Source organism: Streptomyces sp. DF42 (assembly GCF_058267695.1).
The window spans coordinates 9,744,625-9,802,295 of the sequence record NZ_CM177859.1 but is presented as its reverse complement, the minus strand read 5'-3'; the positions used below and the strand labels follow the sequence as shown (position 1 = coordinate 9,802,295).

Below are 57,671 nucleotides of genomic sequence, written 5' to 3'. Positions count from 1 at the left end.
GAGCTCGCCGGAGGCTAGGCAGAGGACGCGGCTCTACAACGCCTCGACGGTCGTGACCGTGGGTATCGGGGTGCTCGTCTGCTACGTGGGTTTGATGGTCATCAACTGGGTGTGGGCGCTGTTCATCCTCAACGACCAACTGTTCGCTTCCGCGACACGAAACCCACTGCACGCCGAGGAGTACCTGACGTTGTCCTGGTTCGTCGCTTCGGTCGCCACCGTGGGCGGCGCGCTGGGATCAGGTTTGGAGAGCGACGAGGCGATCCGGGCAGCCGCCTACTCCAAGCGCGAACAGGAACGTCGCCACGCGCTCCAAGGCGACCACGGTGACCAGCCCTCGAAGTGAACCGATACGGCACAAATGGCTCCCGGACGCGCGTGCGGCATCGCCGCTCACCGCTGGTCGGCGTACCGGGCGTTCGTGCTCCACGCGGCGGCCCTTCGGCGACGCCGGGGCGTCCCGGTAGGGGAGGTCCGTCACCCTTCTTCAGCCGCTTCGCGACCTCCGTCGGCCATCCCGGATCGGCCCCGAGGACGACGTCGAGCCGCTGGGGCTGAACAGCCGGCGCTGGGGGTGTGGTCATCGATCGCCGATGTACGCGAGGGTGTGCCGGTCTATGAGTGAAGGCCCCCGGGGGGCGCGCATCCGCCGATGCGTGGTGCCGTCAGGAGGCGGCGGGGCGGCCGACGCGCCCCGGCAGGGTCTTTTGGCTAGGCTCACACCCGTGACGTGGCTGCGGACCTTCGGGGAGGTCGTGCGATCCGGGCTCACGATCGAGGAGACGCGGCTGGAGCCCCTGCTCGCGTTGCGCACGGCTGCTGGGGTGGCGATCGTCGTCGGGCCGGCGCTGTGGCTGGTCTCCCCCGCGTACGCCGCGTCCGCCGCCCTCGGTGCCTACTCCGCGGGCGGGGCCACCTTCCAGCGCACCTGGCGTCCACGCAAGGTGATCGCGCTCGGCGCAGGCGCGGGTCTGGCACTCAGCACGTTCGTGGGCTACCTGGCGGCGGGGCGGCTCGTGACGTTCCTCCCGCTGCTGGCCGTATGGGCCTTTGCCGCTGGGATGGCGTGGGCCCTCGGATCGACCGCTGGGATCGTCGCAGCGACGACGGTCGGCAGCATGCTGGTGACCGTCACCCTGCCCACGAGCGTCGGGCGAGCCCTGGAGCACGCCGGGATCATCGCGCTCGGGGGCGTGGCGCAGGCCGTGCTGATCTTGCTGTTCCCGATCCGCCGTTGGGGCGCGCATCGCGACGCGCTCGCCGACGCCCTGGCCGCCGTGGGGGACTACGCCCGTCGGCTGCGGCACGACCCGACCGCCCCGTTCGACCCGGAGCCGTTGATGACGGCCCGGGACGCGGCCGCCGTGACGCCATCACAGGCCCGCACCCGTCCCCCCGTCCTCCACGGCCCCCGGGGCCTCGTCGAGCGCATCCTGCCGGTCGTCGCCGCGCTCGCCGACCCGCACGTCGGCGCCCCGGCAGAGGGACCCGGGCGGGACCGCGCACGGGAGTTGCTCGACACAGCCGGCGACGTACTGGATGCGGCCGCCCGCTCGATTCGCCGCGGAACTCCCGCCGAGGTGCCTCCCGGGAGCGCGGATGTCCTGCGCGTCGACGAGGAGGACGAGGTGCTGGAGGGGCCCGCCCGGCAGGCCGCCCAGCGGCTCGTGGAACTGCTCGCCGAGGCGTTGGCGATCGCCGAGAGCGGCGGGGCGCGCGACAAGGCTCCTACGCCGCCCGGCACCGCGAGCGCCCAGTTCCTGGTGCGCCCGACCATGTTCCGGCTGGTCCCGGTCGTCGCCCGGGCGGTCCGCCGTGAGCTCCGCCGGGACTCGCCCGTGTTCCGGCACGCCGTCCGCCTGGCGGCGGTGGCCACGCTCGGCTATCTCATCGCTTCCCGGCTACCCCTGGGCCACGGCTACTGGGCGCCCATCGCCTCGGTGATGGTGATGCGGCCGGACTTCCACCGGACGTACGCGCGTGCGGTGGCCCGTCTCGTCGGGACCCTGGCGGGGGTCGCGCTCGCCACCGGGATGGTGCAGGCTCTGGGCCCGGACGCCCATGTGTTCGGCGCGCTGGCGGTGGTCTCGGCGGGCCTGTCGTACACGCTGCTCCGTACCGGCTACGCCTACTCCCAGTGCTTCACTGCCGCGTACGTCGTCTTCCTGCTCGGCATGGGCGGCCAGGCATGGGAGCAGACGGTCCCGGAGCGGGTGGTGCTCACCCTGCTCGGCGGGGCCCTGGCCATGCTGGCGTACGTGGTGTTCCCCGCATGGGAGACCCCCCGGCTGCCGAGCCGGCTCGCGGACTGGCTCGCCGCCAACGGCCGCTACGCGGCCGCAGTGCTCCGCAGCTACGCCGAACCGACCCGGGAACATCGCGCCGACATGCGCAGGGCACTGCTGGCCAGCAGGGAGGCACGTGCCGCCTGGCAGGAGGCCTACGACCAGGCAAGGCAGGAACCGGTCCGCCCCAGAGGTCTGACATCGCGCGAGGCGGAGGAGGCGCAGGAGGCACTCAAGGGGTTCGACAGGGCCGCGATGCTCATGGAGAGCCACGTCCCTCGGGCCGACAGCCGTTTCGTCCCCGAGGCGGAGCGGCTCGCCGAGGCCCTGGAGTCGGACACCGCACAGGCCGCAGTCGACGTGCGCGAGCACAGGAATCCGGACTGGGGGCACGTGGAGGAAGCGTTCCACATGTGGGAGGGCGCCGCCGCCGGGGACCAGAGCCCGGTGCTACGGCGCGGGGCGGAACTGCAGAAGCGGGCCCTGGAGGACCTCGCGACAGCCGTAAGCCGCACACCCCTGGAACGGGACGTCGGCTCCGCCCGCGAGGAGCAACGGGTGCGGGCGGCCGTGGCTGCGGAAGGTGACGGACCCGGACCCACGCACCGGGGTGGATGACGGCTCCGGCGACGGGGAGCGCCGCGTCTCCTGAAGCGGGAAGTAGTCCCCCGGCCGCGTCGGCCGCAGCGCGACCGCACGCCGCCGCACGGGGTGCTGCGAACGTCTTGTCCAACACCAGGTGCCACGGGTATGGGTGCCCAGGAGCCGCGTTGGTTCCGTATTCTGCCGCACTCGACTTGCCCCACGCGCTGGTCGAGTGGGTGACCATGCTCATCGTCACCTGCGAGGGTGACCGTCGCTGCAAACTCCCTGCGCACCGGCGTGGGCTGGTCGGCCTGGTGTACGCAGCTCGTAGACCGACCGTGTGACGTACCGGGCCGAAGTGCGGCTGCGTTGCGCGCCGGTCGGTCCCCACCGCGACGCAGGGTGCTTTCGTCGGGGAGCCGGGTGTGCGACGGCTCCTGTGTCGGTCCTGACGGGTCGGACGACGTCCAGCCGTTCTCCGGCGCGTCGACCGGTTGCCGAGGGCGTCCGTCCGCAACGCAGAAGGAGAGATCGTGGTGGCAGGAAACGTCAGTGAGAGCCGCAAGGCGGTGTCCGCGCAGCTTCTCAGGGGCCAGAAGGCGTTGGTGACCGGCGCCAACTCGGGCATCGGCCTGGCGACCGCCGTCGCCCTGGGCCGGGCCGGAGCGGACGTAGTGGTGAACTACGTCGTCGGTGCGCACGAGGCAGACAACGTGGTGAAGGAGATCGAGGGCTTCGGGGTTCGCGCCTACGCCCACGAGGCCGACGTGTCCGACGAGGACCAGGTGGCCGCCATGATCGCGCGGATGGTCGAGGAGTTCGGCACCATCGACATCATGGTGGCCAACGCGGGCCTCCAGCGGGACTCGGCCGTGACGGAGATGACGCTCGCCCAGTGGCAGAAGGTCATCGACGTCAACCTGACCGGCCAGTTCCTGTGCGCGCGGGAGGCCGCCAAGGAGTTCGTCCGGCGCGGCGTGGTGGAGGAGGTCTCCCGGTCGGCGGGAAAAATCATCTGCATGAGCTCGGTCCACCAGATCGTCCCGTGGTCGGGGCACGTGAACTACGCCTCCTCCAAGGGCGGTGTGGGCATGCTGATGCAGACCCTGGCCCAGGAGCTGGCCCCCAAGCGGATCAGGGTCAACGCGGTCGCGCCCGGCGCCATCCGCACGCCGATCAACCGCGACGCCTGGTCCACCCCCGAGGCCGAGGCCGACCTCCTGCGGCTGATTCCGTACCGCCGCGTGGGCGACCCGGACGACATTGCCAACGCCGTCGTCGCCATGGCGTCCGACCTGTTCGACTACGTCGTCGGGACCACCCTCTACATCGACGGCGGAATGACGCTCTTTCCCGGCTTCGCCACCGGAGGCTGATCTCCGGTGCAGGATCACGTCACACCCCGCCGGGTGGTCATCCTCGGCGGAGGGTTCGCAGGGCTGTTCGCCGCCCGCGCGCTGCGGAGGTCCCCGGTCGCGGTAACCGTGGTCGACCGCCGAGCCCACCACCTCTTTCAACCGCTGCTGTACCAGTGCGCCTCCGGGATCCTGTCCGAGGGGCAGATCGCACAACCGCTGCGCGGCGTCCTGCGACGCCACCACAACGTGAAGTGCGTGCTCGCCGAGGCCACCGACGTGGATGCCGGCGCCCGGCTGGTCCACGCCCGGCGGCCCGAGGGCGGAGCCGTCGTGCTGCCGTATGACGATCTGATCGTCGCGGTGGGCATGCGTCAGTCCTACTTCGGGCACAACGAGTTCGCCGCGCACGCCCCCGGCATGAAGACCCTGGACGACGCGCTCGACATCCGCCGGCGGGTCTACCGGGCGTTCGAGATGGCCGAAACGGCCGCGGACGACCGGGAACGGCAGCAATGGCTCACCTTCGCGCTCGTCGGCGGTGGGCCGACCGGTGTCGAACTCGCGGGACAGATCCGGGAGATCGCCGGCCACACGCTTGAGCGGGAGTTCCAGACGATTGATTCCGCCAAGGCCCGGGTGCTGCTTTTCGAGGGGTCCGACGCGGTGCTGGGTGCGTTCGGTCCTCGTCTGGCCCACCGTGCGGCTCGAACCCTGCGGGGTCTCGGTGTGGAACTCCACCTCGGCACGATGGTCACCGACATCGATGCTCACGGCCTGACCGTACAAGACCATGACGGCAAGGCGACCCGGTTCGACGCACGCACCGTCCTGTGGACGGCGGGAGTCGAGGCGCCGCCCATCGCAGCCGCGCTGGCCCGGGCAACCGGGGCCAAACAGGACCGGGCCGGCCGCATCCTCGTAGAACCCGACCTCACCGTCCCGGGCCATCCGGAGATCCGCGTCACGGGCGACGCGATGAGCCTGAACAGGCTGCCGGGCCTGGCCGAAGTCGCCATGCAGTCCGGTGCGTACGTGGGCCGGAGCGTGCGCCACGCCGTCGAAGGCAGGACGAAGAAGCCGAAGCCCTTCAAGTACGTGGATCTCGGCAGCGCCGCCTACATCGCCCGCGGCCGGGCCGTGGTCAAGGCCGGCCCGCTGCATCTGTCGGGCTTCACCGGATGGCTGGCCTGGCTCTTCATCCACCTGGCCTTCCTCACCGGCTTCCGCAGCAGACTGGGAGCGGTGCTCAGCTGGTCCGTCGCCTTCGCCACCAGCTCCCGCCGCGAACGCGCCTTCACCATGCCCAACACCGGCGTGTCGGCGGCCCGGGTGAGCGACCCGGAGACACCTCCGCCGCCCTGACCGGCCCTGGTCGATCCTCTACGGGCACCCCTTCGCATCCTGTCCCTCCTCAGCCCTGCCACCCCCACAGGGCGGACCATCGAGGCACACATGCTCAGCATCGTTGGCTTTCTGGCGAACAGCACCCCCGACCAGCTCCTGCCGGCACGCGAGTTGATGGCCTTCACCCTGGCCTCCCACATCCTGCTGGTCCCGTTCGGCGTCGCACTGCCGTTCATCACGTTGGTCATGCACCACCGGGCGCTCCGCCGCAACGACCCCGTCGCCCTCACACTCGCCCGGCGCTGGTCGGCGGTGATGGCCGTCCAGTTCGCCATCGGCGTCATCACCGGCACCGTGCTGTCCTTCGAGTTCGGTCTGCTGTGGCCCGGCATGATGGGCCGCTGGGGAGACGTCTTCGGCCTCGGGTTCGGCGTCGAGGCCTGGGCGTTCTTCCTGGAGGCCGTCCTGATCGCGATCTACCTCTACGGCTGGCGCCGGCTCAAGCCCTGGACCCACTTCTGGCTGGCCGTGCCGCTGCCGCTGACCGCCCTGATGGGGGCGTTCGGCATCATCGCGGCCAACTCCTGGATGAACACCCCGCAGGGGTTCCGCCTCGATGCCCAGGGCAATCCCGTCGACGTCGACGTGCGGCAGGCGGTCTTCACACCGATGTTCGGCCCGGAGTACTGGCACTTCGCGGTCGCGATGTTCATGACCGCCGGCTACGTGGTCGCTGGCGTGTACGCACTCGGCTGGCTGCGCGGGCGCCGTGACCGCTACCACCGGCTCGGCTTCACCGTGCCGTTCACGGTTGCCGCGATCCTCACTCCGATCCAGTTCATGCTGGGTGACTCCGCTGCTCGGGCCGTCTTCCACAAGCAGCCGGTCAAGTTCGCGGCCATCGAGATCGTCTGGAAGACCGACACCCATGTGCCCGAGTACATGTACGGGCGGCTGAACAGCGACGGCACGATCTCCGGCGGACTCAAGATCCCCCAGCTGGACTCGATCCTCGCCGGCTTCAAACCCAGCACCCAGGTGACCGGGCTGACCTCGGTGCCGGCCGCCGACCGCGCCACCGCCGTCCAGGCCACGATCGCCCACTGGGCCTTCGACACCATGGTCACCATCGGCAGCGTACTGATCCTGCTCGCACTCTGGTACGCCTGGTCCTGGTGGCGGCGCCGGGACAACCCTGGCAGCCGCTGGTTCTACCGCTGCGCCGCGCTCGCGGGAGCCGCCTGCCTGGTCACCGTCGAGTGCGGCTGGATCACCACGGAGGTCGGCCGCCAGCCCTGGATCGTGTACCAGCACATGAAGGTCTCGGAGGCGGTGACCAGCACCCAGGCCGGATCGGTCTGGGCGATGCTCGGCATCGTCATCGTCGTGTACGTGGCCGTCTTCGGCTCGTTCCTCGCGGTCGTCCTGAAGATGCGTACCCGCTGGCGCATCGCCGACGAGGGCTCGGCCGCCGCCCCGGCCGGACTGCCTCCGGAGACCGACACCCCCTACGGGCCCAGAGGCGAGCCCGAGCCCACAACCGCCGGCGCCGTGCCCGGTGGCGGATCCGACCACACCCCTGGCGGTGCGTCGTAATGGCCGAATTCATCGCCTGGGTGATGGTGGTCGGCATCGCGGCCTACGCCTGCGCCGGAGGCACCGACTACGGCGCGGGCTTCTGGGACCTCCTGGCCGGCGGCGCCGAGCGCGGCCTACGGCCCCGCCGGCTCATCGACCACGCCATGGCACCGGTCTGGGAGGCCAACAACGTCTGGTTGATCTTCGTCCTGGTCATCATGTGGACCGGCTTCCCGACCATGTTCCAGGCCGTCTTCACCGCGCTGTGGCTGCCGCTCGCCCTCGCCGCCGTCGGCCTGGTCCTGCGAGGCGCCGGATTCGCCCTGCGCAAGCCGTCCCGCCGCCTGGCCCAACGACGGATCTACGGTGCACTGTTCGCCGTCTCCTCGCTGCTCACACCCTTCTTCCTCGGGGCTGTGCTCGGCAGCATCGCGTCCGGCCGGGTCGCGGTCGGCACGACCGCCTCCGCGGACGCCTGGGCCAGTGGAACCTCCGTCCTCACGGGTCTGCTGGCCATCGCCGCCACCGCCTTCCTCGGAGCGGTCTTCCTCTGCTCTGACGCCCTGCGGTTCGGCGCACCCGATCTCGTCGACTACTTCCGCGTACGGGCGCTGTATGCCTTCGGCGCCGTTGTGGTCCTCGCGCTCATCGCCCTGCCCGTCACGCACAATGACGCCCGCTACGTCTGGGACGGCCTCACCGGGGGCTTGGGCCTGCTGCTGATCATTCTGGCGGCGGTCTGCGGTCTGGCCACGGTGTTGCTTCTGCTGCGCCGGTCCCACGGCTGGTCCCGCTACACCTCGGTGGCGAGCGTGGCCCTGGTCGTCGGAGCCTGGGGCTTCGCGCAGCGGCCCTACCTGCTGCCCACCTCGTTGACGGTGACCGAGGCGGCCGGGGCCGCTCACACCCTGCGCTGGCTGGTGATCGTCACCGCCATCGCGGTCGTGCTGGTCGGTCCTGCGCTGGTACTGCTCTACCGGCTCGACACGATGGGTGAGCTGGAGGAGCTCACCGACGCCGACACCCGGGCCGTGGGAACGTCCGGCGACAACCTGTAGCGGCGTTCAGCCGGTTCACGGAGCGACGGTGTCCCAGTCACCTCAGCCGGGCGGCGATGTGGTCGCCGACCCGCAGGGCGTTGGCGATGGCGGTCAGTGACGGGTTCACCGCGCCGATGCTGGGGAAGAAACTGGTGTCCACGACGTAGAGGTTGTCGAGGTCGTGGGCCTTGCAGTTGACGTCGAGGGCCGAACTGCGTGGATCGTCGCCGAACCGCACGGTGCCGGCCTGGTGTGCGGTCGCGCCGATCGGCATGCCCTTGTGCAAGTAGATGCTGTGATCCAGCAGGTGGTGCTCGTGCATGCCCAGGTGCCCGAGCATTGACCGCAGCTTGTGCTGGAGGCGCTTCAACCCGGCGATGTTGTTCTTCTCGTCGAGCACCAGGTGGATGGCGTCGTCCTTGTCGAGGGTGACCCGGCTGTCGGGCAGCGGAAGGTCCTCTCCGCACAGCCAGAAGTCGACGGCGTGGTGCGCGAGTACCTCGAAGGGCATGTCGGGCATGACGGCACCGGCCCAGCGCGGCGCCTCGCCGTGGATCTGGTCGGCGTCCGACTTGCCGAGCATCTGGATGCCGCCGAGCGGGAACTTCCAGTCGTCCGCGCCCAGGTACCAGTCGTTCAGCGCCAGGGTCTTCTGGAAACTGGTGGGGTTCGGTTCCTTAGACACCGCCATCAGCGCCAGGTTGTTGTGCCGCATGTAGTGGCGACCCACCACGTCCGAGCTGTTGGCCAGACCGGCTGGGTGCTTGTCGTTGGCCGAACGCAGCAGCAGAACGGCGGAGTTGACCGCGCCGGCGGCGACCACCACGATGTCGGCGCTGAATTCCTCGGTCGCTCCGTTCCTGAGTTCGGCGACGACCCTGGTGACGGTGCGTCCGGTCGGGTCGGTCTCCAGGCGCTGCACATCGGCGTTGGTCACCATCGTGACGTTGTCGTACTCGAGCGCCGGGTCGACGCAGATCACCTGCGCGTCGGACTTGGCGCCCATCAGGCACGGGAAGCCGTCGACCCGGTCGCAGCGGATGCAGACGCTGTCGTGGGTGGGCCGGCCGTGCTCGTCCTGGGTGAGGTTCACGCCGATGGGCAGGTGGAAGGGGTGCAGCCCGGCCTTCCCCAGATCGTCGCTGAGCTGCTGGATGCGCGCCTCGTGCTCGACCGGCGGGTAGGCGTACTGCGCGCTGGTCGGCCCTCCTGTGGGGTCCTCGCCGTGCCGGCCGTGCACCAGGTAGAGGTGCTCGGCCTGGGTGTAGTACGGCTCCAGGTCCTCGTAACGGATCGGCCAGGCCGGAGAGATGCCGTCGTGGTGGCGCAGTTCGCCGAAGTCCTCGGGCCGGAGCCGGAAGAGCGCGGCCCCGTAGAACTTGGTGTTGCCCCCGACGTAGTAGTTGACCTCCGGCGGGAACTGGTTGCCGTGCTTGTCGTACCAGAACTCCGGGGCACGGTACTTGCCCTTGACGAAGACGGCGGTGGAGTCCCAGTTGTCCCGCTCCCGCGGCAGGTAGCCGCCGCGTTCCAGGATCAGGATCCGCTTGCCGGAGGGGGCCAGCCGGTGGGCGAGCGTGCCGCCTCCCGCTCCCGTTCCGATGACGATGACGTCGTAGTGCTGATCGTCGGCCATGAGAGGGTCCCGTTCTAGGAGTCGTCGGCTGTCCTGGCCGAAGTGCCCGCCCGGGGGGCTCCGGGCTGTGCTGTTCCGCACGGACGTTCGCGCATTCGCGACATTCAGCGCCAATTCCCAAGCTATCGGGTGGGTCGGCAGGCGGCGACCCGGCAGAGTCGATCAGGCGCCCGGTCATTTCACGGCCCGGACAGCGCGCACCGCCTGCTCGACGAGGGTCTGCGGGTCGGCCACCGCGTCGACGGTCAGGCCGGGCTCGTCCGGCCGCAGCGGTTCCAGGGCGGCGTACTGGGAATCCACCAGCCGGGCGGGCATGAAATGGCCCACACGGCCTGCGACGCGCCGGTCGGCGATCGCGCGGTCCAGCGCCAGGTACAGGAACCACACGCCTGCGCCTGCCCTGCGCAACTCGTCCCGGTACTCGTGCTTGAGGGCCGAGCACGCCACCACCCCGCCCTGTCCGGTGTCGGTCGCCTCGCGGATCCATTCGGCGACGGACCGCAGCCACGGGCGTCGATCCTCGTCGTCGAGTGGGTGACCGGCGGCCATCTTGGCGCGGTTCGCGGCCGGGTGGACGTCGTCCGCCTCCAGGAAGGGCACCATGAGCCGCTGCGCGAGCAGCAGTCCGACGGTTGACTTGCCCGATCCCGAGACACCCATGACCACCACGACCGAGGGTGCCGGTGTCACAGGACGGCAATCGGATTGACCGGCGAGCCGGTGGCGTCCGGCAGCCTCAGTGGGGCGATCACGCAGAGGAAGGACCAGCGTCCCTCCGCCTCGCAGACCGGTGCCAGGTCCTCGAACTGCAGGTAGTCCAGCAGGTGCAGGCCCATGGCGTGGACCGCCAGCACATGCACCGGGAAGTCGACGCCCTCGGTGGAACTCGGGGCGGTGTCGTTGTTCCCGTCGCCGCCGAGCACGGCGACCCGCCGGTCGGCGAGGAACTCCAGTGCCGACGGGTGGAGTCCGGCGCGCTCACGCGCCGCGTGCCACGGCCCGAGTTCGGCACGGCGTCGGCGATGGCCGACGCGGACGAACAGGAGGTCGCCCTCGGTCACGCGGACGTGCTGGGCGGTTTCGGCCGCGGTGAGGTCGCCGACCGTCACGTGATCACCGGGTTCGAGCCAGGGCACGCCGCGCAGTCGCGCGATGTCCAGCAGCACGCCGCGCCCCACGATCCCGTCGCGCGCCGCCTCGACCGAGAGCGCCGTGGCTCCGTCCGCCGTGACACTGCTCGCGGACACGCCGCCGTGCAGGGTGCCGTCGTAGATCACGTGGCAGAGGGCGTCGAGGTGGCTGTCGGCGTCGCCGTGCACGTTCATCGTGAAGCTGTCCCTCGCGAAGTGCAGTCCGCTGGAGACGTCTTCGCCCGGCTGCCCGCTCATCCGGTGCTTCGCGGGCTCCGGATTGTCCGGGCCGGTCATTGTCTCCACGGGCGCGGCGAGCGTCACCGTCCGTCCCGTCCGTACCTCCTGGGTCGCGGCCGCCACCCGGGCAGGAGTGAGCGCGTCCAGAGCGCCCCGGTCGCCTGAGGCCCAGGCACCGCGCGCGGACAGGCGCCGGTACAGCTCGCCGAATTCCTTCTCGGTCAGCCGTGGCCGTCCTGGCGGATGGGCATGGGTGACCATGGGTCAGCGCCCTACCTCCGCGTCGAGCGCCTGGTCGAGGGTGGTGGCCGCCATGATGAGCGACAGATGGGTGAACGCCTGTGGGAAGTTGCCCAGTTGCTCCCCGGTCGGACCGACCTCCTCGGCGAAGAGCCCGACGTGGTTGGCGTAGGTCTGCATCTTCTCGAAGGTGTAGCGGGCCTGGGGCAGTCGCCCCGCCCGGGCCAGCGCGTCGACGTAGAGGAAGGTGCACAGACTGAAGGTGCCCTCGGAGCCGCGCAGCCCGTCCGGCGATGCCGCCGGGTCGTAGCGGTACACCAGGCTGTCGGAGACGAGCTTGCGGTCCATCGCGTCGAGCGTGGAGAGCCAGACAGGGTCCTTCGGGGCGACAAAGCCGACCCTCGGCATGAGCAGGAGGGAAGCGTCCAGGACGTCGCCGCCGTAGTGCTGGACGAAGGCGCTCTCGCTCTCGCTCCAGCCGCGTTCCATGATCTGTTCGAAGATGGCGTCCCTGGCACTGCGCCACTTCTCCAGGTCGGCGGGCCTGCGGAACTGCTCCGCCAGCCTCAGTGCGTGGTCGAAGGCGACCCAGGACATCACCCGGCTGTAGGTGAAGTCCTGGCGGCCGCCGCGGGTCTCCCAGATGCCCTCGTCCGGCCGGTCCCAGGCGTCGGCGAACCAGTCCAGCATCCTGGCCAGCGCCTTCCACGCCGAGTAGGTGGCCTGCGGCACGATCTCGCGGCCCTGGGACAGCGCGTAGATGGCCTCGCCGTAGATGTCCAGCTGGAGCTGGTCGGCGGCGCCGTTGCCGATCCGGACGGGGAAGGAACCCCGGTAGCCCTCGAAGTGCTCCAGCGTCTCCTCCGGCAGGTCGGGGTTACCGTCGATCCGGTACATCGTCTGGAGCGGCTCGCCCTCCTTGCCCTCGCGCTCGTGCAGCCTGCCCACGAGCCAGTGGACGAAAGCGGTGGCCTCCTCGACGAAGCCCAGGTCCAGCATGACCCGCACGGACAGCGCGCCGTCACGAACCCAGGTGAACCGGTAGTCCCAGTTGCGCTCTCCGCCGACCTGCTCGGGCAGGCCCATGGTGGCTGCCGCGATGAGGGCGCCGGTGGGGGCGTACGTGAGGAGCTTGAGGGTGATGACCGAGCGGTGCACCAGCTCGGGCCAGCGGCCCCGGTAGCGGGACTGGCGCAACCAGGTCTGCCAGAAGAGGCCGGTGTCCTCGACCTGTGCGGTGAACCCGTCGACCGTGAGGGGTGCGGGCGCCGGGCCGCCGGACGCACAGACGGTGAACACGACGCCGCCCGACTCGCCGGCGCGCAACGTCACCCTGCCGCATACGTCCTGGCCGTCCCGCTCGAGCGGGAAGGAGGTCTGCAGGTGCGCGTCCATCCCCGGCGACCGGAACAGGCCGCTGTTCTCGCCCTCGCCGAGCTCCAGTTGGTGCTCGGCCCGGCCGTAGTCGAAGCGCGGCCGGCATTCGAGAGTGAAGTCGACGCTCCCGCGCACGGTACGCACGACGCGTATCAGGGTGTGACGGTCGGTGGCGGTGCCGGTCCGGTCCGGAGGCATGAAGTCGATCACTTCGCCCACCCCGTCCGGTGACATGAACCGGGTCACCAGAATGGCCGTGTCGGGGTAGTAGAGCTGCTTGCACGTCAGGTCGGGGTGTTCGGGCGCCAGCCGCATGTACCCGCCGCCGTCGTGGTCGAGGAGGGCGGCAAAAATGCTCGGCGAGTCGAATCGCGGAGCAGCGAACCAGTCCACGACGCCCTGCGACGAGACGAGCGCCGCGGTCTGCAGGTCGCCGACCAGGCCGTGTTCGGCGATGGGAGGGTAGCGATCCATGGATGCTCCGAAGTCTCGGAAAGAACCCCCTGCGTCCACTATCGGCCACTCGGGTGGTTGCTGCGCGTCGGAAGCGACCGAAGTGACCGGGGGTGCCGGAGCCCGAGGAGCGCACCCCGGCTTGCCGACCCCCACCCACCGGGCGTTACTTACTGGAGTCAGCCGGTCACGAGCGGGAGGGGACTCCGGCCCTCGGGCACCGTAGCGCCGCGGTGGCGCCGTCGGCGAGCGAAGGAGGTGGTGCATGGAGATGATCCACGTCCGGCTGGTGAGCCCCACTGATCTCACCCCCCGGGCGGTCGGGCTGCTGACCGACGACCGCTATGTCTTCAACCTGGTCGTCCTTGCCGAACTGGCGCACAACCCCGACGGCGACGCGATCGAGTGCGACATCCTGGCGGGTGCGGCCAACGGCGTGCTGCGCGGCCTGCGCGAGCTGGAACTCGACCGCCGCGGATCCATCGTCATCGAACCGGTCGAGATGGCCTTCTCCGGTCCGGCGGCCGAAGCCGAGCAGCAGCAGCTCGGAGCGCTCGCGCACGCGCCGGTCTGGGAGGAGGTCGAGGCGCGGATTCGCGCCGAGGGCACCTATCTTCCGAGTTTCTACATCTACTTGGTCATCGCAGGCGTCATCGGGGCGGTGGGAATCATCACCAACTCCCAGATCCTGATCGTCGCGGCGATGGTCGTAGGACCGGAGTACGGCGCCATCACCAGCGTCGCACTGGGCATCGACCGCGGCAACGGCACCAGGATCCGCCAGGGCCTGTTCGCCCTGACCGCGGGATTCCTGCTGGCCATCCTCGTGACCTTCCTGTTCTCTTGGGCGGTCCGGGGCCTCGACTTTCAACCCAAGGCATTCGAGCTTGGTTTCAGGCCCGTCTCCACGCTGATCGACGCTCCCAACGCCTTCTCCGTCGTCGTCGCTGTGCTGGCCGGCATCGTCGGGATCATGTCCCTGACCCAGGCCAGGACGAGCGCTCTGCTGGGCGTCTTCATCTCGGTCACCACCATCCCGGCCGCCGCCGACATCGGCGTCTCCTGCGCGTTCTCCAGCTGGAGCGAGGCACGCGGATCCCTGATCCAACTCCTGCTCAACATCGTGCTGCTGATCCTGGTGGGCGTGCTGATGATCAGATTCCAACGGGCTGTCTGGCGGCGCATCGGCCGTCGTGACGGGCGCGCGGGCAGCGGGTGACGCCGCCGTCCGGGCGCCCGCACGAGTGCCCTTGCGTCGACCGCCGCCCGCTCCTGTGGCCTCAGCGGGCGAACCTGCCCGGTGATCGAGCCGAGGGGAACGTGTCGTGCTTGACCGGGCCCATGAGGGGCCGCACTCTCCCGACGGGAGGGCCGACACCGCAGGCCACCACTACGCCGGCGTCCGAGGACGGCCGGGCGGACCGAGGAGGCCACGCGTGCAGGAGAGCCGCACCGGACGGCAACTGACCCTTCGTCACGGCACGCACCGTGCCGTTGTCGTCGAGCTGGGCGCGGCCCTTCGGTCGTACGCGGTCGGTGAGCGCACCGTGATCGACGGATTCGCCGAACAGGACCGGATCACCGGCGGACGCGGCCAGATCCTGGTGCCGTGGCCCAACCGGATCCGCGACGGCCGCTACCCCTGGTCAGGGGAGGATCTGCGGCTACCGCTCACCGAGCCTGCCGGCGGCAACGCCATCCACGGGCTGCTGCGGTGGATCGCGTGGCGGGTCGTGGAGGCCAGCGGCAGCCGCGCCGTCCTGGAGGTCTCGCTGTGGCCGCAGCCGGGCTACCCGTTCCACCTGCGCGTCCGCGCCGAGTACACCCTGGGCGCGAGCGGGCTCGAAGTCGCCGTCACCGCGCGCAACCTTGACGCGAGCGCCGCACCGTACGGCTTCGGCCAGCATCCCTACGTCACCGCGGGCACCGCCGTCGTCGACAAGGCGGTGCTGACCGTCCCCGCACGCACCTGGCTGCGCACCGATGAGCGTGGCCTGCCGGTCGCCGCCGAGCCGGTCGCCGGGAGCGAGTACGACTTGCGAACGCCCCGGGCTGTCGGTGCGCTCCGGCTGGACACCCCTTTCGGCGACCTCGTCCGGGACGCGGACGGTCGGGCCGTGGTGCGCCTGGCTCACCCGTCGGGTGCGTTCGGCACGGATGTGTGGCTCGGTGAAGGCGCCGACTACGTGCAGCTCTACACCGGCGACACGCTCCCGCCGAAGGAGCGCCGCCGTGCGGTCGCCATCGAGCCGATGACCTGTCCGCCCGACGCCTTCCGCAGCGGCACCGGGCTCGTCCGCCTTGGCCCCGGCGAGCAGCACACCGTCCGCTGGGGGATCGCCCCGTGGGGGGAGTGACGACGCCGTCACGGCGCCCGGCAGTCACACGGCACTCGGCGGAGGTCTGACCCGGCCGGCCACGCAGCCGGGCGGCAAGAGCACCCGCTCGTCCCACCACCCCGCACCGAAAGGGCCGCATGTGACGACGAACCAGGTACTCATCGGCGTGGGCGTGATCCTGGTCCTGGCCGTCGGATCGCAGATCCTCGCCGGCCGCCTGCACATCCCCGCCCTCATCGTCCTGCTGCCGGTCGGCTTCTCCGCCGGCGCGCTGATCGACGACGTCGCCCCCGCTCAGCTGCTGGGCACGGCGTTCTCACCGCTGGTGTCGCTGGCCGTTGCCGTGATCCTTTACGACGCCGCCCTCGGGCTGGACCTGGCGAGGCTGAAGGGCCACACGCGCCGCGTCGTCGTCCGGCTGATCGGGATCGGTGTCCTGATCACCGGGCTGCTCGGCACGCTGATGGCCGCGCCGCTGCTGGGGATTTCCCCACGGGCGGCCCTCATGATCGGCACGATCCTCGTGGTCTCGGGGCCGACGGTCGTCGGACCGCTGCTCGGTTTCGTGCGACCGAAGGACCGGCTCCAGCGCATCCTGGTCTGGGAAGGGTCCCTCATCGACCCGGTCGGCGGCGTCCTGGGCGCACTGGTCTTCCACGCGGTCGTGGCGAGCTCACACCACCACATCGGCAGTGGGACGGTGCGGTTCCTGGCCAGCGTGGGCATCGGAGTGGCCGGAGGAGCGGTCGGAGCGGCTGTGCTGTGGGTGCTGTTCCGGGTGCTGCGACTCGGCGAGGTCCTCGGCACGACGGCGCAGCTCGCCCTGGTGATCGGTGTGGCGGCGTTCTGCGACGTCCTTCGCGACGACACGGGACTCATCGCCGCCGTGGTGATGGGCCTGGCCGTCGCCAACCTCCCCGGCATGGACGTGCCCGCGCGTCGGCCCTTCTTCGAGACCCTGGTCAGCCTGATCCTCGGCGTGCTCTTCATCTCGATCTCGGCCACCGTCACCCCTCACTCGCTGCGCCACGTATGGCTGCCCGCGCTCGGGCTCGCCGCCTTTCTGGTGCTGGTCGTCAGGCCGCTGGTCGCCGTCGTGGCCACCCTCGGCACCGACCTGACCCGCGGCGAGCGGAGCTTCATCGGCTGGATGGCGCCACGCGGTATCGTCGCGGCCGCCACGGCCTCCACGTTCTCGGCCGGTCTGGTGGCCAATGACATCGGCGGCGCATCGAAGATCCTTCCGGCGACGTTCGTCGTCATCGTCGCGACCGTGACGCTCTACGGCCTGACCGCCTCGCCCGTGGCCCGTCGCCTGGGCGTCGTGCGCCCGTCCCGCTCGCGGCCCCTGCTGGTCGGCGGCGACCCCTGGGTGGTCGACCTGGGCGTGGCCCTGAAGTCAGCAGGGCTGGAGGTGCTGATGTGGGCGGGCGAAGAGGAACAGCGCGAACGTATCCGACGGGCCGGCATCGAGCTGGCGCCCGGTGAGCTGTTGGGCGCCGCCACGGGCGGGGCGGCCGAGCTGGAGGGCATCACGGCGGTGTACTTCCTCACCTCCGAGGACGACTTCAACGCGCTGGCGGCGGTGCTTGTGCAAGGCAGCGTGGAGGGTACGGTCCACCGTCTCAACGCACCGGCCGACAGCCACGGCGTGGTGGCGCCGTTCATCGGCGGTGAGGTTCTGTTCGGCCCGGATCTGACCTGGCCGACGTTCTCCCGCAGGTACGAGGAGGGTGCAGCCGTGCTCGTCCAGCCCGTCGGCGACGCCGTGCGGCCCGGCAGCGATCTGCTGTTTCTCGTGCGGCGTGACGGCCGCCTCGATCCGGTCACGGAAACCGGCACGCCCCTCCCCCGACCGGGAGACACGGCCGTTTTGCTGGCCCCGGGCGCGCGGGGTACCGACAGCACGCCGGAGTAGGCCGACATCGGCTGCCGGCCGTCCCGAGGTCCACCCCACGTATCGGGGGGCCGAGCCTCTGCGCCTTGGAAGGGGAATCCGCTGTGTGCCGGCCACCCTGCTGCTGGGCCAAGAGGGGCTTACCGTCATGCCGCTGGTGATCGAGGCGGTCGTGGGCTACTACGTCTTCACGCTCAGGCTGACCCCGCCACCGAGCGGGACGCAGCCGGGCCGCGGGGCGGCTGAGTGCCAGGGGCGCGGTCGCGGTCCGCAGCTCGTGACCTCTCGTCGGAGGCCAACGCCCGCCATCGCAAGATCGGCTGGTCAGAGCCACAGGCGCTGCTCCATTGCGGATCAGGGGGCCTGGATCCGTATCAACATGCCGCCCGCCTCGACGTACCCGCACTCCCGTCTCAGCGAGCAAATTGCCCAGGCACCATGGCCCCCCGGGGCCTGGTTACGGTGCGTCGGACGTGCCCCGCTCAGTGTGCGCCTGTTAGGGACGTGACCGTCGTCTTCGGCTTGCGCAACGCCTGCGCCTGCGCGGCGCACGACGAGCTGCGGGGTACGAGCGCCTCTAGGAGCCGACGACAGGGCCATCGGCCCGCGGTACCCACGAGTCGGCCCCCCGAGAGCGCAGGCGGCCGCGCAACACTCATGGGCCACTACCGATTGCGGGCTGCGGTGGCACTGCCTCTCATGGATCCCATGCAGCAACAAACCTTTCCACCAGACGCTGTCGTGCCTCCGATGGAGCGATCGCACTGGGTGGCCTTCGCCGGAATCCTGCTGATGGTCAGCGCCCTCTTCAACCTGCTCAACGGATTTGTGGCGATCTTCAATCACGGCTACTACTCGACCGTCTACTCCGGAGGAAACCGGCTGCTCATCTTCAACTACACGGCTTGGGGCTGGATCTGGGTCGCCATCGGCATCGTGATGGCCCTGGCGGGTCTCGGCGTGCTCGTGGGCTCCAGAGCGGCGCGGCTGACGGGCGTCTGTCTGGCAGCGCTCTGTCTCGTCGGTCAGATGATCTTCCTTCCGGTCTACCCGTTCTGGTCTCTGTTCACGATGCTGGTGTCCGTGCTGGTCATCTACGGTCTGCTGGCCGAGCCGCGACACGTGCACGGCGCGCGCGTGTAGCGCAGCGCAGCGCAGGCCCGAAGGGACATTGCCGCATCGGGGGCACGGCTCGCGGCGGTTGTCGCGCCTGTGGTGGCACCCCTACCGCACCCTGGCCACTCCATTCAGGCATCCGCGGTGGGCGGCGACACACGTTTCCACAGCTCGGCCGATGCCCCGGCCACAGGTGGAACCTGACGGCGACCTGGATGGCCGCGGGAGCGCCGAGCCGCGCACCCTCGGCACAGGCGCCCGCCCGGTCCCGACAGACGATCCCCACGCCCGGGTGATCGGCCGCTACATGGCCGGCGGTCCCGAGACGCGTGTCGGTCCGCGACGGTGCGGAGCACTTCCACTACGCGATGGGTCTCTCCGCAGGTCACGACAGTGGAGTCGGTCCGCCCGCGGCGGGTGGCGAAGTCGTCCACGCCCAGCCAGCACGCGCGGTGTGCGGGGCTGCGGGTCGGGCAGCGCCATCACCTTGCGCAGCAAGGGTCATGCGCACGGTGAGTCATACACGGTGGACCAGCCGTGTTCCTCACGGGCGGCCCGGTCGGCGCCCCCGCCCCGGACCCATACCCTGCGGTGCGTACGGTTGGCCCGCTCTCTTCCGGCCACCGCAGTCGCTGTCTTCCCAGTGGTCGGTACGTGAACTGATGGGTGATTTTCCTGCGACCCTCACAGCCCGGGAGCATCGAACCCATTGAGAGCCCACAGCGCGCCGGAGTACCACAGCAGTCCGACGAGGCTGACCAGGACGCTGCCGGCGACTGGGAGCATCCAGCCCGGCAGTCGGCGGCTGCGCACCACGAGTACCTTGGCGACGAACGCGCCGTACAGCGCGCAGCCGGCAACAGAGTGCAGGAAGACTCGTGTGCTTGTGGTCTCCACACCGTACGTGCTGAGGCAGTGGTAGGTGATGGGCAGCGACAGCAGGAAAGCGACCCACCCCACCAGTCGGTGCCCGGTATGGACCGAGCGAGCCGCCGCCGGCAGGCCGGGGAGGCGGCGGTACATCCACAAAGCCAGTAGGAGTTGGACGAGAGCAAGGCCGAACAGGGCGCTTCCGAGTTGGGCCTTGAGGTCGACCGCGCCGGTGCCGTGGGCGCCGAACAGTCCCATCCCGTACTCAGGGCTGTGGTGACGCCCGGTCACCCAGATCGCCACCGCCACGGCCACGGAGGCGCTCAGCACCAGCGCAGCGGCGGCCCCGGCGGACTGCCGCCCAGAAGTAGGGTGGTCTGCTGGCATCATCGCATCCTCTGTCCGGCCGCGAATTCGGCGGTGGTCAGCTCAAATCCACCTTCTGGCCGCTCACGTCGAGCACGTACCACGGGGCGCCGAACTGGTTGAGGCCCTGGCCGTTCGTGTCGCCCGGCTTGGAGTCTCCGGCATACCCGTACAACGGATGTCCGTGATAGGTGACCTGGGTCTTGCCGTCGGACCGCTTCGTCGTACCCAGCAGTCCTGACTTGGCCGAGCCGCCCGCCGCCGGTGTACCGGACGTAAGCAGCGGCGGCCAGGCCGCGGCGCACGAACCGTTGCAGGTCGACTGCGTCGATTTGTCGGCCTCGAACAGGTACAGGGTCCGGCCCTTCGCATCGACCAGGATCGTGCCGAGCTTGCCGGCCGTGGCGGTCTTGACCGTGGCCTGCGCACCGGCCGAGGCGCTGCTCGCTGGTGCGGAGGGGCTTTTGCCGTAGCCAGAAGCAGCGCTCGAGGCCTCGCTCGACGGCGTAGCTGACGACGAACCACCACCGCTGGAGCAGCCACTCGCTCCGACGGCGAGCGCCACAAAGGCAGCGGTACACGCAACATTAGCCAGGCGGATGCGCCTCATCACAGCTCCTCAGTATTCCGGCCCAGCCGATCGAACCGTCAGAGCCATGCTTGCCAGGGTCTCCGGGACCCCGTGCCTTACGGCGCCGCGGCGCCGGGCGTTTTCGCTCAGATGGACGACTCTGCCCGTCGCCCGGCTGAGGTGCTGCGCGGTTGTCGGGTCTGGTGCGGGTGGCCGATCGGCGCCGGACAGACCCTGACCGCTGTACCGACGCCAGACTCCCCCGACTCCCATCCCGACACTGACGCTGACGCTGCCTCCGGCTGGTTCACCCGCGCGCTCGCCTACGACCGCACCCCCATCAGGCAGGTCGCCGTGCCCCTGTCGGACGTGCCCCTGCCCGCCGGCACGGGCGCACTGCCCGGTGTGGTGAGTCTCGCCGACTACCTCCAGCCCCACGGCCGGCTCACCCGCCGCGCCCTGTGCCCACCCGCCTCGTTCTGGGAAGCAGCCCTCACCGACCTCACCGCCCCCGACGACCTGACAGCCTCGTTCACCATCCGTGCATCGCGCCCCCTACCGCCACGCCGTCCTGCTGAGCGAGCGCGTTGCCGACACCGGTGACGCCTCTGCTCCGAAACTGCTGATGACGATGGCGCGGTACCGGGAAGAGGCCGGAGACTGGCCAAACGCCGAACGCCTGCCCGGCGTTCAGTGCGCACGCCTGCGCCGACGGACGACGAGGACCGCACCGCCCAGCAGTGCGGCGCAGCCGGCCGCGGTGGCGATGAGTGCCGTCCGACCCGCGCCCGTGGCGGCCAGGATGCCGTCGGACAACGCCGTCGCGGTCGGTGTGGTCGACGCGCCGAAGGAGAAGGTGACGGTGTCGTTGGAGGCGTCCGGGTCATGGAGGGGGATGCCGGCGGGGCCGGGACGCACGCTCGCCGTACCCTTGGCGCCGTCGTACCCCTTGGCAGTCTTCCCCCACAGCACGAACAGCTGGCTCTTGCCGGCGGCGACACCGAACGGCACGGGGCACACGTAATGCCGGTGCCCCGCCTCGAAAGGCGCCGTCCTGGTACTGCTGACCCGGACCAGGCACTGGCCGTACGGGGTGTCCTCGCCCTCCTCGAAAGCGTTGCCGGTCACGACGGTGCCCTTGGGCAGGAGGACGTCGACCAGGGCGACGGCCTTGCCGGTGATGTTGTACACGGAGGCCGGGCCCTGGTTGACGGCGTTGAGTTCGAGGCTCCATTCACCCGCCTTGCGGCCCGGCTTCGTCGTGGCCTTGGCCTTGAGATCCGCGAAGTTGTCCGCCGACACGGTGAACTGGCCCTTGGCACCGGTCTCGAATCCGCTTCCCGACCCGGAGGCCGGGACCAGGGTGAGTGGGGGTCCGGTGCCCAGCTCACTGCCGCCGCCGGGTTGCACGTTCGGCCTGAGGAGTGTGGCCGAGTAGTCGGTCACGGCGTTCAGGACACGCTTGCCGACGGTGGCGCTCAGGGGGCTGCTCAGCTCAACGGTGGCCCCGGCGGGCACGGGCGCCGTGAAGATACAGGTGACGGATGTGTGGCCGCCCGGTTCAACCGCGTCGTCCCCTACGCCGTAGGCGCAGTTGGAGAACTTTTGGTCGAAGGCCAGACCGCCCTCCGATTCCCACTGCACCATGACGCGCCGGTCGGTGGTCAGATCCCCACTGTTGCGGAGCTGAAGCGGGAGAGCGATCCGGGAACCGATCTTGGCGTGAGACACATCAGGAACCTTGCCGACGACCAGGTTCGGAATGCCGACGACCACCTTGGCGTTCGCGGTGGCGCCGGTGGCCCTGTCCGCGGTGAGAGAGTACTTGATCGTGCCGCTGTCGCCGAGCCTCGCGTCCGCGTCCTCACGCACGGTGAAATGGACCAAACTGCTCTGTGCGGAATCCGAGTTGACGCAGGTGATGACCTGCCCTTCGGCCTTGCATCTCGGGTCGTCGACAGCGACGCTCGCGATGCCCGTCAGGTCACGTGCGTCGATCACGAGCGTGTCGTTCGTGGGTACGGGCACCTGTGCTCCGCCGTTCCAGAACATCCAGCTCACATAGGCCGACTGCGCCGCCGACCCCACGTTGAGCTGTTTTTCCGACTCGATCGTCGCGTATGCCCGCGTCGGCAGGGGTGACGGTGTCTCAGACGGACCGTCGGCCACGGCGGCTGCGCAGGGCGCCAGGGCCAGCAGCACGGTAGCCGGCACTGCCCCGAACACCCTGCCCTTGGATTTCATGCACATTTGACGCGCGAGACACCCCGAAAGTTGCCCAGAAGCCGCCCGCCTGCAGTTTCTTGGCTGCAGGGCTGGCGCCGCGGTGACGCGGCTACTGGAAAGGGGCCGGCCCGCAAGCGCAAGGCGGTGGCGTCCCGCCAGGTGGTGTAGCCGATCAATTCGCCGGAATCCGCAGGCCGGCGGCGGTGGCTCCGTGCAGCCGGGCGCTCAACTCGCCCCAGCAGGGCGCCTCGTGGACCGCGGACCTGGCGAAGATCCCCTGGAGCCTCGTACCGGAACGCGAACCGCTTGATCCCCTACACCACGACGCGGGACGCGACCCGCAAGGCTTCAAGCGAGACCTACGAGCGGACCGTCCTCTGGCTGCCGTCCAGCTCCACGGGCCATTTCTGGACCATTCGGTGACATGCCACGCCGTCTTCTGAGCCAGACTGGGGGGCGCTCCCTGTGGTCCCTGTGGTCCCTGTGATGGCGTGACGGGGCCTGTCCGAGCAGCGCGCCGGCCGCCGAACGTCACTGACCGACCGTCGACCGAGAAGTGCACATGCGTCTGCGCGAGCGGGCGGTTGCCGCCGTGTTCGTGGTCACCGCAGCCTTCACCGCCCTCGCCCCCGGGCCATGGCCGTCCCCATGCGCTGGTTGGGGTCCGTAGCTGTCGTTGTCGGTACGTGAAGTACGGCTCCGGCAGCTGGAGTTGGCGGATTTCATCCCGGAGCAGTAGCGGTCGGTGGTATGGCACTTTCGTCAGCCTGCGGGTCGCCCGTTCGACACGGTGGTGCGGCGGTGGCGGCGAGCAGGGCGGCGTCGTCGTCGACCCGGTCGGGGGTGTTCAGCAGCTCCAGGGCTCGTTCGGCGATCTGCTGGGGGTCGGTGCGGGCGGCGGCGGGCAGCGCGTCGCAGGTCTGGCACAGGGCCGCCAGGCAGCTGTCCAGGGACAGCGCCCGGTTTTCCACCAGGCCATCGGTGTACAGCAGCAGGCTGGTGCCGGGCGGGAACGCCACCTCGCGGTCGACTGGGGTGCTGCCCAGTCCCAGCGGCAGCGCCGGGGGCAGCTCCAGGTAGGCGGTGTCGGCGGCTACCAGCAGGGGCGGCAGGTGCCCGCTGGCGGCGTAGCGCAGGCGGTGGCGGTGTGGGTCGTAGACCGCGTAGAGGCAGGTGGCGAAGCGTTCGGTGGCGAGCGACTGCAGGTAGGCGTCCAGCCTCGTCAGCACCTGGGCCGGGCCGGCGCCCTCCAGCGCGAGGCTGTGCAGGGCGGAGCGGAGTTGGCCCATCATGGTGGCGGCTTCCACGTCGTGGCCCATGACGTCGCCGATGGCCAGTCCCACGGCGCCGTCGGGCAGTGCGAGGACGTCGTACCAGTCGCCGCCGACCTCGGCGCCGCGGTTGCTGGCCCGGTAACGAGTGGCCAGGCGCACGCCGGGCACCTGGGGCAGGCGGTGGGGCAGCAGGGCGCGCTGCAGGGTCAGGGCGAGGCGGCGCTCGTTGTGGTACCTGGTGGCGTTGTCGTAGGCCAGGGCCAGGCGGTGGGCGAGGTTCTCCAGATACTTCTGTTCGACCGCGGAGTAGTCGGTGTGCCGGACCAGTACCAGGGCCCCCAGCGTCTGGTCATGGGCGTGCAGCGGCAGGGCCAGCACGGCGGCGGGCGGCGAGTGCGGGCCGGCTGGGGCCGGGGCGGTGCTGTTGATCGCGTGGTTGGCGGCGGTGGCCAGGGCCTCGCGGGCAAGAAGGGGGGTGCCTGCGAGGTATGACGGGGGCGACTGCGCCGGGGCGGGTTTTGCAGCGGTGAGGTGGATGCTGATCTGGTCGGCGAAGTCGGGCAGCAAGATCTGTCCGGCGGTCTGCAATATCCGGTCCGGGTCGAGGGTGGCGGACAGCCGCAGGCCCGCGTCGGCCAGGGAGGCCAGCACGGCCAGCTGGTTGCGGGTCTCGGTCAGGACCTGTTCACGCAGCCGGGACACCTCCAACCCGGTGCGGACGCGCGACAGCAGTTGGCGCGCGGAGAAGGGTTTGGCCAGGTAATCGTCTGCGCCGGCCTGTCGGCCCATCACGGTTTCCTCCTCGCCGGCGCGGGCGGTGAGCAGGACGATGGGCAGGCGGGCGGTGCGCGGGTCGGCGCGCAGCGCCCGGACCAGCTCGAAGCCGTCCATGCGGGGCATCATCACGTCGCTGAGCACCAGCTCCACCGGCTGCGCCAGGGCCATCTCCAGGGCGGCCCGGCCGTCGGCGGCGAGCAGCACGTCGTAGTCGGGCTCCAGGAGCTGGGTGAGGTAGGCACGCATGTCGGAGTTGTCGTCAACGACCAGCAGGCGGGCCCGGTGGGGGCGGTCGGTTTCGTGCGGCCCGGGGCCGCGGGGGGCATCGTGGTTCACGGGGGCGTGCGGGGTGCGCGCCGTGGGGGTGGCCGCGTCGGGTGCAGGATCAGCCGCCAGCCAGCCCAGCGCCTCGTCCACATAGGCCGCGGCGCGGTCTGACCGGCCGCCACCTCCTTCCCTGAGGGTTTCCCCGGGTGATCCGGCGTCGGTGGCGGGAGGGGCCGGGCGGGGCCGGTGGGCGGCGGCGAAGGGGAGGTCCACGGTGACGGTGGTGCCCCGGCCGAGCCGGCTGTCCACGCCGACGGTGCCGCCGTGCGCTTCCACCAGGTCCTTCACCAGCACCAGGCCGAGGCCGCTGCCCTCGTGGGAGCGGGAGCGGGCGCCGCGGACCCGGTGGAAGCGCTCGAACAGGCGCGGCAGCTCGTCCGCGGAGATGCCGGTGCCGGTGTCGGTCACGGTCAACCGGGCCCGGTCGCCGACCTCGGCCACCTGTACCCGGGCGCCGCCGGCGAAGGTGAACTTGAGGGCGTTGCTGAGGAGGTTGAGGATGATCTTCTCCCACATCTCCCGGTCCAGGGACACCGGCTTGGACAGCGGCGGGCAGTCCACCTCCAGCGTCAGCCCGGCCGCCTCGAAGGCGGAGCGGAAAACCCCTGCCAGCTCGGCCGTGGCAACGGCGAGGTCGACCGGCTCGGGGGCCGGGCGTATCTGCCCGGCCTCGGCTCTGGCGACCTCCAGGAGGGTGTTGACCTGCTTCAGCAGGCGCAGGGCGCCGCGCTCGGCGAGCTCAAGCCGCTCGCGCCGCTCGGGCCGGTCCTCGTCGGCCAGGGCCTGCTGGAGCGGGCCCAGGAGCAGGGTGAGCGGGGTGCGCAACTCATGGCTGACGTTGGCGAAGAAGGTGGTCTTGGCCCGGTCCAGCTCGGCCAGTGCCTCCGCCCGCCGGCGCTGCTCGTCGTGGGCGAGCGCAGCCGTCAGCGCCCCGGCCACGGCGGCGGCGAGCACCTCCAAAAAGTCCCGGTAGGCCCCGGCCGGCGGGAAGCTGGGATTGACGCCCACCACCATGACGCCCTCCACCCGGCCCGTACAGTCCAGCGCCAGAGCCAGCGCCTGCTCGACCGGGAGCCGGGAGGCCGCGGCGTGCTGCCCGGCCGTTTTGCCGCCGGTGAGCGCGGCGGCCTGCAGCATGGCAGGGGCACCGTCGGCGAGCACCTGCGCCAGCCGGGCCACGACCTCCGACCTGTCGGCCGCACCCAGCGAGACGGCCTCGGGCGCCGCCCCGAGCCCGGCGGAGGCCGCCAGCCGCAGCGCCCCCGGCTCGGAGGCCAGGTACAGGCCCAGGAACGGGATCTCCTCGGGATAGGAGCCCAGCACCTCCGCGACGACGCGGGCGACCTCGTCCGGGGTGGGCAGCCCGGCGGTGCGGGCGCCGGTCTCGCTCAGCAGGCGCAGCCGGCGCTCGCCCAGTACCCGGCCGGTGGTCTCGGTGAGGATCTGCAGCACGCCACCGGCGGTGCCGTCGTCCAGCAGCACGGGCTGGAAGGAGGAGTCGAAGTAGCACTGTTCCAGAAAGCCGTGGCGCTCCATGATGAGCGGCTCATCCGGGATCAGCAGGGGCTTGCGGGTGTCGGTCACATAGTGGAAGTGGGAACTCACGGGGGCCCAGACCTCGGGGAACACCTCCTTGTAGGGTTTGCCTAGCGCCCAGGGGTGTTTGGCGCCGGGAATGGGTGCGGCGCCCAGGTTGTACAGCGTGACGAATTCGGCGCCCCAGTACAGAGCCATCCCGTGCTCAGAGGTGAGCATGAGGCGCAGGCTGTCCACCAGGGGCCCCGGCCAGGATTCGGGGGGCCCGAGCGGTGTCACCGCCCACTCGATCCCGGCCAGGAGTTCGCCGAACGCGCCGGCCTCGGCGAACATCCGGGCCGCCGCGGTGCGCGGGTCATCGGGCCGGGTCATCGAGAAATGCTCCTCCTGGCGCCTACGTGATCCGCCCGCGCTCTCCCAGGTCGGCAGACGGCCACTCGCTGCGGACCCCTCCGGGCAGATCGGACGCCGGATCCGACGGTTCGGGCTACGCTCTCGCCAGAAGTGCACGGTCAAACGAACAAAAACGACGATTTTGGGAAAAGTCTACGCTTGCAGCCGGACGGCGGCGATTGTCGACTCGGACCCTCTGCGAGCGGCTGCCACCGTCGGCGCCCACGGTGGCGGCCGGGACGGCCGCCGTAGGCGAGGATTTCGAGAGCAGCGGCGTTCGACGCTTCGACCTGGTCGCGGCAGATCGGCTCTCGGTCGCGGAGCCCGCCGTGTTCGGCGCCCAGCGGATGGCGACCAGAGCCACGAACTTCTTCCAGATGCTCACCGAGCGCCAGAGTGAACGCCTCCCAGAGCGGCTCGATGCCGTTCGCTTGGACGACCTGCCCAGTCGGCACACGGTCACCACAGGCATTGACCGCGACGCCGTCATCGCCGGCCTCACCCTGCCCGGGCGGGCGCCTATGCCGAAGGCGCGCGGCTCGGCGCTCCCGCTGTCGCGAAGCAGCCTGCCCCGTGACGCTCACGCTCGCTCCCCAAGACCTGGGCCGGAGCCGAGTTCCGAGCGCACCACCGAGCTGCCGTGGGGCGCGTGAACAAATCGCTGTTCCCTGCGGTGCCGTGTTCGTAAGGTTCCTGCATGGCGGGTGACGAGCGAGAGCAGGCCGTGCAGGCGGCTATCGACGGAGAGATGCGGCTTCTCGATCCTGAGGTGCGAGCTTCCCCGGCCCGGGTCCTGGAGCTCCTGGACCCGGAGTTCACCGAGATCGGGGCTTCCGGACGCTGGTGGGACGTGAAGTCGATACTCACTGTGACGAGTGGCGGCAGCATCTCCCCCGAGTCTCCGGTCAGGGTCAGTGACGTGTCCGGAGTCGTTCTTGCCCCCGGCATCGTTCATCTGACGTACTTCGCCGATAACCAAGGCCGCCGGGTATGGCGGAGTTCTTTGTGGCGGCTGACCGAGACGGGCTGGCGGATGTACTTCCACCAGGGCACCTTGGCCAGCTGAGTCTGTGCACCGCCGCCCATCAGGACGGCGGTCGAGTTGCCGTCGTCGGCGGAGTGGACGCCGGGGGGAAACCGCCCTCAGCACAACGCCAACAGAGGTTAAAAGACAAGACAGACTCAGCGGCGGGAGTTCCCTCGGGCGCTTCAGGTGACGGCGGTTGGGAGTAGAACGTCCCGTGGTCAGGTTGACCGAGCGGGTGATTTCGGCTCGTCCGGGATCGCGGGATCCAGATGCTTCACCAGGAAGGAGATCTCCGCCGCGACGGCCTGTTCGTGCGACTCGAGGAACGGGGCGTAGTGACGGCCCGTCAGGTGAATTACTTCGGACCGAGGTGCGTTGCGGGCGGCCCGGACGGCGGGGCCGGGGAGCACGCTCTGGTCCTGGTCGCAGACGACGACCAGCAGGGGGCACCGGATCCGGGAGGCATGGCGGCCGGGCCGGTACCCGCCGATCCGCAGGGCGATCCGTGCGGCGACTGTCTGCTCCCAGTTCGTGTGGCGTCGGTCGGGATCGAGGGCCCGGTCGCCGTCCATGGCGTCAAGCGTGGTGAGCGAGGCCACCGCGCCGCGCGGTCCGGCGGTCGGGACCAGCAGCGGCTGACGCCCGGCGAGGCCCCCGAGCGCGTCCGCAACGCCTCGGCCGAACAGACGTAGCGCCGCGAGGGGCGTCATGGAGCGCAGTGCGTGGGGAGCGACCGCGCGGCCATCGACCAGTGGGGTCTGCGCGATCGCGCAGGCAAGTTCCGGGTGGTCGGCCGCGACACGGAAGAGGTGGCCGCCCGCGAGCGAGAAGCCCCAGACCGAGATCCTGTCCGGGTCGACGTCCGGCAGACCGGATGCGTACTCGATCGCGGCGTGCCAGTCGGCGACCTGCTCATCGAAACTGACGATCTGGCGCGGCGCTCCCCCGCTCTCCCCGAACCGTCGGTGGTCGAAGGCCAGGACCGCGAAACCGGCGTCGTTGAACCGCGCGGCGAACTGGTCCGAGGCCGGCTCCTTCGTCACCGAGGTACCGCCGGCCATGATCACGCAGCCGCCGTTGGACCCCGGATAGTGCCAGGCGGCACAAGACGTGTCACCGCTGGCGAAGCGTACTTTCTCTCGTTGCTTGAACGCGGGCACATGGACCTCCGTGGTGAACCGTCGTTGTTGTCGGGTGCTGTGAAACCGTGAGCCTGCGGCCTCATGGCGTCGTGGGCCCCAGAGATGCAGGCGGTCAGGCGGGGAACCAGATGTACGGGTCGCGGGTCATCGGTTGCTCCTTCGTGGCTCGGGTCCGCCGACGCTGTCTCGCGTCCGGGCCGGACACCCGGGACGGGACGGGCGGGGACGGGACGGAGTGGATGCCATCCATGTTTGGGGACCAGTCCCCGACATGAGCCCCGTACGGCGGCGGAATGAGCGAAACTTGCTTTCATGGTTCGCGCATCGGCGGATTCCGTACTGAGTCTCATGGATCAGCGGCTGGTGGCCGCGCTCCAGTGCGACGGCCGCATCACGGCGGAGAGGGCGGCCCACGTGCTGGGGCTCAACGCCGCCACCGTGCGCCGCCGCCTGCACGCGCTGGGCGCCGACGGCACCGTGCGCGTAGTGATCTCACCGGTCGCGCGACCGCGCAACGGGGGCTCGGCAGGGGCCCTGTTCCTGCGCATCCGGGTCCTGCGGGGAAAGCTCGACACGATCGTGGCCGCGCTCGCGGCGCGCGACGACGTCCCGTTCATCGACGTCACCACCTCGGGTGACGAGATCTTCGCGGTTGCCCGCACCGAGCCGGGTTCACGCGACCCGCTGGTCTTCCGGCAACTGCCCTCCACCCAGGCCGTCACGTCCGTGCAGAGTTCCACGATCCTGCACGTCTTCCGACTCACCTCCGAGTGGCGTCACCAGGTGCTGACCGCGTCCGAACGTGCGGCGCTGAGCCCGGCTGAGCCGGTCGTCGAGGCGACGGCTTCCGGTTCTGCGGGCTCGTACGGCATCGACACCGATGCCCTGGAGCAGTCCCTCATCGACGCCCTCACCCCCGACGCACGCCTGACTGCGGCGGCCCTGTCCGCCCACACCGGGCACCCGGAGAGCACGGTGCGCCGCCGCCTCGCCCAACTGACCGCCCAGGGCCGCCTGATCACCCAGGTTCTGGTCGATCCGCGCCACCTCGGGCTGCCCATCGAGGCGAAGCTCCTGCTCCAGGTGGCCCCCGACCACCTGGCCGCCGCCGGGCAGGCGCTGGCCGACCACCCCGCGGTGCACGGCGCGTTCGCGACGTCGGGACCGTCGAACCTGCACGCGGCCGCGTACTTCCCGGACCTGACGGCCCTGTACGGCTTCCTCTCCCGCGACCTGGTCGGCCTGGGGATCACTCACGTCGAGACGGCCGTCGTCAGCCGCGCCGTCAAACGCACTCCCCCGCCGGTTCAACGGGTACCAGGCGGCCAGGGCCGGGTGAACGCCGCGTCGAAGAGCGGGAACTGACACCTCCGGAACGTACCCCCTGCCCGTGGTCAAAGGGCTGCGGCGCGGGGACGACAAGACCGCCGCCTCGTAGGAGGCGGCGGTCTTGTCGAGCATCGTTTCTGTTCTGGTCGAGGTCTGTTTGCGGGCAGTCCCTAGCCGCAGGTCAGCGTCGGCGTCCCCCAGTCACCGTGGTCGTTGCCGTTGCCGTCGCCGGCGTCGCCGACCTTGAGGTCGACCAGTTGGGCGCCGCTGACGTCGACGTCGATCGGCACCGCAGCCTGTTTGCCGTGGATCGTCGGCGTGGTCACCAAGGTCTTCCCGTCGGCGATCACGGAGAACGTCACCGTTCCCGCACCGCCCGTCTCGTCGTCGACGCCGACGTCTGCCGTCAACCGAGAGCAGTTTCCAGCGAGGTAAAGCTCAACGTCGCTGACCGAGTTGGTGCCCAGGCCCTTGGTGTGAGCAGTGCCGTCGATGGTGATCGGGCGGCCGTCTCCGGCCGCCTGCTCCCCCACGCTGCTGTCGCGCTCGACCGGGCCCCATCCGTTGGTGGACGACAGGAACGGCAGGTCGCTCACGGCGTTCTTCCCGGCCGACGGAACGGGCGGGATCCCGCCGACGATGCGCTCGTCACCGACGGCGGCCTGCCGTCCGCCCTGCTGGTAGTGCACCGTGGTGGTGAGTGCCGAGGCGGACGGCAGCTTCCCGGCGGGCGGTTCGACTTTCCAGGTGAAGGTGGCCGATTGGCCGGGTTGCAGGCGCTTGACCGACGTGGGGCTCGGGGCGCTCACGTTCCAGCCGTCGGGCGCGGACAGCGAGGCCGCCAGCCCGGAGGCGGATGGCCTGTCCTTCGGTACCTGCACCGTCGCCTTGGCCGTGAAAGGCTGCCCTGACTGAGCGGTGTCCGGGACGTCCAGGGTGACATCCGCACCCGGACGCTTCGGCATCGCGTACGTCCGGGGATCGTAGCGGGGGCTGTCGTTCTGCGCGACGCGCAGGGACGACGCATAGCTGCCGTAGTCGGTGAGTGAGACCTTGCCCAGCCCTCCGGTGCTGCCGTCCAGGTTCCACACGGCGATGGCGATGCTGTTGTGGCCGTTCGGGTTCAGGATCCCGTTGGGGACCGGGAAGGTGTGCTGTGGGCCGAGGTAGTTGACGTAGTTGCCGACCTGCCAGCCGTTCACGAAGATCGTGGCACGGTATTTGCGTGACGGGTCGTCGGTGAACGTCAGCCCGAGCGAGGTGTCCTGGCCGTGCGGCAGGTCCAGGTCGGCAGCGGTGCGGTACCAGGACACCCCGGGACGGCTGTCGGTCGTCGGCAGGGACACCCGCTTCCACTTGTCGTCCGGGTAGCCCGGCAGAGACCAGCCGGCCCGCTCGCCGTACAGACCGCCCGTTGAGAGCGGGCCGCGCACCGTGTCCTTCAGGTCCTCGCCGCCCCGTACGCCCTGCAGCCGCCAGGTGACGGAGGTCAGCGGAGCCCCGACGAGGGATGCGCTGGTCAGGCCACGCGCGGTCTTGTTGCCGTTGGTCGAGTTGTAGTCCTCCTCGTGCCCCATGTTCACGGTGAGTACGGAGATGACGTTGTCGCCCTTGGACTTCACCGAACCGGCCGGGAACGTGAAGTCGGCACTGCCTGTGGTGGAGCTGCCGAGGAAGGTGCCGCCCAGCCAGGCGGAGAACGCCTGCGCATCTCCGCCGGAGTCCGAGACCAGGTGGATGCCGGTCTCCTTGCCGGTGGCGCGGAAGCGGCCGCGGTACCAGGTGTTGCCGGTGTGGAAACCGTAGTCGTCCGCGTAGAGCACCGGCAGCGAGTTGACGCCGGAGACGCTGTTGGTGGTCGTCTTGTCGGCCACCTGCCAGCTGGAGTCGTCGAACCCGGGGGCCGCTTCGGGGGATTCGTCGGCGTGCCTCCAGTCGGTCAGCGTCGGCAGGTGTACCGGGGCGGCCACCGGGATCTTCCCGGTGAGGCTTCCCGCGCCGGCGGCCTGAGTGTCCAACTGCCTGCCGTTCCAGGTGACATGGGCTGCCGAGGTGAACACCTCGATGTTCTTGTCGTCGGCGTTGTCACCGGTGAGGGCCACGGTGTGGCCGTCGTTCAGGCCGGTCGCCGTCCGCAACAGGTGGGTGCCGCGCACGAGCACCGGGCCACTCGCCGTGTCCTGACGCCAGAAGGTCTTCGCCGTGGCCTTGTCTCCGACGAGCAGGAGCAGCGGCCGCTGTCCCCCGCCGCTGAGGCTGATGCGGGTCAGGCCCTTGTGGGTGTAGTTCAGCCGCAGGTCACCGGTGGCCGCGTCCCAGGTGGTCGTGGCCGTGCCGCCGGTGGTGGTCACGGTCGGTTTGGATGCGTAGCGAAGGACGGTTTCGCCGTCGGTGCCCGGGTCGCCGTAGAGCACGGCGACGTCCTGGTTGCCGATGGTCGCGCTGGTCATGATCTCCGAGGTCGAGTACTGCAACTGCGCGTCCCCGAGCCGGTAGTTGGCCACGATCACGTGCGCGTCACGTCCGTCGAGCGTGATCGCGGTGCCCGGTTGCTGCGGCACGACCGGGTAGGTGGGCTCCGAGGCGGCGGCTCCCGTCGGCACGTCGATGGCGTCGATGGACACGTAGTTGTCCGTGGACCCCGAGCTGTGGTTCCCCCCGACGACGATCTTCAGCGTGTGCGCCCCGGCCGTCAGGCCCGTCTTCTGGAAGATCACGGCCTGGTTCTCGCTGCCGGAGTCGTCGACGGTCGCCACCTTGGTGCCGTCGAGGTAGACGTCGGCGTTGCCGTGGTTGTTGGTCTTCGAGCCGATCCAGCGGACCGCGGTGCCGTCGAAGGGGACGGTGAGCGAGTCACCGGCCTTGTTGGAGAACGACTCGGTGTGCTTGTAGTCGCCGCCGGTGTAGCTCTGGTCCGCCACGTGCGACCACGAACCGGTGTACTGCAGCACGGAGTCGGGATCGTCGTAGGTGTAGGTGGTGTCCGTGGACGGCTGTGCGTTGAGGTCCAGCGAGATGTGCGTCCTGTCGACCGCGGTGGACGTGGAGTTCCCGTGCCGCAGGACGTGGAACTGCGTCCTGGTGTCGGGGTTCATCCGGGCGGTGTCGACGACCGCGGAGTCGTCCGGCGGCGTGGCCCTGATCGCCTCGGTCTTGGTCAGGGGGGCGACGGACTGCGTGAAGTACCCGATCAGCTTGTCCTCGTCGTACTTCGGATCGAGCTGGCGGTTCTCGCGGATCGCTGCGCCGTAGTCGTACGACGTGTAGTTCTCCGGCATGCCCAGCCAGCCCCAGTTGGTGCCGCCGTAGGTCATGTAGAAACTCTGCGCGGTGGCGCCGACGGCTATGTTCTGCTTGTAGAACACGTTGGCGAACTGGTCGTTGATCAGCTGGGCGCATTTGTCGTAGCCCGGTCCGCCCCAGGGGTCGAAGGCGCCGCCCTGGAACTCCGGCGAGTACAGCGGCTTGCCGGCCGGGTGGTCGTAGCTGATGTCGGGGACGCCGTTCCACTTCGAGGGGTTCGAGCAGTCGAAGCCCTGCGGGTAGGAGTCCGGTCCGTCGACGTCAAGAGCGCCGGTACCGGAGTTGAAGGTGCCGTTGTTGTTGCCGGTCAGCGGGACCGTGATGCCGTCGGCGCGGGCCTTGTCCTTCAGGTGCTTCATGTAGGAGCGGCCGGCGTCCGAGCCGTGGTAGTACTCGTTCTCGACCTGGTAGGCGATGACCGACCCGGTGCCGTTGGTCAGTTGGTGGCGGGCGATGATCCGGTCGATCTGCGTCAGCCACTCATCCGCGTACTTCAGGAACTGCGGGTCGTCACTGCGGTTGCGCCCGGCCTTGGTCGTCATCCAGCCGGGCAGGCCGCCGCTGTCGACCTCCGCGTTGATGTACGGCGCCGGGCGCGCGATCACGTAGAGCCCGGCCTCCTCGGCCATGTCGAGGAGCTTGTCGACGTCGCGCACCCCGCTGAAGTCGTACACGCCGGGCTTCGGCGAGTGGTATCCCCAGTCGAAGTACAGCGAGGTGGAGTTGAACCCGGCGGCCTTCATCTTCTGGAAGATGTCCCGCCACAGGTCCGGACTCGGGAGCCGGAAGTAGTGGAACTCGCCGGACCACAGGTAGGTGCGCTTGCCGTCGACGAGGAACGAGTACCCGTCGAGAGTCACCGTGTGCGTCCGCGCACCGGCGGCAGGTGTGGCGGCAGGTGCCTGCCCGCCGACGTCCTGCGCCGCCGCGGGCGCGGTCATCCCTGTGGCCAGGGCGATGGTCGCTGCGGTCGCGAGGGCCGCCCTCCACCATCGGCGCCGACCGGGTCTCGCACCTTCTGAACCGATCCGATTACCCCGCACTGCGGCCTCCCTACCGCCTGAGCAATCAGAGTCAAACAGACTCAGGCAAAGCCGAACAGTAAAGGGGCACAAGGCGCAACACAATGGGGCGGGAGAACACAGCTGAGGTAGCACCGCCGTAGCGCCGAGGCAGCAGGGGCGGCCCGCTACCCGCGCGCAACAGGTCCAGTGCCGTTCGACCCGCTTGCAGCGGTGCCCACCTACCCGGAACTCGCCAACTGCTCAGTCCTGTCAGCTGCGTTGTCCCTCGAACACTCCTCGCTGGTGCTGTCCGTCCGGTCACCAGCCGGCGTCAGTGATGCATGAGCAGCATGATGGCCGTGCCCATGGCCGTCGATCCCTGCCAGAAGCGGTCGCACGGCCCGCTGATGCTGGTGGACATGCCCGGGCTGCCCGAAGCCCCGCGCAGCGCGGGCATGTCCCGGGTCAATGACCGAAGGGCGCAGGCGAGGAGACACAGCGTCAGTACGCCCGTGACCGCGTCGCCGGTCTGTACGTCCGTGTAGCCGCCGTGACGCACCGGCATCCATGCCATGGCAGCCATGCCGACCGCGTACGGCCGCCTCCGCGCGATGTCGGCGGATCCGGGCCCCCGGCGGCTGAGCAGCGCGGTCAGCGGGAACCACAGGGCGGCGGCCGCGAAGAAGACCGTCTGCCGCTGCGGCGACGGTTCGCCGCCCCAGTGCCATGGCATCACCGCCATGGCCAAGGCCATGACGGTGTGCAGGAGATGGTCGCCGCGGCTGAGCCATCCGGAACCCCAGGACAGGACCGCATGCCGCAGCGCGTGAACGGTCGCGGCCCCGAACAGCGCCGTCAGCATGCCGTACACGACATCAGGGGCGCTCATGCCTCACCGCACCCTCCCACGGAGCTGACAGACTCCGTTGACAACCGCCTTGGACGGGCCGGGCGGGGCGGACAGGGCAGACGGGGCGAACGGCGGCCAGTCAGCCGGTGGGCCGCGGGGCGCGCATGTGGGCCCGCCGGGACAGTTCCTCCTCCTCGACCAGTTCGAGCATGGGCTTGCCCGGTGCGCAGAGCATGGTCACGACGAATCGGGTCCGCGCATCCGTCAGGGCGTTGCCGTCCTGGTAGTGGATCACGTCGCCGCCCGGCTCCCAGAACGTCCCACCGGCCTCGACCACGCGCTCGGGCTCGCCCTCCAGCTCGAATCGGACCGCGCCTTCGACCACGTACCCGAACGCGGGCCCGGGGTGACGGTGCGGCGGGCTGCCCGGGTCTCCGGGCTCCCACTCCACGAGGATGGTCATCCCGGAGGCACCGTCGGGAATGGCGAGTGGTGCGGCGTCCTGCAGCATCTTCACCGCCGTCTTCCATCCCTCTGGCCGTGTCTGCAGACCGGTGCCGTGCTCTGCGTCCTTGTTCGACACTGTGCTGACCTCCCTTGGATCACCGGGCCATGGCCGCCATGGCCGTCTCCAGGTTGACCGGGCTCTCGGCGGATCTGTGACACCAGGGACCGGAACCGAGATCGAGACCAAGTCCGGGACCGAGACCGAGACCGAGACCGGGACCGCGTCAGTGTCACAACGTTGGCAGGTGCCCTGTCGTAGATGGTGTGAGGGTCTGCGTCACCGCCACCTCACGAAGACATCAGCGGAGTCACACGGTGAGGGCGCCCTCCCGTGGGGAGTGGGACGCCGCCCTCTCCCGTCCCCACGCCTCCGTCCCCGCCCCGCGCCCCATGCCCCACGTCCTGACAGGAAACGGCCATGAGTGAGCTCGACCAACTACCCGACCAGGACACCGAGGAGACCGCCGAATGGCAGGCGTCGCTCGACGCCGTCGTGCGGAAGGCGGGCCCTGATCGGGCCGTGTACCTGCTGCGACGCGTGCATGAGTTCGCGGCCCGGTCCGGCGTGTCCGTGCCCGGGCTCCTGTCCTCCGACTACATCAACACCGTCCCGGCGTCGGCCGAGCCGGCCTTTCCCGGTGATGTCGCCATGGAGGCCAGGATCACCGCCCTGAACCGGTGGAACGCGGCGGCGATGGTGACCCGCGGCTCCCGATTCGGGCTCGGCGGCCACCAACCTCCCGCAAAGATCTGGCACCCGCAGTCTGACCTTCCTTGACAGCTATAGGAGCATCGGCAAGGTCGAACGCTTCAACCGCACCCTGCTCGGCGAATGGGCCTACCTGCGGCCCTACACCAGCAACACCGAACGCACCGACGCCCTGGCAGACTTCCTCCACGGCTACAACTACCATCGCTGCCACACCGCCCTCGGAGGCCAACCACCCATCAGCCGCGTCAACAACGCTGCTGGTCATACACCTAGGTACTCCGCTGCGTGTCCTGATCGGTAGCGGGCAGCAGTGCCTTCACGTGCCGCCACGCCTGTTCGACGGTGAGCGTGCTGTCGCCCGTCAGCAGGGCCACGCTCAGCCCCTCCATGAGGGCGACCACTCGCTGCGTGAGCGTTTCGACTTCGTCGGTCAGCTCGCCGAGGATCCGGGCGATATCAGCGCGCCAGGCGGCGTCGAACTCGAGTTGGGCCTCGCGCAGGGCGGGCTCGTGCATCACCCGCGGCCACAGCTCGACCCAGAGCAGCCAGCGGGGATCACCGGCGGCACGAGGGAAGTTGAGCATGCACAGGCTGTGCAGCCGCTCCTCGGCCGAGCTATCGGACTCCAGCAGAAGTTCCCGCTGCTCGGCCAGTTCGCCCTCGCTCCAGCGGAGCAGCTCCAGGAGCAGCCCGCTCTTACTGCCGAAGTAGTAGGAGAGGTGACCGGCGCTTGTGTCCAGGCGCCGCCCGAGCTCGGAGAGGCTCAGGTCAGCCAAGCCGCGCTCGACGAGCAGCGCCCACGCCTCCTCCATGACCCGCTCGCGCGGACGCTCGAGTCGGCGGTGTCGCCTGAGATTTTGTTTGGTCACCTCTTGACTCTAGCCACGGGGAGCCCCACATTGGCGCGAGGCCCATTTTGAAAGCCTTTCAATCCGAGGAGTCGTTATGGCATCGCCCCCCGGCGAGATCACCGCCGAGCCTCCCGCCGATCCTCCCGACCGGGCGTCGAGACGGCTGAAGCCGGTGCTCGGCGTGACGGCGGTGATCCTGCTGACCGTCTCGTGCATCACGCCGGCCTCCAGCCTCTTCATCATCGTTCCGGAGCTGCTGGCCACGCAGGGCTCGGGCGTCGTCATTGCGTTGCTCCTCGGCGTCGTGGTCTCGATCGCCGTAGGCGCCTGCTACGCCGAACTGGGCACGCGCACCCCGAGCTCGGGCGGTGAGTACGCGATGATCACCCACACGGTCGGGCGCACGCTCGGCTGGCTGACCTTCGTGCTGACGGCCGCCCTGCTCGTGATCATCCCGCCGGTCATCGCGCTCGGCACGGCGGACTACCTGAGCTCCATCGCCGACCTCGATCGGGCCACCACCGGTGCGGTGGTGATGCTGCTGGCCGCCTGCACGGCCATCCTCGACGTCCGCGCGAACGCGTTCGTGACCAGCTGTTTCCTCGCCCTGGAAGTCCTCGCGGCCGGGGTGGTCGCCTACCTCGGCTTCGCGCACGCCAAGCGCCCAGTGAGCACGCTGGTGCAGCCCGAGGCGCTGACCGACGGGACGCTTTCCCCGTTCACGCTCGGCGTCGTGGTGTCCGGGCTCGTCGTCGCGATGCTCATCGTCAACGGCTTCGGCACCGCGTCGTACCTGGCCGAGGAGATGATCGAGCCTCGCCGTGACGTGGCGCGTGCGGTCTTCGGCTCGATCTTCGTCGCTGCGACGGTCATCATCGTGCCGACAGCCGCCGTCGTCGTGGGCGCTGGATCACTCAAGGACCTGGGGGTGCTGGGCTTCCCCGACTTCGTCGAGGCCTGGGCCGGCCCCGGCGTCGCTGCCGCGGTGAGCGCCGGCATCGCGCTGGCGATCCTCAACGCCGTCATCGTGATGGTGCTGCAGAACGGCCGCGTGATGTACGCGTCGGGGCGTGACCAGGCGTGGCCCGCTCCGGTCAACGCCGCGCTCACCCGGCTGCATCCGCGCTTCAACACGCCGGTCGTGGCGACGATGGCGGTAGCGCTGCCCGGCGCCGTGTTCGCCTACTTCTTCGACATCGAGTCCCTGTTGGGGATCACCGGCGTCATTGTCGCCGCCGTCTACCTGCTGCTGGCCGTCGGGGCGCTCGCTGCCCGTCGTACTCCGCATGCCGGTTGGAAGATGCCGCTGTGGCCGCTGGCTCCAGTGGTGGTGATCATCGCCCTGGCCTACGCCGTGTCCCAGTCGGCTCCGGTGGACCTGGTCATCACCGCCGGGATCGTCGCCGCCGCGCTCGGCTATGAGGTGCTGTACCTGCGCCCTCGTCGTGACACCCGCTTCCTGGTGGACGCGAGGGAGGACCGATGAACCATAGGGAGTCGTCACCAGTCCTGGTCCTCGGCGGGAATGTGTACACCGTCGACCCGGCCGTGCCGCACGCCGACGAAGTCGCGGTGCGCGACGACCGGCTCGCGCGGGTCGGCGACGCCGCTGACGTGCCCGCGCGGGTCGTCAACGCCATGTTGGCCGCTTTTGACCGCGAGGGCACGAATGTCCATTGAGAATTGCGCAACCGGCAGGGAGCCGCAGTGAAGGTCAGTCAGCACGACAGCCTCGATCCTGAGCTACGGGCACCGTTGGAAGAGCTCCTCGAGAACTTCCCCGGTGGGGTGTGTGCCATCGAGGACCTGGCGGAGCGTAGGCGTATCGATGCCATGCATGCGGCAGAGATGGTCGAGGTAGTCAGGGCAGCCCAGACATGCTCCACCGAGGACGTGTGGGTGCCCGGTCCGGTGGGGTGCGCAGACGTACCCGTTCGCATCTACCGGCCCAGGCGGCCTGAGCCGGCCTCGCCCGCGGTGTTCTTCATCCACGGCGGCGGGATGTGCCTCGGTGACATCGACTATGAGCACGGAGCGGCCGTAAAGATCTGCGAGGAACTCGGGGCACTCGTCGTCTCCACCGGCTACCGCAAGGCGCCTGAACATCCGCACCCGGCACAGGTCGACGACTGCTACACCGCCCTCAGCTGGATGAGCAACAATGCGACATCCCTGAACTTCGACCCAGGACGGTTGGCGGTCTTCGGGGGAAGTGCGGGTGGCAACCTGGCCCTTGCCACTGCCCTCAAGGCGAGAGACCTTGCAGGACCTGCACTCTCCTATGTCATGGCCCTCTACCCGATGGTCGACCACCGCAACACCACACCGTCGGCTCACGAGGTCACGGAGATCGGGGTGTGGGACCGAAGGAACAACGTCGAGGCCTGGGAGTGGTTCCTCGCCGGTCAGGAGCCTGACGGATATGCCGCGCCGCTGCACGCGGAGGACCTGGCCGGCTTGCCGCCAACGTTCATCGACGTCGGAACCGCCGATGTCTTCCGGGACGAGGACCTCGCCTTGGCGCAGCGGCTCCTCGCCGCAGGTGTCACCACAGAACTACACGTCTATCCCGGCGTCTATCACGCTGCGGAGCACTACGCGCCCGACGCGGAAGCGGCCCGCCACATGTGGACGGTCCGGTTCCGGGCGCTTCGCAGGGCTCTCGGCATTCAGCCCGTTCGGATCGACGCCGATAGGAGTAGTCATGGCAATTGATCACCGGCGTCGGCCCAGAGAGGGCGTTTGATCTAGAGTCTGCCTTCAAAGATCATCGGGTAGTGGATCATGGTGGTACGCCGCCATGAACTCACCCAGTGGGATTGGGAGTTACTCGCTCCACTGATACCGCGGGCCGCGACGGGCCGGCCGCGAGTGTCGGACCGGCAGGTCATCAGGCGCTCTTCTTTGCCCGGATCTGCGGCGGGTGAGCTGCGTTCATCCGCCTGCGGTAGGTGGCTTGTCGGCATGCCGGTGAACAGTACTGACGTGGCCGCCGATGATAGGAGAGCCCGTTGCCGCACCCTTGGCAGTTGGTGATCCGTGTGAGTTTCAGCGGCTTGGGGTGCCGCTTGCGGTAGCCCTTCTGACGACAAGCCTGAGAGCATCGCCACCGCACGTTCGCCATGAAGACCGGCTCGGGCGTCCCGGCCCGGACGAACTCCCAGCCCACCGCCTGGCAGGCCAGCTCCATCGCCTCGAACGACTCGGCGGCCGCGTCATCGACCTGGTCATCGGCCCGCACGTCCACGACGCGCCGCCGCCGTCGGCGAGCCGGACGAAATAGTCCGGCGCGTGCCGACGCCTTCGGGTGCCGTCCTGCCAGTGCAGCCAGAACGGCTGCGAGGCGATGCCCACCACCTGCGGATCGCGGTCCAGCAGGATCAAAGGTGGTCCCGCTCCAGCCAGGATTCGTACCCGACGTGGTCCCGGGCCGTCGCGCAGTAGTACCAGCCCGCGAAGCTCTCGACGCCTTTGGTCCAGCGGAAGTCCCGGACCGGCTCAACGGCCTCGAAAGGCGTACCCCATCCCTGACCCAAGGGCTGTCGCCGCCGACGTCCACGCTCAAGAAAGTCCAGCTCAAAGGCCGATAACGCGGCGTTCCCGTACGCAAGAGCCGGTGCCCCCACCCTGCCCCCGGCCCCCTCGGTCCAACATCAATGGCAGGAACGTAGTGGTTGTCCAACTTCCCTGGCAATCGGTCCATGTTCAGTGTCAGAGGACACTGATGGAGGAGGTCTCGACCGAGGGAAGGCTCGCCGAACAGCTCGGTGTCACAAATCGCCCTCCCGTTCTGTCACTTCTAGTACACGTATCTGAGAACTCCGAGAGGAACCCGTCATGAAGGTCGTAGTGATCGGTGGAACCGGGCTCATCGGCTCGAAGGTGGTCGCCAGGCTCACGGAGAACGGCCATGAGGCGGTCGCTGCCGCACCCAACACCGGCGTCAACACGCTGACGGGCGAGGGCCTCGCCGATGTCCTGCAGGGCGCGTCGGTCGTGGTCGACGTCTCCAACTCCCCGTCGTTCGAGGACGAGGCGGTCATGGAGTTCTTCCGTACTTCCACGACCAACCTGCTCAAGGCGGAGACCGAGGCCGGCGTCGGACACCACGTGGCCCTGTCGGTCGTGGGGACCGACCGCCTCCAGGAGAGCGGGTACTTCCGGGCCAAGCAGGTCCAGGAGGAGCTGATCAAGGCGTCCGGCCTCCCCTACTCCATCGTCCACGCCACCCAGTTCTTCGAGTTCGCGAAGGGACTGGCCGACGGCTGCACCGAGGGTGACACCGTGCACCTGCCCGATGCCAAGATCCAGCCCATGGTCTCCGACGACGTGGCCGCGGCCGTCGGCCGCGCCTCGGTCGGCGCCCCGGTGGGCGGCGTCGTGGAGGTCGCGGGCCCTGAGGCGTTGCAGCTCGACGAGTTCATCCGCACGGCGCTCGCCGCCAGTAACGACCCTCGCAAGGTCGTCACGGACCCGCAGGCCCGTTACTGGGGTGCCGAGCTGCAGGAGGACACGCTGCTGCCGGGGCCGGACGCACACATCGCCGCCACCAGGCTCGCGGACTGGCTCGCGCAGCAGAAGTAATTCCGTTTCTTGGGTGGCTCCTTCGTCCTGGGGACTCTCGGGTGGCTCTTCCGTCCTGCGGAGGGCCACCCGCCCTTTCGGAAAAAGGGTGTCGCATTCGGAACGGGATCGGAACGGGAAGAGGATGTCGCAGCAAAGGGGGCGAGATCCTGATCCGGCCGACCGGCCGGACCCGCTGCTCCGGCCGGACCCGCTGCCGCCTACGACGGCACACGTCATGGGCGGTGGTTCGCGTCGGCGGACAGCACCCTTTCCAGCCGTTCCAGATCACCGGAGCGGGCCGCCGCGAAGAACGCCTCCACCAGGCGCCGATGCGCGACGGAGTCCACCGGCTGCCGGTGATCGTCGGTGACCAGGCGTTCCTGTGCGCGTGAGACATGCTGCCTGCTGTTGACCACGCTGAGGTTCAGCAGCTCGGCGATCCGGTCGTGGGGGTAGCCGAAACCCTCTCGCAGGACGTACGCGGCTCGCTGCCTGGGCGTCAACCTCTCCATCAGCAGCAGAACCGCTCGCTCGACGGCGTCCTGCCGCTCGGCCACCGTTTCCGGGGTCCCCCCGGTGTCCGCCCGCTCCGGGAGCCAGGGACCGGCACAGGCCACCCGGCGTTTCCAGGCGGACTGGATGACGTTGATGGCGAGCCGGACAGTGGTCGTCCGGAGCAGTCCGGACGGATTCGAGACAAGCGCGCGGTCGGTGCCCTGCCACCGCAGCCATGTCTCCTGAAGGACGTCTTCGGCCTCCTGCGCGTTTCCCAGGATGCGGTGGGCGAGGTCGAGCAGTCCCGGCCTGGCACGGACGAACACCCTTGTCGCATGGTCCAGCTCGACGATCGTCGGGCCGGCCGTCGTGCCCGGCGTCCCCCGGCCCTGCCTCGCTTCCGCCAGATGTGTGTCCACGCCCAGCTCCTGTCGTCGTGGGTCGGCGGACGAAGGTCCGAAGGTCCGCTGACACCAAACTCGCGCCCCAGGAGCGGTCGGCGCGCCCTTGGAAGGCCGTAGTGGACTCCGTGGTCGTGCCATGGCCGATTCATGGCGGATCTTTCCGAGGCTGCCGGGCCACCGGGTCCGCGGGCAGCGCCACGGGACCGGCGGGGAGCCACAGGCCCGACGCACGACGCAGTGGAGGCCTCGGCACTCGTTCCGCCAAGTTCGCTCAACTCTGGACCTTCCCAGCCATCCCCGCCTTTACGATGGACACGGCTCGCCTCGGTCGCCCCACGGCTGCAGTGATCCGCAACACCTCGGCCGACGGGCCCTGGAGTATCCGCACAGGAGGCTGCGCATGACGAGCCGCGGTTCTCGGGCGGGACTCCTCGGGCGGCAGCGCGAGTGCCAGGTCCTCGACGACCTCCTGGCGGAGGCCAGGGCCGGACAGAGCGGGGTCCTCGTCCTGCGCGGCGAGGCAGGGATCGGCAAGACCGAGCTGCTGAAGTACCTGATCGAGCGCGCCACCGGATGCCGCACCGTCAGCGCGGCCGGCGTCCAGTCGGAGATGGAGCTCTCCTACGCCGGCCTGCACCAGCTCTGCGCCCCGCTGCTCGCCGGTCTCGACAATCTTCCCGAGCCGCAGCGCGACGCGTTGTGCACGGCATTCGGGCTGCGCGGCGGCGCCACGCCCGACCGGTTCCTCGTGGGCCTGGCGACGTTGAGCCTGCTCGCGGACGCCGGCGGGGACGAGCCGCTGGTCGTCGTCGTCGACGACGCGCAGTGGCTGGACCACGTGTCGGCACAGGCGCTCGAGTTCGTCGCGCGCCGGCTGCTGGCGGAATCGGTCGTGCTCGTCGTCGCCGTGCGTGAGCCTTCCACCAGTGAGCTGTTCGCCGGCCCGCCGGAGCTGCCTGTGCCCGGGTTGTCCGAGCACGACTCCCGCCGTCTCCTCGCCTCGGTCGTCACGGGTCCGCTGGACCGGCGGGTGCGTGACCGCATCGTCGCGGAGACCCGGGGCAACCCGCTGGCCCTGCTCGAGCTGCCGCGCGCCCTGATCGCGTTGGATCCGGCAGGCGCCTTCGGGCCTCCCGAGGCGGAGCCTCTCGCGAACCGGCTCGAGCAGGACTTCCTGCGGCGCGTCGAGTCGCTCCCGGACGAGACTCGACGCCTGCTGTTCCTCGCCGCCGCCGAGCCGGTCGGTGACGTGACCTTGCTGCGGCGTGCGGCCCAGCAGCTGGGTATCGCCGTGGACACCGCCGCGGTGCGCGCTGAGGCGTCAGGGTTGATCACCTTGGGCACCTGGGTGCGCTTCCGGCACCCGCTGGTGCGCTCGGCGGCCTATCGCGCGGCGGACCCGGAGCACCGTCGCGCGGTCCACAAGGCGCTGGCGGACGCGACGGACGCCCGGCTGGATCCGGACCGGCGGGCGTGGCATCTGGCGCGCGCGGCGACGGGACCCGACGAGGGGGTGGCCGCCGAGCTGGAGCGCTCGGCGGGCCGGGCGCAGGCGCGCGGCGGAGTCGCCGCGGCGGCGGCCTTTCTCGACCGGGCCGCCCAGCTGACCCCCGACCCCGTGCTCCGCGGAGCCAGAGCGCTGGCCGCGGCGCAGGCCAAGTACCAGGCCGGCGCATTCGACGCCGCGCGGGAACTGGCGGACGCGGCGGAGCTGGGTCCCCTCGACGAGCTGGGAGCCGCACGGTCGACGTTGCTGCGCGGTCGGATCATGGCCGCGTCCAGGAGCGCCGGCGCGGGCCTGCCGCTGCTGCTGCAGGCGGCCAGGCGGCTTGAGCCGCTCGACGCCGGGCTGGCTCGTGAGACCTACCGGGACGCGATCTACGCGGCGCTCACCGCCGGCCGGCTGCCCGAGGGCAGCGGGATCCGAGAGGTGGCCCAGGCTGTCCTGAGAGCACCGAAGCCCGCCGAGCCGACGCGGGACGATCTTCTCCTCGACGGCCTGGCGCGGGCGTACACGGCGGGGTACGCCGCCGCGGCGCCGATGCTGCTTCAGGCGATCGGCGCCTACCGCGCCGACGGCGTCTCGGGGCGCGAAGGTCTCGGCTGGCTGCCGCTCGCCTGCCGTCTGGCGCACAGCGTGTGGGACTTCGCCGGCTGGTCCGTGCTGTCGGCACGGCTGGTCGACCTGGCCCGTGAGACGGGTGCCCTTTCGGTGCTGCCGTCGGCTCTGCTGCTGCGGCTGTCGAACCGGGTCTTCGCCGGCGATCTCGACAGCGCGCACGCCCTGGTCGCGGACGCCACGGCGATCGGCGAGGCGACCGGCAGCAGTTTCTTCGCGCACTACAGCGCACTGGTCGTCGAGCCCTGGAAGGGCCGGGAGTCCACGACACGGCAGGCGATCGAAGCGCTCACCCGGGACTCCCTCCTGCGCGGGGAAGGCAAGGTGGAGACCGCGACGCAATGGGCGGCAGCGGTGCTCTACAACGGTCTCGGCCGGTACGAGGAGGCCTACGCGGCCGCCCGGCGTGGTTGCGAGAACCCGGACGAACTCGGCCTGTCGCTGCAGTCGACGCTGGAGCTCGTCGAAGCGTCCGTTCGACGGGGCAGACCCGAGGACGCGGCCGATGGGGTGCGCTGGATCGGCGACATGGCGCAGGCCAGCGGCACCGACTGGGCTCTCGGCACCGCCGCCGGCGCCCGTGCCCTGGTGAGCGACGGGCCCGGCGCCGACGCCCTCTACCGTGAGGCGATCGAGCGGCTCGGCGCCACCGAGGTGCGGATGTACCTTGCCCGCAACCGGCTGCTCTACGGCGAGTGGCTGCGCCGCGAGAACCGCCGCGTCGACGCCCGTGCCCAGCTGGGCGCGGCCCACGACATGCTCAGCAGCATCGGGGCCGAGGCGTTCGCCGAGCGGGCCCGCCGCGAACTGCAGGCCACGGGGGCGAAGGTGGCCAGGCGCCCGACCGCGACCCATGAGCCCCTCACGCCCCAGGAGGAGCAGATCGCCCGCCTCGTCGGCGACGGCCTCACGAATCCCGAGATCGGCGCCCAGCTGTTCATCAGCCCCCACACCGTCGAATGGCACCTGCGCAAGGTGTTCTCGAAGCTCGGCATCACCTCCCGCAAGGAGATCCGCACCCTGCGGCTCGCGGGCGAGGCGACTCCTGCCTAAGGCGTGCGGCGCAGAATCGGCGAGGGCGACCCCGAGCGCATCGCCGAACGGTATGCCCAGCACGGCGATGGGAAGCGCGACTGACCGGAGGCCGAGCACGGCCGTACTGCCACGCCGTGGATCCGTCACCCACTGTCGATGCGCGTCTTGGTGCCCAGGGTGTACTGCCCTGTTGTACGCCTGTCAGCGGGACCGTGCGTCGTGTCACGGGCCGGTGGTGCCCGGCGTTTTCACGCCCGCTGTGGGGCCACCTCATCCGCCTGCGGCGTCCTCGGCCTCCCAGCGCAGCAGGTCGCCCGGCTGGCACTTGAGCACGTCGCAGAGCGCGGCGAGCGTCGCGAAGCGCACCGCCTTGGCGCGGCCGTTCTTCAGTACCGCCAGGTTGGCGGGCGTGATCCCCACGCGGTCCGCCAGGTCGCCGACGGACATCTTCCGCCTGGCCAGCATCACGTCGATGTCGACGACGATCGGCATCAGATCACCTCGTCCAACTCGGCCTGCATCTCCGCCGCTTCGACGTCGCGCGCGACGGCCTGGGCGAGCAGCATCCGCAGGACGAACACGATGAGCGCGACCCCCAGGATGGCCAGGCCGACCCCGCCCATGATGACGGTGACGCCCGGGTCGTCCCGCTGGCCCGGCGCGTTGAGGGCCGTAACCGCGAACCACAGGAGGGCAGCCGCCACGATCGCGCCGATCACGGCGTCCACGTACCGGAAGGCGGCGTGGGAGAACACGGTTCCGCGTCGCACCATCGTCACCAGTCGCCAAACGCTGACCAGGGCGACCTGGGCCGACGCCATGCCAAGGATCGTGATCACGCGCAGCGGGGTCAGCGGGAGCGACCCGTCCTCCGGGTCGTTCCCGCTGATCAACACCCACACCATCGACGCCTGTACGAACACGGTGCCGGCGAGCACCACCACGAGCACGGCGCGAAGCGCACGCACGGCCAGCTTTCCCATGACTCACCCTTCCATCGAGTTGCGATGGGAAGCTATCGAATCTCGATAGATGAAGCAAGGCCTGGGCTGAGCTGAGCTGGCCAGGCGGGGCCGGAGGGCTGGCGGCGGTTTCCCACCGTGGCGGGACGCCGCCGTCCTCCTCCTCAAGGAAGGCTGCGGCGTTTTCCGGGCGCATCAGTGGCGGCGCTCGCCGGTTGTCTCCTTGTATTCCGGCTCGGTTGGCTTGGCGACCTGTGCCTGTGCGCCTATCCCGTGAGGGATGTGCTGGGTCAGAACCTGGAGTCGTTCTGGGCTGAGCGGCTCGTGCACCTCGATGAATTCTCCGTTGGGCAGGCGCTTGATGATGCCCGTCTCGCGTCCGTGCAGCACTTTGTCGCGATCACCGATTTGAAGACCGAGCGCCAGTCGTCTCGTCACGACGTAGGCCACCACGGGCACGACGAAGAGGCCGATGCGGACTGCCCATGTCACCGATTCGACCGAGACATGGACACGGACGGCGATGATGTCGTTACCGGCGCCGATCAAGGACACCAGATAGAAACTGAGCCATGCGACGCCGAGCGCCGTGCGTACCGGGCGATTGCGCGGCCGGTCCAGAAGGTGCTGGTCCTGCCGGTCACCGGTCACGCGGGCCTCGATGAACGGGTACACGGCCAAGGCGAGAAAGAAGACGACGCCCACCGTCAGCGGAATCAGGTTGTCCAGCGCCAGGGTGTGACCCCAGAAGTCGACTTCCCACCCGGGCATCACACGCAACAGCCCGTCCGCCACGCCCATGTACCAGTCGGGCTGCGAACCGGCGGAGACCTGGTCGGCACGGTAAGGGCCATATCGCCAGACGGGGTTGATCTGGGCGACCGCAGCCATGATGAAGACGGTGCCCGAGACGAGGAGGAAATAGCCGGCGGACTTGATGACGCGCACCTTGGCCGGAACACCCACGACATTGCTGTTGGTGCGCCCCGGGCCCGGGTACTGGGTGTGCCTGTGGTGGAGCACCAGAACCAGATGGGCAGTCAGCAGTCCCACCATGAGAGCGGGGATCACCAGCACATGGATGGTGTTGAAGCGTGCCACCAGCTCGTTGCCCGGGAACTCGCCTCCGAAGAGGAACATCGACAGGTACGTTCCGACGATCGGGATGGAAAGGATCGTTCCGTTCACGACGGCGAGCCCGGTCCCGGAAAGCAGGTCGTCCGGAAGGTCGTATCCCGTCAGTCCTCCGAACATGGCGAGTACCAGCAGCAGGAATCCCGTCAGCCAGGCGAGTTCGCGAGGCTTGCGGAAGGCGCCCGTGAAGAACACCCGCATCAGGTGGGCGAGTATCGCGGCGACGAAGACCAACGCCGCCCAGTGGTGGGCCTGCCGGATCAGAAGGCCGCCACGGACGTCGAAGGATATGTGCATCGTTGAGTCGAACGCCTCCGACACCATCTGCCCCCGCAGCGGTGCGTAACTTCCGTTGTACTGCACCTCCTTCATCGACGGATGAAAGTAGAACGTCAGATACACGCCTGTGACGACGAGAACGATGAAGCTGTAGAGACAGATCTCCCCCAGCATGAACGACCAGTGGTCCGGGAAAACCCGCCGCATTTTTCCTCTGACCAGACCGCGAACGCCCAGGCGTCCGTCGGCCCAGTCGGCGAGCCTTTCTCCCTTGCCTATGCCGCTGCCGCCCATCACAGATCGCTCATGCAGGATGGTGTGTGCGGGAGCTCGCGGCCCCGCATCGCTCGGCGTTCGCTTTCCGTCGTGCCGCCCCAGATACCGTCCACCTGTCCCACCCGCACGGCCCAGTCGAGGCACTGCGGCGCCACGGGACAACGGCCGCACACGGCCTTGGCGTCGTCAATCTGCCGGAGTGTCGGACCGCTGTTGGATATGGGGAAGAAAAGCTCGGGATCCACGCGCAGGCAAGCTGCCCGTTCACGCCAGTGCATGGCATGGTCACCTCGTTCAGCAGTCAAGGAAAGAATGTGGCGCTGCCGTATAAGACCGCGCAACGGCCGCATGTGTGACACCTGCCCGCCGCGGCCCGTGTCACAGGACGTGGGAGTTCCCGGTCTTACGGTTTGAGCCGACGCCCCTGCCCCGTGCGGGGTCGTACGAGCGAGAGGGAGGATGCCGTATGGACCAGGGCGATGCGGTGCCGATCTCCGAGCTGTGGGAGGAGCGTCGGTTCCTGCTCGATGTCGCCCACTGGATGCTGGGCGACGCGGATGCGGCGGAAAGCGTCGTCGACGAGGCCTATCGCCGGTGGTACGGGCTGTCCGACGCCGCGCGTCGGCAGATCACCGTTCCCCGCTCATGGCTGGCGAAGACCGTGGGCACGATCTGCCTCGGCCGGCTCGCGCTGCCCGCCTGGGGTGCGGCCGGCCAGGAAGAAGAGCACCGGGTACGGCCTACGGAGGTGGAGGTGGCGGCGGGCCGGATCGTACTGAACGCGCTGGAGTCGCTGCCGACGGCCGAGCGTGCTGCGTTCGTGTTCCGTGCCTTCGGGCTGGCCCCCGGGACGGTCGCCGACATCGTGGGCCGCACGGAGCCGGAGCTCGCCGAGCTCGCCGAACGGGCCAGACACTGGCTGCAGCTGCAGCGCGCCCGCTCCACAACGCCGCAACAGCACGATGCCATCGCCCACGCCGTGCGAAGGGCGTGTGTCACGGAGGACGACGGGTTGCTCGCATCGTTGTTGTGCCCGGACGTCACGGCGTTCTTCGACGGTGGCGGCAAGATACGCGCTTTGACGGGGCCCGTCCACGGCACGGAGCCGGTAACCTGCAGCCTGCTGACACTCCTGGCCAGCCGCCCACGCACCACGCTGACCACCCACTCCGTCAACGGCCGCACCGGCCTCGTGGCCCGCTACGACCACCAGGTCGCCGCCGTCCTCAGCCTCGACGTCGCCGGCGACCGTGTGGCCCAGGTCTGGGTCATGCTCAACCCCGACAAACTACGGTCCTGGAATCAGCCGCACGCGCACGATGGTTCCGGCTCGGACACCAGTGCGTGACAGCGGAGCGAGCGGCACACCGGCGCCGCCCTCACACTCGATCCGGCACAGCGCAGCGGAGGACCCCGAAACGGCGACGCGAATCGAGGAACGCGGCGATCTTGCTCGGGGAGAACACCCACATCACCTGGTGAATGCCGTCCTTCGAGGCGGCTACCGTCATAAAGGCGAGGGGCCGGCCGTCCCGGGAGATCATCACACCCGTAGCACCGTTGGCATCGACGAGCTCGGGCACGGCTCCCCTCCAAAGCTGCCGATAGACCGACAGTCTGGCCACACGGTCCCGCCCCAGGACAGGTACACGAGCACAGCCCCGCATACCGTTGCCGTCGGACAGACTGACGGCACCCGGAGTGAGCAGGGCTTCCAGTGACGCCACGTCTCCCGTGCGAGCCGCCGAGACGAACGCGTTCAGCAGGCGTCGGTGCTCGGCCGCGTCCACGCTCTCCCGCTGCTCGTCCAGCAGGTGCCGACGCGCACGGCTGACGATCTTCCGCACATTGACGAGGCTGAGCTCGAGCATGTCGGCGATCTCGGCGTAGGCGTAGTCGAACGCCTCGCGCAGTACATAGGCGGCGCGCTCGACGGGGTTCAGTCGCTCAAGCACCAGCAGCAGCGCCAACTCCAGGGCCTCGGCACGCTGCGCGCCGACCTCCGGGTCCGCGCTCGTATCGACGGGCTCTGGCAGCCACGGCCCGATGTAGGTCTCCCGACGCACGCGCGCCGACTGCGCGACGTTGATGGCCAGACGGGTCGTCGCGCTCGACAGGAAGGCCACGGGGCTGACCACCACCGAGCGGTCGGTCATCTGCCAGCGCAGCCACACTTCCTGGACCACGTCCTCGGCCTCGACCGCGCTGCCGAGCATGCGGTAGGCGATCCCGAAAAGCCGCCTGCGGTGGCGCACGAACACGGCGACGGCCTCGTCGAGATCGTCAGGTGGGGTGAGGGACTCTTCGAGATACATGTACCAATGGCCTCCGTTGCTCCGCTATCTCTGCTTCATAGACCGCGGCCCACGGACGCCTGTGACAGAACTCGACTGTGTTTTTCGAACCACCTGCGAGCCTCACTGTTCGACACCCCCCAGATGCTTCGTCTGACGCCTCGAACCGCAGCGCAGGATGCCGACGGAGGTTGGGGAGGGGAGGACTCCGGCGAGGCGCGCTGATCAGGCGGTTGGACGCGGATGGCCCTTCCAGGCGTAGTTGCCGAACTCGGTGACATGAAGGACTTGGGAGGCGGGCTGCCCTGGCAGGTACTCACGGGGCATGCCGAACCTGGTGCAGCGCCCGGTCAGGTTCGTGGAGGTCAGCCAGCTATCCCGGCGGCTCAACGCGGGGACCAGACAGGTAGTCCTGCACCACCGTCTCAAAGCTGGGGTCGGGCCGCAGGCCGAGAGTGGCGGCCCGCCGGTGGTCGAAAACGGCCGGCCACGAGCCGACCATGGCCTCCACCAGCGGGTCGGGGGCGATCGTCACCAGGTCGGCAACAGCGTCGCCGGCCATCTGCCGCAGCGTGGCGAGTATCTCGGCGATCGAGACGGTGAGGGCGGGCAGGTTCACCGGCATCGGGCCGTCAACGCGACCGGCCCCGGTGCCGCCTTCGGCCTCGGCGATGCGGAGGATCCCTTGGATGGTGCGGCGCGGTGAGGCCAGAGCCACACGCAGACCGGGGTCGACCGGGCAGATGGCAGGCAATCCCGCGAGCGGTTCTCGGACGATGGCGGACACGAAGCCGGAGGCGGCCGCGTTCGGCCGTCCAGGCCGCACCGCAACGGTCATCAGCCGGGCAACACGTCCATCGATGAAGCCGCGGCGCGTCACGTCCGCAATCAGGTGCTCGCACATCAGCTTCTGCGTTCCGTAACTCGACTGCGGCAGCGGCAAGGTCGACTCACTGACCACCGGTGGCAGCGGCGTCCCTGGCGGGGAGCCGTAGACGGCGAGACTGCTGGCGAACACCACCCGTGTCCTCGGCCCACCGGCGGCCAACTGCGCCCGCGCCGCGTCCAGCACGGCACGGGTGGCATCCACGTTGGAACGCATGCCGAGGTCGAAGTCGGCCTCGCACTCGGCCGACACGGCCGCCGCGAGATGAAACAGCACATCGACCGGCGTGGCGAACACCTCATCGAGGCGGTCCACCAGGTCCCCCTGCACCACCTCCACGAGCGGGTCGGCACTCCCCTGCGAACCGGGCCACGGCACACGGTCGGCCAACACCAACCGAGTGATCGGTACACCGGCCAACACCCGCGCCCGCAACAGGCTGCCGGCCAGCAGACCTCCCAGAAACCCCGACGCGCCCGTGACCACAACCCGCACCCGGCACCTCCTCGCACGGCGACCGCCACCCCCACGATGCCGCACCCAACTGGCCTCCGACAGTCCGCCCCACCCTGCGCACCCCCACAGACACGCCCCCGGGCATGCCCGACGGCGGCGGCAATGCGGCGGCCGATGCAGGCTCCCGCGCCGCCTGCGACGTGCAATCACCCGCTACCGATCCCGCCGCCGACCGGCACAGGCACCCCCACGACCGGCCACACCTGAAATGGGATGCCGAACGAGTCACCGGAGTTCGGCGGAACCGGTGGCCGCCGCTCCCGTGGTGGCGAGCGGCCCAGGCAGGCGGACGCTTCGCGCGTCAGTCAGTCACTTGTAGATCTTGCCGGGCTCGGCCTTGGACGGAGCGAGCAGCTGGGAGACGGTCACGAAGGTGTAGCCCTGCTTGCTGAGCGCCTTCAGGATGGACGGCATGGACGGCACGGTGCCCTTGTGCAGCGGGTGGAGCAGGATGATCCCGTCGCGGTCGGCGCCCGCGAGCACGCGCTTGGTGATCAGCGCGGTGTCGTCCGTCTCGTAGTCCTTCGCGGTCACGGTCCACAGCACCTGCGCCATCCCCAGTTCTTTCGAGACCTTGGAGACGCGGTCGTCGGTACGGCCCTGGGGCGGGCGCATCAGCGTCGGCTCGCTGCCGGTGATACTGGAGATGGCCCGTGCCGTGCGGCGCAGCTCGTCGCGGATCTGCGCGTCGGAGACATCGGTCAGCACCGCGTGCGTCCAGGTGTGGTCCCCGATCTCATGGCCGTCGTTCGCGATCCGCCGCACCACATTCGGGAACTTGTGGATGCGCCGGCCCTCAAGGAAGAACGTCGACGGCGCCTTGTACTCCTTCAGGAGGTCCATCAACCGGTCGGTGGGTTCGCCCGGGTTGCCATCGAAGGTGAGCGCGATGCACTTGACCTTCCGGCAGTCCACCTGCCCCGGCGGTACGACTGCTTCGGACGCGGCCCGGTCACGTTCCTCGCGGGGGGAGAGCGTCTCCATCTTGTTCGCCTGGATGACCATGCCGACGGTCACCGTCACGGCCGCCACCACGGCCAGGGTCAGGAGTATGAGGAGGCGAGGCCGCCTCTTGAGTATCTTCACCCCAAGGAGAGGGTTTCAGCGCCGAAACGGTTGCCCAGCGGGCCTCGATAGTGAGGCAGGACACGTGTGTGCAGCACGTTTCATGTGAGCTGCGGTGCCATCTCGGTTGCGATCCGCTCCGGCGCCTCTCCGACGTGTTCGGCCTCCGACGGTGGCGCTGGTGTGTCTCGCGCCTGGCAACGGCCCGCTGCTGCGGCCGCCGCCAGGCGGGCCACCTCGGCTTCCGCCTCCGCGAGTTCCTTGCGCGGCTGCTCGACCCGGCCCGCCGGCACGACCCGACGCTGAATCACCGTTCGCGCCCACGGCCGGCCGCGGCCACAGCAGGACCTGACTGTTGCTTCCGTGCCCCGCTAGCGATTGACGCTTCGCATCCCCGCCTCGTCATACCGCTCCCCCGCAGCCTGGGGCAGCTCCGCGTCGATACGGCCCAGGTCGTCCTCGGTGAGCGTGATGTCGACCGCGGCGGCGTTCTGCTCCAGGTAGGTGCGGCGCTTGGTACCCGGGATCGGCACCAGGTCCTCCCCCTGGGCCAGCACCCAGGCGATGGCCAGCTGGGCCGGGGTCACGTCCTTCTCGGCGGCGATCTCCTTCACCTTGGCCGCCAGCCGCAGGTTCGCCTCCAGGTTGGTGTCCTGGAAACGCGGGTTCTCGCGGCGCCAGTCGTTCGCGTCCAGCTCGTCCGGCGAACTGAACCGCCCGGCGAGGAAGCCACAGCCGAGCGGCGAGTACGGCACAAAGCCGACGCCCAGCTCCCGGCAGGCGGGCAGCACCTCGGCCTCCACGTCCCGTGACCACAGCGAGTACTCGCTCTGCACGGCGGTGACCGGATGCACGGCGTGGGCACGCCGGATGGTCTCCGCGCTCGCCTCGCTCAGCCCGATGTACCGCACCTTGCCCTCGGCGACCAGTTCGCCCAGCGCGCCGACCGTCTCCTCGATCGGCACGTTCGGGTCGACCCGGTGCTGGTAGTACAGGTCGATGTAGTCGGTCCCCAGACGCTTCAGGGAGCCGTGGACCGAGCTGCGGACGTGCTCGGCCGAACCGTCCTGCGGGCCGACCGTGCTGATGTCGCCGGGTACGGCGTTGTCCATCCGGTAGTTGAACTTCGTTGCGATCACGTAGTCGTCGCGACGTCCCTGGATCGCCTCGCCGACGAGGGACTCGTTGGTGAGCGGTCCGTACATCTGCGCGGTGTCGAGGAAGGTGATGCCGAGGTCGAGGGCGCGCCGGATGGTCGCGATCCCCTCCTCCCGGTCGGTGGATCCGTAGAAGGCGGACATGCCCATGCATCCGAGGCCGATGGCCGATACCTGGAGGTCCCGCAGACTGCGCTTCTGCATGCCGTGTCCCAGCCTTTCTTGCACACTCGTACGACATTCGGACGGCACCAGGCCCTCATCCCTCTGGCAACAGATCCGCCGCCCGACATCCTGTGGGCACCGGACGGCGGGGGCCTCGTGCGCCACGGTGTCTCCGACGCTACGACTTGGAGCACACTCCAAGGCAAGTCGCTCCTTGAGGCGGCGGAGGCTTTTGGAGCGAGACAGTACTGAACGGGCTGCCGGCCGGGGCGGACGCTGCCAGGTTGAGCACGTGGGGGTCAACGTCGATGCCACGGTCTGGTGGGCCCACCGGACGACCATCGGATCGGCCGGTCCCGGGGTGGCAGAGCCACTTCCTCGATCATGCCTGGAGCCTGGTACGGCGGTCGGTGTCGAGGCTGGCCGTCTCTGGACGGTGGGAGGCATCCATGATCGGCTTGGGCCATGAGTTCTTTGATACGCCATGTCACCATCGATGCGGCCGACCCGTTCGTTCTTGCGGGCTTCTGGGCACAGGCTCTGGACGGCTCGCTGGCTGATGACGATTTTCCTGGGGATCCGGAAGCCATCGTCACGAGTGCTGCCGCCACCTTGCTGTTCGTCAGGGTCGATGACCGCAGGTCAGTGAAGAACCGCGTGCATCTGGATCTCCAACCCCAGGACCGCACCCGGGACGAGGAGGTCGAGCGCCTGCTCTCGCTCGGTGCCACGGTTCAGGGGGACCACCGGAGGCCGGACGGAACCGGGTGGGTGACGTTGTATGACCCCGAGGGCAACGAATTCTGTGTGGAACGCAGCGGGGCTGAGCTGGCAAACGGTTGATGTCCCTGTTGCCCGGCCTAGTTACGCCTGTCGGATTCCGGGCGATGTTCCAGTCGATGTCGCCTGCGGCGACGGCGACGGCGAGCCGCGGAAGCCCCCACCATGGCCGGTTCGTATGCGACGGCGGCGCTCAACGTCGGCGCCGCCGTCGGTCCTCTCATCGCCGCAACCACCCTCAGCAGCACCGTCGGAAACCTCGGGCCGCTGTGGGCGAGCGGCCTCCTGGTCGCGATGACACTGCTCATCGCATTCCCCTTCCGCACCGTGGTCACGGCCGGCCGAAGCGTCGAGGTGCTCCAGTGACATGCCCGAACGGGTCGGCAGGGCGGGAGGCCGGGCACCGCACCGCGAGGTCGCCCGTCGGACCTGCCTGCGTGCCTGCGTGCTGAGAGCGCTCACAGACCATGACGACGGGGAAGTTCCGCTTATGGGCTGTCGCGCGGGGCGGCCATGGCTAGGCTGGGCTTGTGCAGTCGGCGCCTGGGGCGCCGCACCGGAAGCACCGACGAAGGCGGTGTGGATATGGGCTCCACGGTCCACGACCTTCTGGACAACCTGCATGCGACGGCGAGCGAAGAAGAGCGCCGGGTGTGGGCGGTTGCCTGCGCGCAGGCCCTGGGCCTTGGCGGGATGGCCATCTCGTTGGGGCAGGAGCTGGTGTGGTTCAGCGATGAGACGAGTGCGCGCCTGGAGGATCTGCAGTTCGTCCTCGGGCAGGGCCCCGGTCTCCTCTTCCGGTACGGGACAGCGGTACGCGAAGTGCCCGACCTCAGTCGGCTGCTGGCACGACAGTGGCCACAGTTCGCGGCCGAGGCGGAGGAACTGGGCATCGCGGCCCTGTTCGTCTGGCCCGTGCACATAGGCGCCGTTCAGGTGGGCACGATGACCGGCTACCGGTGCACGGTCGGCCCACTGAACCCGGAGCAGTCCGCGCAGGGCTGGCTGGTCGCCGACGCGCTGGCCCAGCACGTGCTGAACCACTGGCCGGCCAGCAGCAACCACGGCAACGGTCCCGGGCATGCGGGAGCGGTGAACCTGCACCGGGCGGAAGTACACCAGGCCACCGGCGTCCTCAGCGAGAGGCTCGGTGTTCCGCTGGTCGAAGCACTGGACCGGCTGCGTGCCCGGGCCTACGCCTCGGGCATGTCCCTGACGCACACGGCTCAGGCCGTCATCCAGCGGGAGCTGCCGGACGGCGCACAGTAACCCGGTCAACCGCACCGGCCACGCTCTGCGCGGGAGCCAAGGAGGAGCCCATGAGCAGGGAACAACACATCGCCCGCACCTTCGTGGAACTGGCCGACACCATGGTCGAGGACTTCGACATCATCGACTTCCTGCACCAGATGACCGTCCGCTGCCAGGAACTCCTTGACGTCACCGACGCCGCGGTCTTCCTGTCCCACCCCGGCTCCCACCTGCACAGCCCGGCGCCCTGCGACCCCAACCCCAACCTGCAGCCCGTACTGGAAGCCGCCTGCCACCAGGGCCCGGCCATCGACTCCTACAACACCGCACGACCGGTCACCGCACCCGGCCCGACCGACGCAGCCGCACGCTGGCCGGAGTTCACCCCGCACCTCCAGCGCGCCGGTTACACCCGTGCCACCGCCCTGCCGATGCGCCTTCGCCAGGACATCATCGGCAGCCTCCTGCTGCTGCACACAGCGGACGAGCCGCTGAACGCCAACGACCTCGCCCTCGCCCAGGCGCTCGCCGACGCCGCCACCATCGGCCTGATCCAGGCTCGCAGCATCCGTCAGCAGCACACCGTCAACGAACAACTGCACTC

At 69.6% G+C, this 57,671-nt stretch carries 45 protein-coding genes and 6 pseudogenes (2 of these 51 only partly in view); 28 read left to right on the top strand and 23 right to left on the bottom strand.

Annotated features, from left to right (window positions below; all coding sequences use genetic code 11):
* From ACYUED_RS45095 to ACYUED_RS45065, 7 genes and pseudogenes are all read left to right on the top strand, one after another.
* Nucleotides 1-346 (top strand): annotated as a pseudogene (locus tag ACYUED_RS45095) (hypothetical protein) (its annotated part extends 776 nt beyond the left edge of the window); the annotation flags it as partial.
* 379 nt (nt 347-725) lie between these two features.
* Complete coding sequence (locus ACYUED_RS45090; protein WP_491290169.1) at nt 726-2,903, top strand: FUSC family protein; 2,178 nt, start codon at nt 726-728, stop codon at nt 2,901-2,903.
* 152 nt (nt 2,904-3,055) lie between these two features.
* A pseudogene (locus ACYUED_RS45085) lies at nt 3,056-3,211 on the top strand (IS5/IS1182 family transposase); the annotation flags it as partial.
* A gap of 195 nt (nt 3,212-3,406) precedes the next feature.
* A complete protein-coding gene (locus ACYUED_RS45080) occupies nt 3,407-4,246 on the top strand; it encodes an SDR family oxidoreductase (RefSeq protein WP_491294738.1) in 840 nt (279 codons plus the stop codon).
* Nucleotides 4,247-4,252: 6 nt separating this feature from the next.
* Complete coding sequence (locus ACYUED_RS45075; RefSeq protein WP_491290168.1) at nt 4,253-5,590, top strand: NAD(P)/FAD-dependent oxidoreductase; 1,338 nt, start codon at nt 4,253-4,255, stop codon at nt 5,588-5,590.
* 90 nt (nt 5,591-5,680) lie between these two features.
* Nucleotides 5,681-7,168, top strand: a complete 1,488-nt coding sequence (locus ACYUED_RS45070; RefSeq protein WP_491290167.1) for a cytochrome ubiquinol oxidase subunit I — start codon at nt 5,681-5,683, stop codon at nt 7,166-7,168.
* Nucleotides 7,168-8,208 carry a cytochrome d ubiquinol oxidase subunit II gene (locus ACYUED_RS45065; protein ID WP_491290166.1) on the top strand — a complete coding sequence of 347 codons (1,041 nt, stop codon included), beginning with the start codon at nt 7,168-7,170 and terminating at the stop codon, nt 8,206-8,208. Before ACYUED_RS45070 ends, ACYUED_RS45065 begins: the two co-directional genes overlap by 1 nt.
* A 37-nt stretch (nt 8,209-8,245) precedes the next feature.
* Here the strand turns inward: ACYUED_RS45065 and ACYUED_RS45060 are convergent, their stop codons facing one another.
* From ACYUED_RS45060 to ACYUED_RS45045, 4 genes are all read right to left on the bottom strand, one after another.
* Nucleotides 8,246-9,826 (bottom strand): GMC oxidoreductase, encoded by a 1,581-nt coding sequence (locus ACYUED_RS45060; RefSeq protein ID WP_491290165.1) that lies wholly within the window; start codon nt 9,824-9,826, stop codon nt 8,246-8,248.
* A 174-nt stretch (nt 9,827-10,000) separates the two neighbouring features.
* On the bottom strand, nt 10,001-10,516 hold the full coding sequence (locus tag ACYUED_RS45055) for a gluconokinase (RefSeq protein WP_491290164.1): 516 nt from the start codon (nt 10,514-10,516) through the stop codon (nt 10,001-10,003).
* Complete coding sequence (locus ACYUED_RS45050; protein ID WP_491290163.1) at nt 10,513-11,457, bottom strand: cyclase family protein; 945 nt, start codon at nt 11,455-11,457, stop codon at nt 10,513-10,515. The genes ACYUED_RS45055 and ACYUED_RS45050 overlap by 4 nt, the downstream gene beginning before the upstream one ends.
* Before the next feature lie 3 nt (nt 11,458-11,460).
* The gene (locus ACYUED_RS45045; RefSeq protein WP_491290162.1) at nt 11,461-13,287 is read right to left on the bottom strand and encodes a glycoside hydrolase family 15 protein; all 1,827 of its coding nucleotides are present in this window, start codon (nt 13,285-13,287) and stop codon (nt 11,461-11,463) included.
* Between the two features lie 244 nt (nt 13,288-13,531).
* Between ACYUED_RS45045 and ACYUED_RS45040 the strand changes: the two genes are divergently transcribed.
* The 4 genes from ACYUED_RS45040 to ACYUED_RS45025 all read left to right on the top strand — a co-directional run bounded on the left by ACYUED_RS45040 (nt 13,532) and on the right by ACYUED_RS45025 (nt 18,645).
* Nucleotides 13,532-14,485 carry a DUF389 domain-containing protein gene (locus tag ACYUED_RS45040; RefSeq protein ID WP_491290161.1) on the top strand — a complete coding sequence of 318 codons (954 nt, stop codon included), beginning with the start codon at nt 13,532-13,534 and terminating at the stop codon, nt 14,483-14,485.
* Nucleotides 14,486-14,702: 217 nt separating this feature from the next.
* Nucleotides 14,703-15,623, top strand: a complete 921-nt coding sequence (locus ACYUED_RS45035) for an aldose 1-epimerase family protein (protein ID WP_491290160.1) — start codon at nt 14,703-14,705, stop codon at nt 15,621-15,623.
* A gap of 121 nt (nt 15,624-15,744) precedes the next feature.
* A complete protein-coding gene (locus tag ACYUED_RS45030) occupies nt 15,745-17,523 on the top strand; it encodes a cation:proton antiporter (RefSeq protein WP_491290159.1) in 1,779 nt (592 codons plus the stop codon).
* A gap of 729 nt (nt 17,524-18,252) precedes the next feature.
* Nucleotides 18,253-18,645, top strand: coding sequence for a DUF7144 family membrane protein (locus tag ACYUED_RS45025; RefSeq protein WP_491290158.1), 393 nt, complete (start codon nt 18,253-18,255; stop codon nt 18,643-18,645).
* A gap of 657 nt (nt 18,646-19,302) precedes the next feature.
* Here ACYUED_RS45025 and ACYUED_RS45020 read toward each other — a convergent pair.
* Together ACYUED_RS45020 and ACYUED_RS45015 are read right to left on the bottom strand one after the other, a co-directional pair.
* Nucleotides 19,303-19,878, bottom strand: coding sequence for a DUF6529 family protein (locus ACYUED_RS45020; RefSeq protein ID WP_491290157.1), 576 nt, complete (start codon nt 19,876-19,878; stop codon nt 19,303-19,305).
* 34 nt (nt 19,879-19,912) lie between these two features.
* Entirely contained in the window at nt 19,913-20,464 is a 552-nt protein-coding gene (locus ACYUED_RS45015; RefSeq protein WP_491290156.1) for a COG4315 family predicted lipoprotein, read from the bottom strand.
* Nucleotides 20,465-20,575: 111 nt separating this feature from the next.
* On the opposite strand from ACYUED_RS45015, the gene ACYUED_RS45010 reads away from it, so the two are divergent.
* On the top strand, nt 20,576-21,028 hold the full coding sequence (locus ACYUED_RS45010) for a hypothetical protein (protein ID WP_491290155.1): 453 nt from the start codon (nt 20,576-20,578) through the stop codon (nt 21,026-21,028).
* A gap of 87 nt (nt 21,029-21,115) precedes the next feature.
* Here the strand turns inward: ACYUED_RS45010 and ACYUED_RS45005 are convergent, their stop codons facing one another.
* Together ACYUED_RS45005 and ACYUED_RS45000 are read right to left on the bottom strand one after the other, a co-directional pair.
* Nucleotides 21,116-22,639 carry an LPXTG cell wall anchor domain-containing protein gene (locus tag ACYUED_RS45005; RefSeq protein WP_491290154.1) on the bottom strand — a complete coding sequence of 508 codons (1,524 nt, stop codon included), beginning with the start codon at nt 22,637-22,639 and terminating at the stop codon, nt 21,116-21,118.
* A 734-nt stretch (nt 22,640-23,373) separates the two neighbouring features.
* Complete coding sequence (locus ACYUED_RS45000; protein WP_491290153.1) at nt 23,374-26,937, bottom strand: SpoIIE family protein phosphatase; 3,564 nt, start codon at nt 26,935-26,937, stop codon at nt 23,374-23,376.
* Between the two features lie 200 nt (nt 26,938-27,137).
* On the opposite strand from ACYUED_RS45000, the gene ACYUED_RS44995 reads away from it, so the two are divergent.
* Both ACYUED_RS44995 and ACYUED_RS44990 read left to right on the top strand, forming a co-directional pair.
* Entirely contained in the window at nt 27,138-27,611 is a 474-nt protein-coding gene (locus ACYUED_RS44995) for a hypothetical protein (RefSeq protein WP_491290152.1), read from the top strand.
* Between the two features lie 44 nt (nt 27,612-27,655).
* Nucleotides 27,656-28,024: a nuclear transport factor 2 family protein gene (locus ACYUED_RS44990; RefSeq protein WP_491290151.1), complete on the top strand. Its 369-nt coding sequence runs from the start codon at nt 27,656-27,658 to the stop codon at nt 28,022-28,024.
* A 179-nt stretch (nt 28,025-28,203) separates the two neighbouring features.
* On the opposite strand, the gene ACYUED_RS44985 is transcribed toward ACYUED_RS44990, so the two are convergent.
* Complete coding sequence (locus tag ACYUED_RS44985; protein ID WP_491290150.1) at nt 28,204-29,046, bottom strand: alpha/beta hydrolase; 843 nt, start codon at nt 29,044-29,046, stop codon at nt 28,204-28,206.
* A gap of 429 nt (nt 29,047-29,475) precedes the next feature.
* Here ACYUED_RS44985 and ACYUED_RS44980 point away from each other — a divergent pair, with 429 nt between their 5' ends.
* Entirely contained in the window at nt 29,476-30,492 is a 1,017-nt protein-coding gene (locus ACYUED_RS44980; RefSeq protein ID WP_491290149.1) for an Lrp/AsnC family transcriptional regulator, read from the top strand.
* A gap of 134 nt (nt 30,493-30,626) precedes the next feature.
* Here the strand turns inward: ACYUED_RS44980 and ACYUED_RS44975 are convergent, their stop codons facing one another.
* The 3 genes from ACYUED_RS44975 to ACYUED_RS44965 all read right to left on the bottom strand — a co-directional run bounded on the left by ACYUED_RS44975 (nt 30,627) and on the right by ACYUED_RS44965 (nt 36,124).
* The gene (locus ACYUED_RS44975) at nt 30,627-34,802 is read right to left on the bottom strand and encodes a beta-galactosidase (RefSeq protein WP_491290148.1); all 4,176 of its coding nucleotides are present in this window, start codon (nt 34,800-34,802) and stop codon (nt 30,627-30,629) included.
* A 292-nt stretch (nt 34,803-35,094) separates the two neighbouring features.
* On the bottom strand, nt 35,095-35,652 hold the full coding sequence (locus ACYUED_RS44970; protein ID WP_491290147.1) for a DUF5134 domain-containing protein: 558 nt from the start codon (nt 35,650-35,652) through the stop codon (nt 35,095-35,097).
* A gap of 100 nt (nt 35,653-35,752) precedes the next feature.
* Nucleotides 35,753-36,124, bottom strand: a complete 372-nt coding sequence (locus tag ACYUED_RS44965; protein ID WP_491294736.1) for a cupin domain-containing protein — start codon at nt 36,122-36,124, stop codon at nt 35,753-35,755.
* 334 nt (nt 36,125-36,458) lie between these two features.
* Here ACYUED_RS44965 and ACYUED_RS44960 point away from each other — a divergent pair.
* Nucleotides 36,459-36,853 (top strand): annotated as a pseudogene (locus tag ACYUED_RS44960) (pyruvate dehydrogenase (acetyl-transferring), homodimeric type); the annotation flags it as partial.
* A 61-nt stretch (nt 36,854-36,914) separates the two neighbouring features.
* A pseudogene (locus ACYUED_RS44955) lies at nt 36,915-37,133 on the top strand (integrase core domain-containing protein); the annotation flags it as partial.
* On the opposite strand, the gene ACYUED_RS44950 reads toward ACYUED_RS44955, so the two are convergent.
* Complete coding sequence (locus ACYUED_RS44950; RefSeq protein ID WP_491290146.1) at nt 37,102-37,701, bottom strand: TetR/AcrR family transcriptional regulator; 600 nt, start codon at nt 37,699-37,701, stop codon at nt 37,102-37,104. The pseudogene ACYUED_RS44955 and the gene ACYUED_RS44950 sit on opposite strands and share 32 nt — an antisense overlap.
* A gap of 76 nt (nt 37,702-37,777) precedes the next feature.
* Here ACYUED_RS44950 and ACYUED_RS44945 point away from each other — a divergent pair, with 76 nt between their 5' ends.
* From ACYUED_RS44945 to ACYUED_RS44935, 3 genes are read left to right on the top strand one after another with little or no spacing between them, the layout of a single operon-like run.
* A complete protein-coding gene (locus tag ACYUED_RS44945; protein WP_491290145.1) occupies nt 37,778-39,169 on the top strand; it encodes an APC family permease in 1,392 nt (463 codons plus the stop codon).
* Nucleotides 39,166-39,363 carry a hypothetical protein gene (locus ACYUED_RS44940; protein ID WP_491290144.1) on the top strand — a complete coding sequence of 66 codons (198 nt, stop codon included), beginning with the start codon at nt 39,166-39,168 and terminating at the stop codon, nt 39,361-39,363. The genes ACYUED_RS44945 and ACYUED_RS44940 overlap by 4 nt, the downstream gene beginning before the upstream one ends.
* A 27-nt stretch (nt 39,364-39,390) precedes the next feature.
* Complete coding sequence (locus ACYUED_RS44935; protein ID WP_491290143.1) at nt 39,391-40,398, top strand: alpha/beta hydrolase; 1,008 nt, start codon at nt 39,391-39,393, stop codon at nt 40,396-40,398.
* A 175-nt stretch (nt 40,399-40,573) separates the two neighbouring features.
* Here the strand turns inward: ACYUED_RS44935 and ACYUED_RS44930 are convergent, their stop codons facing one another.
* Complete coding sequence (locus tag ACYUED_RS44930; protein ID WP_491290142.1) at nt 40,574-40,930, bottom strand: hypothetical protein; 357 nt, start codon at nt 40,928-40,930, stop codon at nt 40,574-40,576.
* Nucleotides 40,931-41,520: 590 nt separating this feature from the next.
* Here ACYUED_RS44930 and ACYUED_RS44925 point away from each other — a divergent pair.
* Entirely contained in the window at nt 41,521-42,267 is a 747-nt protein-coding gene (locus tag ACYUED_RS44925) for an SDR family oxidoreductase (RefSeq protein WP_491290141.1), read from the top strand.
* Nucleotides 42,268-42,482: 215 nt separating this feature from the next.
* On the opposite strand, the gene ACYUED_RS44920 is transcribed toward ACYUED_RS44925, so the two are convergent.
* Nucleotides 42,483-43,163 carry a sigma-70 family RNA polymerase sigma factor gene (locus ACYUED_RS44920; RefSeq protein ID WP_491290140.1) on the bottom strand — a complete coding sequence of 227 codons (681 nt, stop codon included), beginning with the start codon at nt 43,161-43,163 and terminating at the stop codon, nt 42,483-42,485.
* Between the two features lie 385 nt (nt 43,164-43,548).
* Here ACYUED_RS44920 and ACYUED_RS44915 point away from each other — a divergent pair, with 385 nt between their 5' ends.
* A complete protein-coding gene (locus ACYUED_RS44915) occupies nt 43,549-46,320 on the top strand; it encodes a helix-turn-helix transcriptional regulator (RefSeq protein WP_491290139.1) in 2,772 nt (923 codons plus the stop codon).
* Nucleotides 46,321-46,323: 3 nt separating this feature from the next.
* Nucleotides 46,324-46,401: pseudogene (locus ACYUED_RS44910) on the top strand (nuclear transport factor 2 family protein); the annotation flags it as partial.
* 171 nt (nt 46,402-46,572) lie between these two features.
* On the opposite strand, the gene ACYUED_RS44905 reads toward ACYUED_RS44910, so the two are convergent.
* The 4 genes from ACYUED_RS44905 to ACYUED_RS44890 all read right to left on the bottom strand — a co-directional run bounded on the left by ACYUED_RS44905 (nt 46,573) and on the right by ACYUED_RS44890 (nt 49,231).
* On the bottom strand, nt 46,573-46,794 hold the full coding sequence (locus ACYUED_RS44905) for a helix-turn-helix domain-containing protein (protein WP_327596714.1): 222 nt from the start codon (nt 46,792-46,794) through the stop codon (nt 46,573-46,575).
* Entirely contained in the window at nt 46,794-47,285 is a 492-nt protein-coding gene (locus tag ACYUED_RS44900; protein WP_491290138.1) for a DUF2975 domain-containing protein, read from the bottom strand. Before ACYUED_RS44900 ends, ACYUED_RS44905 begins: the two co-directional genes overlap by 1 nt.
* Nucleotides 47,286-47,459: 174 nt before the next feature.
* A complete protein-coding gene (gene qcrB / locus ACYUED_RS44895; protein WP_491290137.1) occupies nt 47,460-48,971 on the bottom strand; it encodes a cytochrome bc1 complex cytochrome b subunit in 1,512 nt (503 codons plus the stop codon).
* The gene (locus ACYUED_RS44890) at nt 48,971-49,231 is read right to left on the bottom strand and encodes a WhiB family transcriptional regulator (protein WP_491294734.1); all 261 of its coding nucleotides are present in this window, start codon (nt 49,229-49,231) and stop codon (nt 48,971-48,973) included. The genes qcrB and ACYUED_RS44890 overlap by 1 nt, the downstream gene beginning before the upstream one ends.
* Before the next feature lie 188 nt (nt 49,232-49,419).
* On the opposite strand from ACYUED_RS44890, the gene ACYUED_RS44885 reads away from it, so the two are divergent.
* Nucleotides 49,420-50,301: a sigma-70 family RNA polymerase sigma factor family protein gene (locus ACYUED_RS44885; protein ID WP_491290136.1), complete on the top strand. Its 882-nt coding sequence runs from the start codon at nt 49,420-49,422 to the stop codon at nt 50,299-50,301.
* 31 nt (nt 50,302-50,332) lie between these two features.
* Here ACYUED_RS44885 and ACYUED_RS44880 read toward each other — a convergent pair whose 3' ends face one another.
* From ACYUED_RS44880 to ACYUED_RS44865, 4 genes are all read right to left on the bottom strand, one after another.
* A complete protein-coding gene (locus ACYUED_RS44880; protein ID WP_491290135.1) occupies nt 50,333-51,268 on the bottom strand; it encodes a sigma-70 family RNA polymerase sigma factor in 936 nt (311 codons plus the stop codon).
* A gap of 352 nt (nt 51,269-51,620) precedes the next feature.
* Nucleotides 51,621-52,628 carry a D-erythronate dehydrogenase gene (gene denD, locus ACYUED_RS44875; protein WP_491290134.1) on the bottom strand — a complete coding sequence of 336 codons (1,008 nt, stop codon included), beginning with the start codon at nt 52,626-52,628 and terminating at the stop codon, nt 51,621-51,623.
* A 330-nt stretch (nt 52,629-52,958) separates the two neighbouring features.
* Entirely contained in the window at nt 52,959-53,735 is a 777-nt protein-coding gene (locus ACYUED_RS44870; RefSeq protein ID WP_491290133.1) for a polysaccharide deacetylase family protein, read from the bottom strand.
* 350 nt (nt 53,736-54,085) lie between these two features.
* Nucleotides 54,086-55,075 carry an aldo/keto reductase gene (locus ACYUED_RS44865; RefSeq protein ID WP_491290132.1) on the bottom strand — a complete coding sequence of 330 codons (990 nt, stop codon included), beginning with the start codon at nt 55,073-55,075 and terminating at the stop codon, nt 54,086-54,088.
* 426 nt (nt 55,076-55,501) lie between these two features.
* Here ACYUED_RS44865 and ACYUED_RS44860 point away from each other — a divergent pair, with 426 nt between their 5' ends.
* The 4 genes and pseudogenes from ACYUED_RS44860 to ACYUED_RS44845 form a co-directional block, all read left to right on the top strand.
* Nucleotides 55,502-55,879, top strand: coding sequence for a VOC family protein (locus tag ACYUED_RS44860; protein ID WP_491290131.1), 378 nt, complete (start codon nt 55,502-55,504; stop codon nt 55,877-55,879).
* 84 nt (nt 55,880-55,963) lie between these two features.
* Nucleotides 55,964-56,182, top strand: a pseudogene (locus ACYUED_RS44855) (Cmx/CmrA family chloramphenicol efflux MFS transporter); the annotation flags it as partial.
* A 219-nt stretch (nt 56,183-56,401) separates the two neighbouring features.
* On the top strand, nt 56,402-57,085 hold the full coding sequence (locus ACYUED_RS44850; protein WP_491290130.1) for an ANTAR domain-containing protein: 684 nt from the start codon (nt 56,402-56,404) through the stop codon (nt 57,083-57,085).
* A gap of 50 nt (nt 57,086-57,135) precedes the next feature.
* Nucleotides 57,136-57,671 carry the 5' portion of an ANTAR domain-containing protein gene (locus tag ACYUED_RS44845; RefSeq protein ID WP_491290129.1) on the top strand. The gene runs 214 nt beyond the window's last position, so 536 of the gene's 750 nt are visible here — the first part of the coding sequence; its start codon is at nt 57,136-57,138; its stop codon lies beyond the right edge, outside the window.

Bases quoted from the DNA above. Each gene is read 5' to 3' on its own strand.
- ACYUED_RS45050 (WP_491290163.1), bottom strand. From the start codon at position 11,457: ATGGTCACCCATGCCCATCCGCCAGGACGGCCACGGCTGACCGAGAAG.
- ACYUED_RS45010 (WP_491290155.1), top strand. From the start codon at position 20,576: ATGGACGACTCTGCCCGTCGCCCGGCTGAGGTGCTGCGCGGTTGTCGG.
- ACYUED_RS44880 (WP_491290135.1), bottom strand. From the start codon at position 51,268: ATGTATCTCGAAGAGTCCCTCACCCCACCTGACGATCTCGACGAGGCC.
- ACYUED_RS44915 (WP_491290139.1), top strand. From the start codon at position 43,549: ATGACGAGCCGCGGTTCTCGGGCGGGACTCCTCGGGCGGCAGCGCGAG.
- ACYUED_RS44885 (WP_491290136.1), top strand. From the start codon at position 49,420: ATGGACCAGGGCGATGCGGTGCCGATCTCCGAGCTGTGGGAGGAGCGT.
- ACYUED_RS44940 (WP_491290144.1), top strand. From the start codon at position 39,166: ATGAACCATAGGGAGTCGTCACCAGTCCTGGTCCTCGGCGGGAATGTG.
- ACYUED_RS44965 (WP_491294736.1), bottom strand. From the start codon at position 36,124: ATGCTGCAGGACGCCGCACCACTCGCCATTCCCGACGGTGCCTCCGGG.
- ACYUED_RS44970 (WP_491290147.1), bottom strand. From the start codon at position 35,652: ATGAGCGCCCCTGATGTCGTGTACGGCATGCTGACGGCGCTGTTCGGG.
- ACYUED_RS45070 (WP_491290167.1), top strand. From the start codon at position 5,681: ATGCTCAGCATCGTTGGCTTTCTGGCGAACAGCACCCCCGACCAGCTC.
- ACYUED_RS45040 (WP_491290161.1), top strand. From the start codon at position 13,532: ATGGAGATGATCCACGTCCGGCTGGTGAGCCCCACTGATCTCACCCCC.
- ACYUED_RS44990 (WP_491290151.1), top strand. From the start codon at position 27,656: ATGGCGGGTGACGAGCGAGAGCAGGCCGTGCAGGCGGCTATCGACGGA.
- ACYUED_RS44865 (WP_491290132.1), bottom strand. From the start codon at position 55,075: ATGCAGAAGCGCAGTCTGCGGGACCTCCAGGTATCGGCCATCGGCCTC.
- ACYUED_RS44905 (WP_327596714.1), bottom strand. From the start codon at position 46,794: ATGCCGATCGTCGTCGACATCGACGTGATGCTGGCCAGGCGGAAGATG.
- ACYUED_RS44850 (WP_491290130.1), top strand. From the start codon at position 56,402: ATGGGCTCCACGGTCCACGACCTTCTGGACAACCTGCATGCGACGGCG.
- ACYUED_RS44900 (WP_491290138.1), bottom strand. From the start codon at position 47,285: ATGGGAAAGCTGGCCGTGCGTGCGCTTCGCGCCGTGCTCGTGGTGGTG.
- ACYUED_RS44985 (WP_491290150.1), bottom strand. From the start codon at position 29,046: ATGGCCGGCGGTACCTCGGTGACGAAGGAGCCGGCCTCGGACCAGTTC.
- ACYUED_RS44980 (WP_491290149.1), top strand. From the start codon at position 29,476: ATGGATCAGCGGCTGGTGGCCGCGCTCCAGTGCGACGGCCGCATCACG.
- ACYUED_RS44860 (WP_491290131.1), top strand. From the start codon at position 55,502: ATGAGTTCTTTGATACGCCATGTCACCATCGATGCGGCCGACCCGTTC.
- ACYUED_RS45045 (WP_491290162.1), bottom strand. From the start codon at position 13,287: ATGGATCGCTACCCTCCCATCGCCGAACACGGCCTGGTCGGCGACCTG.
- ACYUED_RS44925 (WP_491290141.1), top strand. From the start codon at position 41,521: ATGAAGGTCGTAGTGATCGGTGGAACCGGGCTCATCGGCTCGAAGGTG.
- ACYUED_RS45060 (WP_491290165.1), bottom strand. From the start codon at position 9,826: ATGGCCGACGATCAGCACTACGACGTCATCGTCATCGGAACGGGAGCG.
- ACYUED_RS44945 (WP_491290145.1), top strand. From the start codon at position 37,778: ATGGCATCGCCCCCCGGCGAGATCACCGCCGAGCCTCCCGCCGATCCT.
- qcrB (WP_491290137.1), bottom strand. From the start codon at position 48,971: ATGGGCGGCAGCGGCATAGGCAAGGGAGAAAGGCTCGCCGACTGGGCC.
- ACYUED_RS45020 (WP_491290157.1), bottom strand. From the start codon at position 19,878: ATGATGCCAGCAGACCACCCTACTTCTGGGCGGCAGTCCGCCGGGGCC.
- ACYUED_RS45025 (WP_491290158.1), top strand. From the start codon at position 18,253: ATGGAGCGATCGCACTGGGTGGCCTTCGCCGGAATCCTGCTGATGGTC.
- ACYUED_RS44890 (WP_491294734.1), bottom strand. From the start codon at position 49,231: ATGCACTGGCGTGAACGGGCAGCTTGCCTGCGCGTGGATCCCGAGCTT.
- ACYUED_RS45000 (WP_491290153.1), bottom strand. From the start codon at position 26,937: ATGACCCGGCCCGATGACCCGCGCACCGCGGCGGCCCGGATGTTCGCC.
- ACYUED_RS45015 (WP_491290156.1), bottom strand. From the start codon at position 20,464: ATGAGGCGCATCCGCCTGGCTAATGTTGCGTGTACCGCTGCCTTTGTG.
- ACYUED_RS45065 (WP_491290166.1), top strand. From the start codon at position 7,168: ATGGCCGAATTCATCGCCTGGGTGATGGTGGTCGGCATCGCGGCCTAC.